The organism is Nostoc sp. (genome assembly GCF_036917535.1).
In the GTDB taxonomy this organism is placed as follows: domain Bacteria; phylum Cyanobacteriota; class Cyanobacteriia; order Cyanobacteriales; family Nostocaceae; genus Nostoc.
The window spans coordinates 55,470-113,140 of the sequence record NZ_JBALDA010000034.1 but is presented as its reverse complement, the minus strand read 5'-3'; the positions used below and the strand labels follow the sequence as shown (position 1 = coordinate 113,140).

The following is a 57,671-nucleotide window of genomic DNA, read 5'->3' as shown; positions in this document are numbered from 1 at the left end:
GGCACTACCTCGTTGACTAGGATCGGGATTCTGCAAATACTCAATTAGCAATGGGATTGCTTCTTGACACTTTACGGCTCCTAGCGCAGCCAAAAGCATACGACGCACACCAATATTGGGATCAGGCAATTCCAAGCGTTTCAGTAAGGCTGTACCTGCACTCGGATCGCCGATCTTAGCTAATGCATCTGCCGCTGCCGATCGCACTTTGGAGGATTCATGTTCTAACAAGGTAATGAGATGTGAAACTGCTATACGCTCGTGTCGCCAACCAAGTACATCACATAATACGATGCAAATATGGTCTGTTGGTGCTAAGATAAGAGCTTTTAAAAGCAGTTCAGCATCAACTTCATGACGTAACCAGTCAATGCCAGCAATTCCCTGAGAAATTCTGGAGAAAATTTCTTCTGGTGAGTTTGTGTACATAATCTTTATTTTGTGCTAAAAATTATCACTTCCCTGATGAACTATTCCATCAGGATACACATTTGTATGTGAACCATCAGGATGTTGTACATCCCAGTGGGGACCAGCATGTTGATCGCGCGCCCACTCCCATTTGTTGCCATGAATATCCTCAAATCCACCTCCCTCAGCCCATCTAACAATTTCTGGATTACCAGCTTGGCGAGGTGGTATGTATGGATGATCTCCTTCCGTAGGCAAATGATTTTGAGGATAAGGAAGGTGTGGGCGCGGAACAGTTGCTTCTGATGGCGTTGCAGGATTAAGCTCCCTAATTCTTTCTTCAATACTTCTTAATTCTGCCTCAGTTTCAAGAATATCAGACTCAAGACTGCTTATATCATCAGGTTGCTCTTGTGCTAGTTGTTTCACAGTTTCTGCCTGTTCTTCCAATGTTCGGAGTCTATTTAATATCTCTTGTTTTTCAGGTATATTATTTGGCAACTCCTTTGCACGTTCGCTAAGTTGTCGAACCTTATGAGGAAGAGAACGGGCACGTGAAGGTAAACTAGCAGTATTAATGGTTTCTTCCAACCGAGCCAAACGCTCTTCCATTGATTCAATGGCATCACGTGAGGGCTCCAAAGCTTCTGGAGATTCCGAGTCTTCTGCAAGGCGCGACAATCTGCTTGCTTCTGGATCAATCTCTTGCGCCTGACGCAATAAATCTGCTTTGCCTGGTGCATCTTCAGGTAAGCTATTTACTCGCTCAATTAATTCGTTGACTTTTGGTCTGAGAGCAACCGCACGATCTTGTAGATTCCAGCGCATTGCTTTGTTATGCACAAGAATACCAAGAGGTGAGACGCAGTAGTTGTGTAAACCGTTGACCTCGATGTTGTAAACCGTGAATGTACCTGTGCGTATCTGAATATGTTCTATTGTGACATCACCTTTTTGCAGTGAGAACAAAGTCAATCCAACTTGCAATTCTTTTGCCTTGATCCAGCCTTGCTGAGACACCCAAAATGGATGCTCAGGACTACAGGTAATAATCGTTTCACCAATTTGAATATCTAAAACAGTAGCTACGTTACGAATATAAGCACATTCAACCGATTGAGTTCGTTCTTCTTTAGATAAGGTTTCTAAAGCCCAAACTTCATCCCCCACAACCAAAGACTCAATATTCTTTTCACCTTGGGGAGTAAGGACTTTGGTTCCTGCGACAAAGCAACCTTGAGGTTGAGGAGGTTCCTCTCCACTGCCAGGTTCTCTAGGTGGACGGGTAGGTGGTTCGGTTCCGGGTGGTTCTTCTCCAGGCGGACGCATTGGTGGTTCTTCTCCAGGCGGACGCACTGGCGGTTCTTCTCTAGGTGGACGCACTGGCGGTTCTTCTCCACCATGACCTGCAATTTTGCCGCCAATCCAGGTTAGGAGTCCAGCAAACAGCATATTGGCAACGAGGTTCTTATCCCAAGGACGGTCATGGGCGATGTTATCTACTACTGTAATAACACCAGCTACAACGGAAGCACCACCTGCAAGCAGGCCCAGAGTGGCACCTGCACTAAGACCCACGCCAGCAGCCACCCCTCCAAGAAATACCAGAGCAGCAGCACCAACAGCACCACCGAAAGCACCCCAAATCATATTATTGAGAGCACCCTCGAAAACTGCCCAGCCTCGTTTCCCTTCTGAGTAATTACCAACGATCGTACCTGCTAATGCTCCTACTGCTCCTGCGATCGCCCCAGCCGCCACCAGAACTACAGCACCTGTTCCAAATGTTGCAATAATTAGTGCGCCAACAAGCAATCCGACAACCAAACCTGCCCAGAAACCTGGACTACTGACCATCTCCACAAAGTCATTCCACTGATTTACAAACCAGTTGTTCTTTGCTCTTTCTTCGGCTCTACGTTGTGCTTCATCAATGCGACCAGGTACACTCTGTCGCGGCTCACGGGCTTGCTCTGTTACAGATGTAACCTGTTGATTCAGTCCACCGCGATATTGTTCTAAACCTTGTCCAAAACCGCGATCGACTTGATTGAGTTGTCCTTGCAGATTTGTGGTTACTTGGCTGGCCATACTGCTGCTTGCTGTATTTGCTTGGCTAACGGCACTGCCAAGCTGACCAGAGATGGTGCCGACTTGCTGAGTCACTTGCCCTTGAGCTTGTCCCAGGAAGGTTTGAATTTGTCCAGAGGCATTTGTAGAGATGGCGTTAATTGCGTTAATTACCTCTGTTCCAGCTTGAGTTAGGGCACCATCAGCCTGTTGGAAAGCTCCATCAGTGGTTGCAATCAGATTGTCATAAGCCCCATTAACTTGACCGAGGATTTCCCCAGTGACTTCAGCAGCAAGCTCAGGGTCAATATCCATTTCAGCAAGCTGCTGATTGAACTGAGCCAGATGTTGATCGCCGCTGGCGATCGCCTGTTGTCCTTGCTGTTGAAAGGTTGTAATTGCCTGCTGTCCGGCAGTAGCAATCTCCTGGTTCTTCTGTGCAATCTCAGCTTGTAACTGGTTCTGAATCGTTTGCTCCAAAGATGTCAATTGAGCAGTCAATTGACTACCAAGACTTCCGAGTGCCTGACTACCTTGGACAACAGCTTGTTGAATCCCACTAGCTGTGTTTTGATAGGATGTATGCAATTGGTTCGCGACCTCAGCCTGCCCAGCACCTACTTGCCGTGCTGCTTGTTGACCCTGGTCTCTAAAACTACGAGCAGTTTCTGGCCCCGTTGCTCGTAAATCCCTCATGCTATCAGACACACCACTGGTAATCTTGGTTGCAGTCTCTGAGGCAATCTCGTTAGCTGCTTTAGCTTTTGCCTGAGCTATCTCTGGGGTACTACCGCCCAAGAGTGCCTTCTGCTGACCAATAGCTTGCGCTTCCTGCGCCATTCCCTGAATCCGAGTTTGCACTTGTTGAGCAGACTGATCAGCAGTTTGTAACGAACGGTCAGCATAGGTATTCCCAAGATTCTGGACACGTTCTTGTCCGGAGGAAAAGGTTGTTTCTACTTGCCCCAGTGTGGTAGTATGCCCCTGTTCTAAGCTTGCCAGATGTGAGGTAGCATCGGTTTGAAGCTGAGCTTGGACACTGGTGATAGTCTCTTTGACTTGAGCGCGGGCATTGGCAAACAGAGCCTGAATTGCCCCGGTTTGCTTTTCCCCGGCTGCAATCAAGGCTGCTTGCTGCTGTTGGATACTGGCGGCGATCGCCTCAGTTCCCTGAGTAACGCGTTCGCTAAATCGCTGCCGTGCCCTATTAGCTGCTGTCGCAACTTGTTCGAGTAACACTTGGCTACTTTGCGATCGCGCTGATGGAGCTTGAATTTCATCAGGACTTTGTAGAGGTTGAGCAACAGCTGTTTCTCCGTTGGGGCCTTCTCCCTGATACCCCGCTCCTTGACCGGATTGTTGACTTGTCGATGCTCTTGCTTGTTGGCTGGATTGCTGACTAGTAGATGTAGGAGAACCAGAGGAAGTTTGAGATGCAGTTGTCGGACTTGCTCCTTTGTTGAGAGAGGCATTCTCTGGCGAAGATGCAGATTTACTGCTGGTGGTTGCAGCTTGCTCACCTGCATGGAAAGAGGCAGGAGGATTTTGTTCACTTGCACCTTGATGACCCCCATTGTCAGCAACAGATACTTGTTGAGAAGCAGCCTGTTGACTTAAAGCACTTGCCTGATTGGCACTTGAACCATTTTCACTAAATCTAGAACTAGAAGATGATGTCGACTCACTGGCAGTTGCTGAATACTGTTGAGCCTTGGCAGATGCCTCTGTTCCAGCATCTGAAGCAGTTTGAGATGAATTATTATTTGCTTGATCGGTACTGTCTTGAGCTTGAGTTTGAGAAGAATTAGCATTGACCTGGTTTCCATCTTCTGAAATACCGCTCTCATTAGATACCATCTGTTCGGGAAGTACCTGCACCTGCTCAAAATTGGATTCCAACAGAATTCTTTGCAAACTTTGCTGTTGTTCACGGGGCAAGAGTGTTTGAAGTTGAGCGAGTACTGCTTGACGGGTGGACGGATTGAGTTGAGCCAACAATCGCCTGACCTTTCCAGATTGATCGTTAGGATCGACTTGCAAAAGTGTAGCGATTCGGTTGACAATCAATTCTACATTTTGTGAAGCCTCCAAATTCAATGTTTGGGACTCGATATCATCTGGCTTAGAAACGGTTTGTGTTTCACCTTCATCAACAACCCGTTGTACTGTTCCTGTCTGCTGCGTCACAGGAGTCAACTCATGATTTCTTGGCGACTTCCCCACTCCAAAGTAAATATCGCGCTCATCACTAAACGCTCTCACTTGATTAGCTACTCTATCCGCTTCCTGCTCAGACTCGTCCCCTGGTTCTCCAACTGTCAGTTTTGTTTGGGGACGACGCAACGCTATGCGACTAATGTCGTGACTAATGGGCTTTTCTTTGATGGCAAGTGATTCTAAGGATGATTCACCAGCAAACTCCGCTTCTTGCTCTTCGGTTGATACCTTAGATGCTGTTTGCATTGAAGCATTATTTATTGGTGACTCGAAGCCTGGTACTGGGTTTGCCAGGGTAGGAGTATTTGGTGAAACGAGGGACGGATTTGAAGAAGTGGATGTACCTGCTTTCTTGCGCCCAAGCTTGATGCGATCGCTCATCTCACCCTGACTCCATTGAAGAGTAAAGCCCTAATTCCTGGTTTTAGGCGTTTTATACTAACAAATTTTATAATTTGTGGAAATGCGATCGCTATCGACTTTAGTCTAATTTTTATAATCAAGCTCAGTTGCCAATTTCCTTTGCAGCGATATTTGGCAATTACTTCGATGCCTTCACTGGTGGATTCAAATTCGAGTTTAATCGTAACTAATTATCTGGACATAAGAGTAGGGATTGGGTAGTAAGAAAGTATTCTAAATATTTATTTCCTAGTCCCAAATCCCTAATCCCCAGTCTCCAGTACCTTTTACTGCAAAATTCCAATCATGTGCAAGAAGCCGTGACCGGTAATCAGCTCTACGATTAAGGCTATAAAACCCAGCATCGCAATTCGACCATTCCAGACTTCAGCACTAGTTGTCAAACCCCATTCCCAACGCTCTTGAGGGTACATTTTTACCATTTTCTTCATTTGGGCAGCTTGCGAAAGCTTGAAACTGGGGTTTCTCAACGCATCAATCACTAATTCAGCTAGTGCATTAATAAATACTGGATGAGTATTGGGAGCAGGTACGCGTCGGAAGTTGTGAATTCCTGATTCTTCGGCTACTTCTCGATACTCAATATCAATTTCTTGTAGTGTCTCGATATGCTCTGAGACAAAACTAATTGGCACGACAACCAAATCTTTCACGCCTTGTGCGCCTAGTTCTTTGAGGGCATCTTCAGTATAGGGTTGGAGCCATTCTACTGGGCCGACACGACTTTGGTAAGCTAAAGTATGGGTATTGGGTCGATTGAGAGTCTGCATAATCAATGCAGTACACTCTTCAATTTCCAGCTGGTAAGGGTCGCCTGCTTCTTCAACGTAGCTTTTCGGAACGCCGTGAGCGCTGAAGAATATATGAACATCATCCGGGTTTGGGAATTGCTCAAGTTCTTGGACTATGAGTTGCGCCATTGCTTGGAGATAGCCTGGTTGTTTGTACCAAGAAGGGATGACGGTGTAATCAATAGGTTGAAGTTTTGGATTTTCTTGCCAAAGCTTTTCTAAAAGCCGGAAGCTGGAACCACTGGTACTGATAGAAAACTGGGGATATAGTGGTAATATTACCAAGTCTTCTACCTTATCTTGGGTGATCTGTGCGATCGCCTCTTCTGTATAGGGATGCCAATAACGCATTCCCACGTAAATATTAACTTCTTGCCCCAAAAAACCTAACTGTTCTTTTAGAGCCTCCCCTTGGGCTTCTGTAATCCGTCGCAATGGGGAACCACCACCGATTTGCTTATAGTTTTCTCGAGATGTTCTGGTTCGCCGCGTGGCAATAAACCAGGCTAGGGGCTTTTGCAACCAGCGAAATGGTAGGCGAATAATTTCCGGATCGGAAAATAGATTGTATAAAAACGGCCCAACATCTTCTAGCTTATCAGGGCCACCGAGATTGAGTAATAAGACGCCTACACGACCCATAGCAGTTACTTTCCCCCAATCTTTTCAGGTTTTTTACTAATGTTAACAATATATCTTTATTAAATATAAAGCTTAATAGCAAGGAAATATGCAATGGCAACAATTTTAAGGGATTGGAGTTACCGTTATCAGTGGTTATATGATGGGATCTCTCGTTTAGCAGCCTTAAGTGTAGGTGGTGAAGTCCGTTTTCGGCAACTTGCTTTGCAAGGCTTAACAATTCACTCAGATTCTCAGGTTTTAGATTTATGTTGTGGTAGTGGCCAAACGACGGAGTTTTTAGTAAAAACTTCACAAAACGTAACAGGATTGGATGCTTCACCCAAGTCTTTGCAACGGGCGCGGCTAAATGTACCGGAAGCTTCATACATAGAAGCATTTGCTGAGGAGATACCATTTGCAGATAATTTGTTCGATGTGGTGCATACCAGTGTTGCACTACACGAGATGCAGCCTCAGCAATTACGAAAAATTATTAATGAAGTTTATCGGGTGCTAAAGCCAGGAGGAGTGTTTACGCTGGTGGATTTTCACGCTCCAACAAATCCGATATTTTGGCCTGGGGTATCGGTGTTTTTGTTATTGTTTGAGACAGAAACAGCTTGGGAATTACTAAAAACTGATTTAGCTGAGTTGTTAGCTAAGACTGGCTTTAAAGTGAGTAAGTCTACTCTATATGCAGGTGGTAGTTTGCAGGTGATACAGGCGAATAAGTGAATAATACTACTTTATTAATAGTAGGTAAGATATCCTGCTATTAATAAAGTATATGTGATTGTTATATTGAAATTGGCATAATGAAATTTTGAGGTTAATAGAAATGACACAGGAATTAATAGACCTCAGAACTTGTATCCAAGAAGGACGTTACGCAGATGCGTTGGCAATTGTAGATGAATTAGAGGGCATGAGTAAACAAGCTATTCTACGGAATATCTAAGCTTATTTAAGGATTCTGCTAATTCATTTGATTAAGAACCAAATAGAAGAACGATTAACTGGTTTATGGGCAGCTTCTATTCGTAATTCAATCCGAGAAATTAAAAAACTGAATCTCAAATATAATAAAACATCTTACTATATTAATTTAAAGGAATGGAAATATTTGATAGAGGAGGAAATTCTTGAAGATGCGATCGCTGATGCTAGTGAAGAAGTTATTAATGGGAAATTTACTCGTTCTCAGTTGTCAGCAATGTTAGATAAAAACCAGATTTTAATTACCGCTACTAGTTTACTGGCTTTAACATATACTTATTCACCAAAGAAATTACCAGCGGTTATGGATGATTATCTTAGTCAGTTAGCGGGTGGAAAAGATTGGATAAATCGGGAAAAATAAGATGATCGCTCTTTGTCTAATTATTGATACTAAGTTTTATATCTGAGGTTTCTCCAGACCCCACTGCTACCCTTGTTTCAATCCTTAATAAGGATTTTGATAAATTGCAATATAGAGAATAAGCAACAATACAGTTTAGTTAAAGCTAAAACTCTTTATGAAAAGGAGTCAAAAGTCAGAATTCGTAAAATAAATTTTTTAACGTAGAGGACAATTAGTGCGGTGAAATGCTTGCTGGTGTTGAGATAAAAGCACTTTTTTTCAGGTGTGAAATTTGTACACCTACCCTTTTGCACATTTGACCATACAGTAACCTAAATATAAAGGAACTTAGTAATTCAACGTAGAGACTATGAAAGAACTAACGCGCCGCAAATTTATTGCAACAGCGACAGTGGCGACAGGTTTTGCCCTCGCAGTACAACCCATTTCTGCCGGAGTCATTACTACTGATGCCAAGGGGTTAGTAGCTGGTGCAGTGAAAATTCCTGTCAAAGATGGCGAAATTCCTGCCTATAGAGCAGCACCAGCTACTGGTGACAATTTCCCAATCGTTCTGGTAATCCAGGAAATCTTTGGTGTACACGAGCATATCCAGGATATCACTCGTCGCTTTGCTCGGTTAGGATATTTAGCGATCGCACCCGAATTATTTATCCGTCAAGGTGATGTCTCGAAATTAAGCAGCATAGACGAAATTCGTCCAATTGTCGCCAAAGTGCCAGATACCCAGGTGTTATCCGATCTTGATGCTACACTAGACTGGGCAAAGAAATCAGCTAAGGGTAATGGCAAGAAGTTAGGAATTACAGGCTTTTGTTGGGGCGGTCGTATTATCTGGTTATATGCAGCACATAATCCCCAAGTGAAGGCTGGTGTAGCTTGGTATGGGCGACTCGTGGGCGATGCTACAGAACTTCAGCCCAAGTATCCCGTCGATATTGCATCAAAACTGACAGTTCCCATTCTTGGACTCTATGGTGGGAAGGATACAGGTATTTCTCTTGATACAGTAGAGCAGATGCGCGAGCGCTTACAGTCCAGCAGCAGCAAATCTGAAATTATCGTCTATCCCAATGCACCCCACGCATTTTTTGCCGATTATCGCCCCTCCTACCGTGAGAAAGAAGCTCAGGATGGTTGGAAACGCCTCTTGGCATGGTTTAAGAAAAATGGTGTTTAAAAAATTAGCTACTCATGAACTATGACGCTGAAAAAAGTCCCAAATTGTTTCACTGGCGTTCAGCCCCAGCTTGGCATTGAATTTGTTTAAACTCTTGTCAGTTGAAGAACCACCAGGCCAAAAATGTCCACCGTTGACTACTGCTAGCTGCCAGACTTCAGAGTTGCCATTACAACCTGTGTAGATAGCGGTTTTCACTTTGTCTTCAGAAAAATTCAAAGATGCATTCGATAAGCTACATTGATCGTGCGATCGCCAAAACTTTACCATGTCTGAGATCGAAACCAACGCTCCTCGTTGAGTGTGGTCATTACCTTCATAAAGGACATCGCGATCATTTGTACCGTTGATCGTTAACATCGATATAGGAGTTTGAGGCTGACAACTAGGTTTGAGTCTAACTGGGAGCGAACCAGCTACTGATGCAAAACCAGCAATTTTATCAGGTAACTTACAAGCCAGTGCTTGGGTAAGTATGCCACCTCTAGAAAAACCGGTGGCATAAACTTTATGACTATCAATATTAAGTTGCTGCTGAAGATGATTAATCAAAGCACTGACAAACAAAACATCATCTACTTTTCCTTGAGTGTTACCTTTAAGGCTCCATTTTTGGTTAATTCCATCTGGATAAACAACAATAAATCCTTTTTGATCTGCTAATTCATTGAAGCGAGTCACATTACTGATAGACCGACCATTACCATCATCTCCATGAAATACCAAAACTAATGGCATCGGGCGGTCTAGATTATAATATTTTGGGGTATAAAAATAGTAGGTACGTAACTTTCCTTGATCATATAGTTCACCATAATTATCACCAATCAAGATTTTTTCTTTAGTTATACTTTTTTCGTCTGCGTGAATGGAATCACAGGCTGTTATTAAACTAATTCCTAGTATAAAACTTAAAAGTTTTTTTAAAATCTGAGAATTTTGATATATCATCATTTTGATGAACTTTACTGATATCAGCTACTTTAACATACTTTTTAAGTCTTATTCAGCAACAAATTTTTACTTAACAGAGGCTAACAACTCAAATATAGTTGTTAGTCTATATTTAGATATTAAACTCTGACATTTACATAACAAACACTAAACTGTAAAAGCGTACTTTTGCGAAGAAACAACTGTCACAATATTTAAACAAGCCTATATTTTTCTTTCAAAAATGTCTGCTAAACACAAAGATAGAATTACTATCCAATCTCATGATTGGCCAATTGAGCAATTACCTGGACTGAGCCATGAGGAACAATCTCAACTTCAAAATTGTGGAATCACTAGCACAGTAACCTTAGTCAAACAAGGGAAAACTCTAGAGTCAAGACTAGCGTTAGCAAATAAACTACAAATTCATCTTCAGTATGTAAATAAATGGATGGCTTTAGCTGACTTGGCACGTATTCCCAGTGTCGGGACACAATATTGTGGTTTATTGCTTCATGCAGGTATTGGTTCTGTAGTGCAGTTAGCTCAAACTCCCACTCACAGATTGCACCAACAAATTATGCGCTTGCAGGTAGCAACAATGCAGCGCCGAGATTTGTGTCCAGCAATTGAGCTAGTACAACAGTGGAGTCAGCAAGCGAAAATAGTGCTGAGTGCTGAGTGGGGAGCAGGGGAGACAAGGGGGACAAGGAGGAATTAAACAAATCTCTCCCCGAAGTTCTGATGCCTACGGCGGGCTACGCCAACGCCGGAAGCCGGCGCTGGTGACTTCTCTCCTTGTCTCCCCCCTCTCCCTTGTCTACCTTGTCTCTTCTTGATACCCAATGCCCAATTCCCTACTCTTTAGCTAAAACACCATTAAGAAAGATATCAGCAAGTCCTTCGGCCATTTCCTGCATTTGTTGGGGAGAGGCTTCAGGTTCGATGAGGGTGTTGTTAGAAAAACCTGCGATCGCAAACATTCCTAAGAAAACTTTCGCAACTAGCTTGGCGTCTGTTTGACGATAAATACCTTTATCCATCGCTGTTTGAAAGAATGCTTCACCCACATCAGTCATTTTAGTAATCACTTCTAATTGAATGCGATCGCGCAAATCAGGGTGAAACTGCACCTCCATAAAACAAACACGCATCAAATCGGCATTTTTTTGGAAATTCCACATCCGACGGCGCATCACCTGAGCGACGGCTCTATAGCTACCCATTTCACTTAATTCTGTGAGCAAATCTGTAAGAATCTCTACCCAGCCACTCGTGGCTACTTCCACCAAAATTGCTTTTTTATTCGGAAAATGACGAAATAGAGTACCTTCAGCTATACCTGCCGCTTGTGCTAAGTCGCGGGTGGTAGTACCGTCAAATCCCTGAGAGGCAAACAACCGTTGTGCTGCCTGTAAAATCCGGGTACGCGTCTGAGCCTCTGAAGGTGGGGAAGAATTAAAAACTCGCATAACAGTTATGGTGAAATATCCGGAACAGGACTTGTAGCATTATTGTCTAACGTCAAGTACAAAAAGCCCAAAAAGCTTAATACAAGATTAAGGCTCTTTTACTAAGTATCCTGTTATTTAGGTAATGTAACTTTATCTTAATTTTTGCTTATGAACCAGAGCAGTCGGTCAATTTTGGATTTTATACTTCGTCGTCAGCGCGGCTTGAGTGAGCGATCGCCAAACGTCTGTGTCGAACGATTGGGGATTTTGGATTGCTCAGATCGAGTATCTGTCATATTACAGCGGTTATTTGTTACTTTGTTGACTTTAATTATCTTCTCGTGGGCATTGCTGCCAGAAGTCGCTCTAGCTCAAACTCAGACAGCACCTCCTCAAGAAGCTAAAACCCAAACCCCACCAGTTCAAAGTTTAATCCAACCTTATCTTGATCGAGTTATTAAGCAATTAACGGAGTTTCGCCTTAACAATGGTTTGAAATTCATTGTCTTGGAACGACATCAAGCGCCCGTAGTTTCTTTTCTTACTTATGCGAATGTAGGTGGTGTGGATGAGCCAGATGGTAAAACTGGTGTAGCTCACTTTCTGGAACATTTGGCGTTTAAAGGCACAACGCGTATTGGTACACAAGACTACAAAAAAGAAAAACCGCTACTAGATACCTTAGAGCAGTTGAATGCTCAAATTAAAACAGCGACAGCCGCTGGCAAAAAAGCTGAGGTTGCTCGATTACAAACTGAGTTTGAGCAAGTGGAATCGCAAGCAGGCAAGCTAGTCAAGCAAAATGAATTGGGGCAAATTGTCGAACAAGCGGGAGGCGTGGGTTTAAATGCCAACACTTCAACTGAAGCCACTCGTTATTTTTACAGCTTTCCTGCCAATAAGCTAGAACTTTGGATGTCGTTGGAGTCGGAGCGATTTCTCGATCCGGTAATTCGTCGTGAATTTTATAAAGAGAAAGATGTAATTTTAGAAGAACGACGAATGCGGGTGGAGAATTCACCCATTGGACTGATGGTGGAAAAGTTCGTCGATACTGCTTACAAAACCCATCCCTACAGGCGTCCGGTGATTGGTTATGACGAAGATATCCGCAATCTGACACCAGAAGATGTCCAAAAGTTTTTTGATACTCACTACGTACCAAGTAACTTAACCATCGCCATTGTCGGAGATGTCAATCCCACTCAGGTGAAAAAACTGGCGCAAACTTATTTTGGTCGTTTTCAAGCCAAAACCAAAGCTGTTGAACAAATCCCGGTGGAACCGCCACAACAACAAACACGAGAAGTTACTTTACAGCTACCTTCACAACCCTGGTATTTAGAAGGTTATCATCGTCCGGCGATTACTCATCCAGATAATGCTGTCTATGAAATCATTGGCAGTTTATTAAGTGATGGACGCACGTCGCGGCTATATAAATCTTTGGTAGAAAAGCAACGTTTGGCGCTAAATGCTCGAGGTTACAGTGGATTTCCTGGAGATAAGTACCCAAACCTGATCTTTTTCTATGCTCTCACAGCTCCTGGTCATACAGTTGATGAGTTGGCAGTGGCTTTACGTCAAGAAATTGACAAATTAAAAACTGAGCCTGTAGCGGCGGCTGATTTGCAACGCGTGAAAACCCAAGCACGAGCGAGTTTGTTACGTACTCTCGATTCCAATATGGGTATGGCTCAACAATTGTTGGAATATGAGGTGAAAACTGGCTCTTGGCGGAATTTGTTTAAGCAGTTGGATGACATTTCAGCGGTGACGACGGCTGATATTGTGCGAGTGGCAAAGCAGACGTTTACGCCAGAAAATCGCACGATTGGTGAGTTGTTATCGAAACAATCTTAAGAGAAACGTAGACACAAAGCGGCTTGCCGCAGGCTACCACGAAGGACGCTAAGGAAAAGAGTATGCACAGGCACAAGGTAAAAGGTAAAAGGCGGATGGTGTTCAAAATCAAAAACCTCAGTTGCGCTGTCAGCGCACCTTTGGTGCGACTTAAAATCCAAAATGTAAAGGGGCTGATTTATGTTTTGGTTGCTGTTTTTGCGTGTTTACTTTTAACTTGTAATTTTTCTCTAGCGGCGACGGCTGAGGCGAAACATTACACACAATTGCAGCTACCACCGCTACCTGAGATTAAGTTACCCAAGTATGAGCGGTTTGTACTGCAAAATGGCTTGGTTGTGTATTTAATGGAAGATCACGAGTTACCGTTGGTGAATGGTACAGCGTTTGTACGGACAGGGAATCGCTTGGAACCAATGGAGAAAGTTGGGTTGGCTGGTTTTACAGGTGGGGTAATGCGAACTGGAGGAACTAAGAACCATTCGCCTGATGAACTCAACGAGATATTGGAACAACGAGCGGCATCTGTGGAAGTTGGTATTAATGAAACTTCTGGTAGTGCTAGCTTTGACGCACTCAGTGAAGATTTAGAAACAGTGTTTGGGCTGTTTGCTGAGGTGCTGCGATCGCCTGTATTTGCTCAAGAAAAGCTAGACTTGGCTAAGACACAAGCTAAAGGTGGCATTGCCCGTCGTAATGACAATCCAGATGGGATTGCTAACCGAGAATTTAAGAAATTGCTCTATGGAAAAGATAGCCCTTATGCTCGCACGATGGAGTATGCAACGGTGGATAAGGTCGAGCGTGAGGATTTGCTCAAGTTTTATCAGCAATATTTCCACCCCAATAATATAATTTTGGGGATTGTGGGGGATTTTGAGAGTAAGAAAATGCGATCGCTCATTCAAGCTAAGTTTGGCGATTGGCAACGTAACCCAGGTATTGCTAAACCCACATTACCAAAGGTTTCGCCAGCTAATACAGGTGGAGTCTTTTTTGTCAATCAGCCACAACTGACGCAAAGTAGTGTGCTTATCGGACATTTGGGCGGACGTTTCGACAATCCCGATTATGCAACGCTGGATGTATTGAATGGAGTGTTAAATGGATTTGGTGGACGCTTATTTAATGAATTGCGATCGCGTCAAGGTTTAGCTTACTCTGTCTATGGTCAGTGGAGTCCCCGCTACGATTATCCTGGCATATTTATCGCTGGTGGAGAAACGCGATCGGATGCTACTGTCCAGTTTGTCAAAGCCTTACAAGCTGAAATCAAGCGCACCCAAACTCAAAGAGTGACAGCAAAAGAACTGGCTTATGCCAAAGAGTCTACACTCAACTCCTTTGTGTTCAACTTTCAAGACCCCAGCCAAACCTTATCACGATTGATGCGATACGAATATTACGGCTATCCTGCTGATTTTCTCTTTCGCTATCAAAAAGCCGTCGCTGCCACCACAGCAGCCGATGTCCAACGAGTAGCACGAGAATACCTTAAGCCAGAAAAGATTGTGACTTTAGTAGTGGGAAATCAAACCGCCATTCAACCGCCATTGACACAGTTAGCTAAACAGGTGACACCAATAGATGTAACGATTCCTGGTTCGCAGCCACAGGCGAAGAATTAATAGCGTAGATGGGTAGACACTCAATATCTAAATAAAATCGCAAGGCTCATATCCCCGACTGTCTAAGAAATCGGGGATCTAGTTTTTAAAATAATTTTCTCCATTATCAGGAAATGACCGAGGACAAATTGGAGTAACAAGTAGAAACTAAATCAGGAACCAAAACCTCTGGAGTTCCCAGAGGTTTTTCTCTACTCTGTTCATCTTGTATAGGAGCGATCTCTCCACTATCTATATACTTCTATAAAGCAGCAAAAATTGTCGCCCCTATCAGGTTAACTAGAGTAAGCTAAATTTAGGTCTCAACTACTGGGAGTGGAGATGATGTTGTTGGAATTAAAGCGCATCCATGTTCCACCAGGACAAAGAGTGCTATTGCAAGATGTAACCTGGCAGGAATTGGAAACAATTCTAGAGGATTTAGGGGAACATCGAGCAGCACGAATTGCTTATGACAGGGGAATGCTGGAGATTATGGCACCACTGCCAGAACATGAAGATGATAAAGAAATTATTAGCGATTTAGTCAAAGCTCTTTTGGAAGAATTAGACATTGAGTTTAGATGCCTTGGTTCTACTACTTTCAAAAACCAAGCAATGGCTCAAGGTATAGAACCCGATCAGTGTTTCTATATAAAAAATGAATCTAAGATTCGCGGCAAGAAGCGACTAGATTTAGCAGTAGACCCTCCTCCAGATTTAGCTCTAGAAATTGATATTACTTCTCGTACTCATCCTAATATTTATGAAGTGCTAAATGTGCCTGAGCTTTGGCGTTTTGATCGAGGAAAGCTCCAAATTAATATTTTGCGAGATGGGCATTATGTCGAATCTCAACAAAGCCTAAATTTTCCTCTATTCTCATTAATTGAAGCGATTCCCCAATATCTGGAGCAAAGTACAACAGCAGGTAGAAATGCAACGCTCAAAGCTTTTCGGATTTGGGTACAAAAACAGATACAACAGCAATAATTTATGCTGTTACCAGAATTCACCGACATGGTTAACGAAGCCCAACACTCACCCCTGCTCTGCACTGCATCTGAAAATTTGTAGGACAGCAATTAAATATAATCGCTGTCCTACAAAATCGAAATACAAATTAGCTATTGAAACAACTGCCTATGCAGGATATGCAGGAATTAATACTGTGTCAATCACATGAATCACACCGTTATCAGCTTCCACATCTGGCGTGATAACTGTCGCATCATTGATTTTCACAGCACCATTAGATGCATCAATTTTGATGCTGCTTCCTTCAACAGTTGAAGCAGAGTCTAAATTGACCACATCTGTTGACAACACTTTCCCTGAAACAACATGATAAGTTAAGATTCTTATCAGTAGGGGAACGTCAGCAAGCAGTGAGTCTACTGTCCCTTCTTTTAGCTTAGAAAATGCTTCGTCAGTTGGTGCAAAGACCGTAAATGGACCATCGCCCTTGAGGGTATCCTCTAAACCAGCAGCTTGTACTGCCGCTACTAAGGTCTTAAAGGAACCAGCATTAACAGCAGTATCAACAATGTCAGCCATATGTTTTAGAAATTTCTGTATCTTTCGTCACTGAAAATATACTTTTATTCAAACTATTACTATCTATCCACAGATAGGTTAAATTATCTTAATGACTTGAGGCAAAATTGTCGTGATTCCGCCCAAGCGCAACCGCAGGAATCCTCATGATTACGACTTGGACTTGTACAAAGCTCGTCATTTAATTGAAAACTTCTTTGCTAAACTCAAACAGTACTGGGCGATGCCTACGGCGGGCTACGCCTACGCAACTCGCTATGATAAACGGGCAACCAACTTTCTAGGTGCTATTTATCTGGCTGCTTCTGTCATCTGGCTCAATTGATGACATGCCCTAGCATTAGCGGATAAATTGTACTTATTTGAAGTCATTACTACCGCATTTTAATCTATGTTTATTAAACCCAAAATATTTTTATCATCGCTTGCATTATTACTCAGTTTTGCAAGTCTATTTCTTAGTGCTTGGATTATTCTTCCTGCTCCAAATATGTTCTTACTCACGCTAGCAGTAGGAGCGCCAGAAGTTAGTCCTTGGTTATTATTATTTAATTTGCTTTTTTTGTTGCTGTCTTTATTCTATATCCGTCACCGTCAACTACAACGTTTAGTTTGCATTTTCAGTTTAATTGGATTGCTAATTTGTGGATGGGTGCTAGTGAATATCCCATCAACTCAAATGCAGATGGCTAAAGCGATGAAACAAGGGTTGGGAGCAATTTATCTAGAGCAAATTCCACCCAAAGTAAGGGCTAAGATGCAAACCTATCCTTTTAACTTAGTTAATTTCTTTCAGGGTATTACATTAGGTAAAACGCGTCATCAAAAAGATATTCTCTTTGCTTCTCCTGGAGGAGTGTCTTTAAAAATGGAAGTTTATCAACCCCCAGAGGTAGGGAAATATCCAGTAGTAGTAGTAATTTATGGTGGAGCTTGGCAATATGGTAATACTCATGCCAATTCTGAGTTTAACCAATATATTGCTAATCATGGATATACGGTATTTGCGATCAACTATCGACACGCACCTCAATATCAGTTTCCATCTCAGTTAGATGATGTGCGTACAGCCTTGAATTTTATTCGCAAACATGCAGCTGAATATGAAGCCGATTCAGAACGTATGGTACTTTTAGGACGTTCTGCTGGGGCACATCTAGCAATGCTAGCGGCTTATCAACCCGATGCACCACCGATTCGCGCTGTGGTGAACTATTATGGGCCTGTTAACTTAACTGAAGGATATAAAACACCACCAAATCCCGATCCTATAAATACCCGCACTGTTTTAAAAGCATTTCTTGGTGGTTCTTTAGAAGAATTGCCTAATCGGTATCAAATTGCTTCACCAATAAATTACTTAATGCACCCTTTACCGCCAACTTTATTAATTTACGGCAGTCGCGACCATTTAGTAGAAGCGCGATTTGGCAGACAGATGTATGAAAGTTTACATGAATCTGGCAATACTGCGGTTTTTCTAGAAATTCCTTGGGCAGAACATGCTTTTGATGCTGTTTTCAACGGTGTGAGCAATCAATTAGCATTGTATTACACTGAGAGGTTTTTGGCTTGGGCGTTGTTCGGGCAATGATTTTATTTCCAGACGGATTCATAATTATTAAAAACTCAGCACTCCTTATACCAATTTGAAAAAAGAATGCGACAGATACACATCTCCAAAACCTTGTCCTGTCTGAATTCTTAATTTTGAATTTTGAATTTTGAATTTTGAATTGGTATTACTCCTTTTGAGGCCAACGCCAATTGTAGCGATTCCATTCATACATTCCTTGAATTTCATATTCTGCGCCGTTAAAGAAGCGGACAACGCAATTAGTAGAGGAATCATCACGTAGGCGTAGCCCGTCGTAGACATCGCTAATTTCCTCGACCTTAATCACCATACAGGGAAACCATTCCCGCTTACAAGGCCCATTCTCCTGCACCCATTCCCATAGTGCATTGGAAACTTCAATGCGATCGCCTACTCTTAACTTCAGTGCATCCTCAAAATAAGAATACTTGTCAAAATGATATGACTCAACACGATTCAACCACTGTAAACCATAGCGTTGGCGAATAAAGTGTACCGTTCCAGAGTCTTTTTCTAGCAACCAGTCGTTGAGTAATTGCACTTTCCAAGTGCGGTTGCGTTGTTCTTCATCCTTAACAAATTGTAAAAATGCTTCTAACTCTTCTGGGGTAAGTTCATCTAAAGGATTAGCAATATTTGACATCTCAGAGGTAAAATTTCCCTGAATTTGCTCGACCACTTGCAGTAATATCTGTTTTTGCGTGTCAGTGAGAGGACAGCTTGCTGCATCACAATCATTAAAGGCTGCGAACATAGCTACTTCAATCTCATCTGGAGTCATAATTTCATAGCAATTAAGGGCTTATTCTCCTAATTATTACAAATGCTAAATTCAAGTCTCCAATCACCCTGTAGTTAAATATAGACATAATTAAATGTAAAATGCCTAATATTCGGAGAAAAACTTGATTCTGTCTCCTATCTCCTGAGTTGTTGGCATCGGCTTGGTATTTTCTAGGGTTGACCAAAATAATGGGATACAGGCCCCGCCCAATAGCTTCGCTACTTGGCTAATTGATTTTTAATATATTCTTTTAATACTTCGATTGGTGCGCCACCAACAGAACAAGCGAAGTAAGAAGGACTCCAACATGCCATGTTAAACATTACTCTTTGAGCAACGCCAAAGACCGATTGATTCAACTTGGTACTGGGTGTGGTAGCACACCAGTACTGACTATGCGTGAGAGATTAAGATAAATCTTGAGAATTTATTAAGTTTTTTAACTAATTTGTTCAACAGTTTCGCACTCCTTACTAGTCTAAACTCCAGATACAGTTGCAAAAGAATAAATATTCAGCCTTCGGGATTGAACTGTAGGCTTCGGAGGTTGTTCGTTTTAACAGAAAATCAAGACTTAGGTGTGGTTAAATCTCTCCCTTAGCCAGTCTCTAAGCTGAATTTATCCCCTTTTCTCTGCACCCTCTTGACAAAAGTGCAATTACCTTAACCTGTCAAGGATGCGCTCAGAATGACAATTCATCCCTGGATTCAGCAACCCCAAACAGGAAATTATCTAGAGCGATTAGCGATTTAGGATGGAGGCAGTTTAAAGCATTTTTATCAAGGAAGTAGAGAATAGAGAGTAGGGGTATGTTGTAAGCTGAGGTTATCAGTTAATAATTATTGAATTAAATCACGGGGTCTTTTATGCGGTTGCGTTCGCTCACGGTCGTTTTTATTTCATGTCTCATTCCCTTTCTATCGTGGGTGATTGTTCCCCCAGCTGTAGCCCTGACACAGATTAAACTATTTGATGTCTCTTATAAAGATTGTCCATCAGAACTAGCACAAGGCGCTGTTATCAGTAGTGGTAGCGCGGCAGCTAATTGTTTTATTATCATTGGCAAAGCAGAAAATGGCACTAATAAAACAGTCTACGACGCAGATATTTTTGGACGCATTTATGATGCCAATAATGACTCGGTGATGCAAAACCGCACTCGCTTAGGCTCTATTACCGAGGTACCACCAGGTATTAGCGATTTTGAATTGAGAATTTCCGTACCTGCGAATCAGCCTACTCCGTTGAAGCTAAAACAGTTTAAGGCTGCCGGGTTTAGCGGTCAAGTGCGTAAATAATTCGTAATTCGTAAAAAATTGTAGAGACGCTTGTATAATTAACGTCTCTACACAATTCTTTACCAAGGTAGTAATCAAAATCTTTTTATAAGGGCAGGTTAGCTGGAATGGCACTCAGAAGCCCACTAACTACATTGAGTGCTAAGAAAGCTAAGATCGGCGAAAAATCTATACCGCCCAATGGGGGAATAATTGAGCGAAATAGATTCAGATAAGGATCAGTTATCTGGGCTAAAGCGGCAAATGGCTGGTTATACCAGTTGATTGTTGGGAACCAGGTTAGCAAAACCCGGATAATTAGCAAATAGCTATAAAAGGTGACAAAGGTAATTAGTGTCGTAATCAGTAAACTCATAGATAGCTTTGTTTCCTACTAGTTGTCAAACGCGGTCTTATCTTTTAATTTTAATTTAGTCCAGAGTCAAAAGTGTTTGCGGATTTCACGTTTACCACACTTGACACTTTCACCACGCCTGAACAAACTTCAGGAGTCTTTAGTGAGGGAGCGGTCATTGGTTGGTTGGGGTGAACCGCCATTAACATTTCCCAGTTGCTTTCGCACTTCATCAATTGTGGCATTTAGCTGGGCAATTTTATCTTCTAGCGATCGCCTCGCCGTTTCTATACTGTTGCTTTCGCTTTCTGAGGCTTTCATCTGACGCCGCTTTGCTGCTATTTTCTTAGCTTCGCCTTGGCTATCTGTCAGTTCTGTCTCCTCTTCTACTAGCAATTCTGGCTCGCGTCGAGAAGCAATTAATGCCCCAATAACACCGCCAAAGACTCCACCAACAAACGCCCCTGCTAAAAAGCCACTGCCAAAACCATCTCGCTGACTCATATCTTTACCGCCTTCAACAAACCTTGCAACTTTTACAGTAGTTATGCTATTTTCCTGCCCTAGCTGCATACTAGCTTAAGTCCCAAAGATGCGATCGCCTGCATCTCCCAATCCCGGTACAATATATCCCTTGCTGTCCAGTTTTTCGTCAATTGTAGCGGTGTAAATTATTAAACCTGGATAAGCTTCACTCAATTTTTGCAAAGCTGGTGGAGCCGCTACTACACAAACAATCCGCGTCAAGGCTGAGTCAGCACCCCGTTGTGTCAATTCTGCCATTGCCGCCATAATTGACCCTCCGGTTGCCAACATTGGATCGGTAACTAACACTCGTGTTTGGGGGTCAAATTTTTCTGGTAACTTGTTCAGATAACAATGAGGTTGCAGTGTCTCTTCATCTCGCGCCAAGCCAAGGTGGTAAATTGATGCTAGAGGCAGTAAAGTCTGCGCTCCCTCTAGCAATCCTAGCCCAGCCCGCAGAATCGGTACTACTGCCATAGGCACTTGCGGATCGATCACCGTTGCCAGACAGGTATCTAAGGGACTCTGTACTGCTGTTTCTTGAGTCGGCAACCAGTCTCGTGCAGCTTCATAAGTCAGCCATCTTCCTAACTCAGTCATGGCACTGCGGAACAATACTGAAGGCGTGCCTGCATCACGGGCAACTGCAAGCCAGTGCTTGATCAGGGGATGGGGTGGAACATAAACGCGCAATTGTAGCGTCATAGCCAGAAATAGGCGCCTTTTTATTGTATAACAACTGAAACACCATAATACTCTTTCCTGCATCCGGCTGACAGCTTAAAATTGACAATCTCAATTTTATTGATAAAATATTTCATTAGTAGTTGACATTAATTCTCAATCAAGGCTATATTCTTATACAGTGTTCTCCTCTCTTTTAAGGATCGGCAGACGGGATTAGCCAGCAGTAGCAGGCTCGTCCCTCTTTTTTTTGATTGGGGATTGGACACTGGGCATTGGGCATGGGGGAGAATAACTAATGACAAAGCGCAAAGTCTGAGCGCCGGCTTCCGGCGCTCAGAACTTTGTAAGAGAGGACTAATGACCAAAATGCAAGATATTGATGCAATCGTGATTGGGTCTGGGATTGGCGGATTAGTAACAGCGACCCAGTTAGCGGCGAAGGGAGCGAAAGTGCTGGTACTGGAACGTTATTTGATTCCAGGTGGTAGTGCTGGTTATTTTGAACGCCAAGGCTATCAATTCGATGTTGGCGCATCAATGATTTTTGGGCTGGGACAGAACGGTACAACCAACTTACTCACCCGTGCATTATCAGCGGTAAATGTCAGCCTAGAAGCGATCGCAGATCCGGTACAGATTCACTATCATCTACCCCAAGGTTTAGACCTGAAGGTTGACCGGGTTTATGAGAAATTTTTGCAAAATCTTATTGCTCATTTTTGCCATGAAGAACAAGGGATTCGTCGCTTTTATGACGAATGCCAAAAAGTATTTAAGTGTCTCAACAGCATGGATTTGCTGTCGTTGGAAGAACCTCGGTATTTACTGCGCGTATTTTTCCAGCATCCTTTGGCGTGTCTCGGTTTAGCTAAGTATCTGCCCCAAAATGCCGGGGATGTGGCGCGGCGTTACATCAAAGACCCGCAATTATTGAAATTTATCGATATGGAATGTTATTGCTGGTCGGTGGTTCCATCAGACATGACACCAATGATTAATGCTGGAATGGTCTTTTCTGACAGACATTATGGTGGAGTTAACTATCCTAAAGGCGGGGTGGGACAAATTGCCCAAAAACTGGTGCAAGGTCTAGAGAAGGCTGGAGGTAAGATTCAATACCAAGCTAAAGTCACAAAAATTCTCACAGAACAGGGAAAAGCCGTAGGTGTGCAACTGGCAAATGGTAAAGTATATCGGGGTAAACGCATAGTTTCTAATGCTACACGGTGGGATACATTTACACAATTACTATCAGTAGAAGAAATGCCATATAATGAGAAAAAATGGCAACAAATCTATCAAAAATCTCCAAGCTTTTTGAGTTTGCACATTGGGGTAAAGGAGTCAGTTTTACCTGTGGGGACAGAGTGTCACCATATTTTGCTGGAAGATTGGGAAAAGATGACAACAGCAGAAGGCACGGTGTTTATTTCGATTCCCACATTGCTTGATCCAGATTTAGCACCAAATGGATATCATATCATTCATGCCTTCACGCCTCACTGGATTAATGATTGGCAAGAACTTTCTCCCAATGAATACGAAGCGAATAAAGAAAAGGCAGCTTGGCGAATTATTGACCGCCTAGAGAAGCTTTTTCCCGGTTTAGATGCCGGATTGGATTATTTAGAAGTGGGGACACCACGCACCCATCGCCGCTTTTTGGGTCGTGAGGATGGCACTTATGGGCCAATTCCCCGACGTAAGTTGTGGGGGTTATTGAATATGCCCTTTAATCGCACAGCTATTTCAGGACTTTATTGTGTTGGGGATAGTACCTTCCCTGGTCAAGGGTTGAATGCAGTCGCTTTTTCTGGGTTTGCTTGCGCCCACCGCATTGCCGTAGATTTAGGATTTTAATTACCGAACATGATATTACTCCTTATCTGGTATTTTCTGGTTTTGAAAATTAGCTAACTCTGATGCTAAAGTCTCTTCTAATGCATCTATAATCGCTTGTGGATCAACAGCTTCTTTCATTATTTGGGCCTGCTGATCAGAGCGATTTTTAACATTGGGAATATCTTCGCGTAATTCCTCAACTAAGGCGATAAGTTTCGCAATTTTCTGCTCAGAGAGCAGGTTAAGCTGAAGGCTAAGTTGCGCCCTTTGCTCTGCTAATTTTTCCTGACGCTCTTGTTTAATCAACACCCCTGTTGTTACTAACAGGGAACCTGCGGTCAGTGAAAATTGTAGCCAAGAAAATGGTGGGGGGTCGAATCTTGATATGCCCAAACGTCGTGGTAAAACATTGGGTGTTACCCACAGAACAATTCCTAATAGGATGCTATACAGGAATGCCGGACGACCAAAAAAGGCTGTTACTGTTTCTACAACCCGTTGATGTTGAGGTATGTCTTTTTCATAACGTCTGTGCAGTGCAATAATAGTTTCGATATTTTGACTAATCTCTTCCGGTAATGGAGCAGTGGGTAAAATGGTTTGGCAAGGTGCTGAAGATGATACTTGCGGTGAATCTTCTGGATTTGGTTTATCTTGGGAGGACATGGACAGTTTTTTATACCAGTTATTTCTCTAATTTAATAACTCAAGTTTTGATATAAATCTATACTTTTAGGTAAATAAACGGATGAAAGTACCTACAGACAGATATTGATAGATTGTGATTGTTGTCAAATTAAGCAGAGATTTTGAAACAGAATCATAGCATCAAGTTTCTTGTTATTGTATTGAGATCAAACGCCTTAATGCCCAAATCCAATTCCAGTCAACGCTGTTGGGATTAATATACAGGAAATATAGACGCTATTAGCGGCTTGTTGCAGACATCGCTAATTTGAAGGAAACACTCCAAATGATTAAAGGGATTAAGTCACCAGAGGCTGTCGATTTAGGACTTACGCACTGTAAAAATTGTCTATTATGTGCATAAGCATATTTGGTTGTCTCAGAGTATTATCGATTTTAACCGGATGATGGTGGCTTTACGAATGCTTAGGCGTAGCCTGTCGTAGACATCGCTACGGACTTGTATTCTGAACCAACGGACTTATATTTTTAACCAACGGATTTATATTCTGGACCAAAAGTCGATGCTGAAACCTTGTGGAATAGTATTCTTACTTCTTGAAATTCATCAATAATCTGTGACGTAGAAAAAGCATTTGCAAAAAAGCCAGATTTTTGATTAATACAAAAACTGAATTCTTAATTTTGGATAAATTTGAGCTTAGATAGGATTTTAATTGAGATTGCAAGCTAAACGTATACAGTTAATTTTTGGAAGTTGAGAAGTTCAACTCTTTTTGAATACTTTTAGTGTCATTATACAGATTTGTCACTCTCGAATCATTACTTGGACAGCTAATATCTTGAGATTTTTGCCCTTGATAACTGACTTGAGCTAACGTACCGAACGAAACAGATTTTACACACGGTTTATATGATAATTTTGACAATGGTTTCGCTGCTAAAATATCATTAAAAAATTTAGTTGCTATCTCCAATTTTACTTGACCTTCGCCTGTTTTGTCGCAAACGGTGTAGGTTGCTTTTCCAGATGGCAATAGGCGAATTCTATATTTGCAGGTATTTGTAGAGCCACTATTAATAATAATTGCTGGCTGTTTGGGATTTGGAGTTTGAGCAAGTATTCTTAGAGGCAAAATGTATAATGGTGTAGCTAACAATACTGAAGCTAGACTAATTTTATGTATGTTAAAAACTTTCACTTTCACCTCACATTAATTTTTGAGTTAGCTACCTAATTAGGTCATAACTGATTTGAGATATCTTATGCAACCAAAAACTCTGCAATAGTACTTGCTTGGTTAACACTAAATTAAGTAATATTAAATTTGTGAGTAGTCTTGTTACTAAACAGAAATTATGGTGACTTTTTAAAAGTATAGTTGATTGTATATTTTTTAGATATGTCATTATGATGTCAATGTTATGTCAGGATAATACTCATTTTTTATGTGGCATTCCTATCGAATATCTAATCTGGATTTCGCAATAAAAGCTTTCAGTGAGGCAATTGTGGGATTGCAACTCGCACCGGAGAAACAGTCATCAGCCGCGATACGCAAATGCATTTGTGCGTGTATGCAGTAGGTTACGCCACGCTTAAAATCGATTCGGTTGGTTCTTTACCGTGCCTTTTCACCGCAATTTACAAAATTTTTCATAATTGTGCTTTAATGGTGGGCGGTTTTTGTTTTTAAGAATCTTCCTCACACACAAAGCGATCGCTGATGTTACTCACACACAAAGAAAATATTGTAAAATTTAGCTGGTTTCTACCCAGCCTTTTAAGCTTGCTACTGTTTGGCTCCACTCTCAAAGCTAATGCTGCGATCGCAAATTGGCATTTTGATAGCAATCGTAATCATCTGGACTTCACCACAGATGAGAATGTTCAACCGCAAGTACAACTACTTACCAACCCTACTCGTCTGGTAATTGATTTGTCTGGAGTTACATTAGGATATCCACAGACTAGTCAAAGAGTGGGGTTAGTAATTAAAGACATTCGCATTGAGCAGTTTAATGCAGAGACTACCCGTATGGTAGTTACTTTAGCATCCGGTTACACCTTTGATTTAGCACAGGTACAACTGCAAGAAAAATCTCCCAATCATTGGTCTGTGCAGTTACCCAAACCAATACGATTGACTGCAACCCAGCCGCAATATTTAGAGATAACTCCGAGTATTTCTCCAAGAGTGAATGATAATAGCACTCTCTTTGCTGGCGTGGTTCCGATGCATTCACCGATGAAAGTGCTGGAACCTCAAATTAAAGCCTTGATGAGTCGCTACAGTTTTCTGAAAACAGGAATGTTTTTCTTGGATTTGGATACTGGGGATTATTTGGATATTGGAGGCGATCGCGTTTTCCCCGCTGCTAGTACAATCAAACTACCAATACTCATCGCCTTTTTTCAGGATTTAGATGCTGGTAAAGTCACGCTTCAGGAAAAACTGACCATGCGGCGTGACTTAGTGACCAATGGTTCTGGAACGATGCAATATGAGCACGTTGGGAAGAAATATACAGCTTTGGAAACCGTCACTAAGATGATTACCATTAGCGATAATACCGCCACCAACATGATTATTGATCGCTTAGGTGGGGCGGTGAAACTAAATCAGCGTTTCCGTACTTGGGGACTGAAAGACACAGTAATTCGCCATCTTTTGGCTGACTTGAGAGGAACTAACACCACAAGTTCTCAAGACATGACACGGGTGCTAGCTTTGTTAGTCAATAACAAGTTAGTTTCCTCACAGAGTCAAGAGCAGGTCTTAGATATTCTGCGTCACACCACAATTCACACACTGCTTCCCGCCGGTTTAGGAAAAGGTGCAGTCATCGCCAACAAAACCGGAGATATCGGCTTTCTCATTGGCGACGCTGGATTTATTACTATGCCTAATAGTAAGCGCTATTTGGCTGCCATCTTCGTTACCCGTCCCTATAAGGACACCAGGGGGAGAGACTTTATTCGTCAAGTTTCCCAACTAGTTTACAATTACCTGAATCAGCTCAACCCAGTTGCTTCGGTTGATTCGCCTAATAATACTACAAGATAGGAGAGGGTTATTGACAGCAAAGAACGCAATTGCCCGCCAGAAACATCTGCAATAAAATTATTACCTGTGCTGCGATTTGTGATTTACAGTTGTTGTCCAAGAGGTGTCTCTAAAATTACCTCCACACCTTTATCGGTGGAATTAGCTTTCACAGACGTGATTTGAATTGTTGGCGCTGGTGCGGTTTGCGACGTGGGCGATTGCACTAGTAAATATTGAGCGTTGGTGAGGGGGATTTCTAGCTCCCTGAGTTGTCGGATTTTTCGATTCCCATCACCCTCTTGCAAAAGGAAGGTTTTTTGAGTATTATTCTCAGATTTTACCTGTCCTCATGCAGGTTGAGTTACTAGAGTGCCGATCATCGCCACCAAAGTTGGTGCTAGCCATAAATAGATATTAAACTGCCGATTTTTCATGCCACTCCCCACACAATTTTGATTCCAAGGCTTATTGCAGATATTTATTAATGGGACTTAGGCAAAAAAAACCGATAAAATGACCTCAAACGTATATCTCAAAGGGTTTTGACATTGTTTTGCTTGGTTTGTTAATATATCTGGGTTTCAGGCGTTTTCGGACATTTGGTGTATTTCCCTTACCCCGCAAGGGTTTGAGGTTTATTTATTCCTCAAAAATGTTTAAGTCCCGCTAGCATTGATGGCTGGGCGTTCTATCTCACTTAGTCGCCTAATTCTTTTATTAGTAGTAGAGGAATCGGCAGTCGCTTTGAAACTTTCCCCACTAGAAATGGCTGTTAGCTCATTTTGGTTGATTTGTGCCCGTACAAGTTGTGTTATAAATATTGGCAGAAAACTCATCACCAACCATAGGCAAATACTGGACGGCAACCCCTGAGTTCTCATTATTCCTCACACTCCAATAATTAACTCTTGATTTAATGACAAGAGTTCTTGATAAAGCCGGAATGTATTATATGAAAACTCTCGCTTTCGTGTCTACCCAAAAACCGCCTTATCTTCGCAAAACCGACTTTTTGCCCAATAAACACTCGCTGGGTGTAATGCCAAATTTGCGTTTAAATGCAGTAGCAAAATGAGCAGGATTTGAGTAGCCAAGTGAAATTGCAACTTCTGCTACAGTGCGTTGGTATTGATTATCACAGGCATCACCCTGTCGTAACCATTGCTCTGCTAGCTCCATACGTTTATTCACCAAATAACCAAATACCGTTGTGCCAAATAATTCTCTAAAACCACGTAGGAGAGTACGATCGCTTACTCCTACCATTTGCGCCAATTCTAGTATCGATGGGGGGTTTTCCAGATGAGAGAGCAAAATTTCTCTAGCATGATAAATGCAAGCGCTCGTTGTATTTCTTAATCTTGTTGATGGTTGCACTCCAGTTTGTTCGGCTAAAAAGGGGGCAAGTTGCAACGCCATCAACTCTAGCACCTTTCCCTGTAAATACAGACGTTTCGTTATCCCCTGGTAAGGACAGTTAACTATTTGCTGTGCTACTGTCTGGATTGCGATTGTGGTTTTTGGGTAGAGCAATGTTTGCCAATCGTTACCCTTTGCCAAAAAGCACAACTGCGGAGGAATTTCTCCATCGACTGTCGGGAAAAAGGTTGCCAACAATTCAGGGGGCATAACTATGCCAACACTCACTTCTGATTGCGAATGCCAAAAAGTCATCTTTGGTTGAATGCCGCCACCAGAGATGAGTGTGTATCCTTCTCCTATTTGCCCTCCAAATCCATCTCTAGCTGTTCCCGAAAGGCAAACAGCAAATTGCAAAGGGTGATCACAGTCGCAGTCTTGGAACAGTACATCATCGTAGTATTCGTGGTTATCAATCCCCAGCCACACTTGGGGATACACCTCGATATCTCGCACATATCCTTTGCCCAGTTGCTTGGGTACTTGACAATAAAATTCAAATGGCTCTGATGGATTTTGCAGGCTGTTTTTGGCAGCTTCTACCCACCATTCATCCCATTCTGGTGTTGGAGTAATGGTCATAGTTACCGACTGGTAAATGCTCAGAAATTAATACTAATTAATTTCAAGAATTTTACTACGATTTATCCCCAACTATTGACAACAGCACAACTCAATGTATCGGTATCTACAAAAAACTCATGTAAAAATAAGTCGTTTCACATTGCACCCTACTGAGAACTCCTATAGTGCAACTAATTAGACCAATTTAATTTTACTGGCTGCTCTAGTAGCCTTTTCCCTAGCCTCTTGAATATTCACACCCTTCGCCAAAGCTACACCCATTCGCCGATATGGATGAGCATTAGGTTTACCAAATAATCTAATATCTACATCTTTTTCTGACAAAGCATCGGCTACACCATTAAAAGCAATAGAATCAGATTTTTCTGAGGCTAAAATTACGGCACTGGCTGATGCTCCTAGCTGTTCTATATGAGGAATTGGCAAGTCTAAAATAGCTCGTAGATGTAGTTCAAATTCATTGAGATTTTGTGAGATTAATGTCACCATTCCTGTATCATGCGGTCTGGGAGAAAGTTCGGAAAAAATCACTTCATCTTTGGTAATGAAAAATTCAACACCAAAAATTCCGGCTCCTCCTAAAGCATTAGTGACTTTTATGGCTATTTCTTGAGATTTTAATATCTTATCTTCAGAAATTAGTGCGGGTTGCCACGATTCTTGATAATCGCCTCTTTCTTGGCGATGACCAATAGGAGAACAGAAAATTGTCGGTGCATTCCACTGTTTAATTGTTAGTAAAGTTATCTCAATTTCAAAGTTAATAAATTCTTCGATAATGACCTTTTGACTGTCACCTCTAGAATTAGCGATCGCATAATTCCAAGCTTTCTCAACCTCAGTCTTATCCTGCACTACAGATTGACCTTTCCCTGATGATGACATCACAGGTTTAACAACATTGGGAAAGCCAATTTTATCCGAAACTGCAATCAATTCTTCTAAAGTTGTTGCATAACCATATTTAGCCGTTCTGATACCCAATTCTTGATGTGCCAGTTCCCGAATTCTGTCGCGATTCATTGTGTAGTTAGTGGCAGCCGCAGTCGGAATAACTGTAATTCCTCGCTGTTCAAATTCGCTCAGTTTTTCTGTTCTAATTGCTTCAATTTCTGGTATAATAATATCTGGCTGATGTCTTGTTACTACAGCTTCTAAATCATCAGCACTGAGCATAGAAATAACTTCATAAGCATCAGCAACCTGCATCGCCGGAGCATTGGCATAGCGGTCAACGGCAATCACATAATTACCAAGACGTTGAGCAGCGATCGCAAATTCTTTGCCCAGTTCTCCTGAACCCAGCAACATCAATCTTTGGGGCAACTTAATACTCATTAACTTATCCAGGTCAATATCAATTCAATCATCTTATAATTTTTTGTGTTTTCATTACTAACTTCTTAAGAATTAAATATCGCTTTGCGTAGTTGTAAATCTTGACATTGTAGATGATTTAAACCAATACCTACGCCAAGCTGACAATTATCTACTAAAGTCTCTAACCAAATAGTTTCGTTCAGAGTTGCACCTCGTAAATTTGCATTTCTCAAGTCGGCTTTCGTAAAATTTACAAACAAGAGGTCCGCATTTACTAAACTACTACCTTGTAGATTTGCTTCTGACAAATTTCCTCGGATGAAATTGACACTATCTAAAATTAAACCAGATAAATCTGTTCCTATAAGATTAGGAAACTTTAGCTGATTGGGATGTTTAAAAAACCTCATTATACAAATGATATTTGCTTCATTTAGTTGTATTTTGGTTAAAAAATCATAACGAGCTATGCCCAGTTGCTTGAGAATTTGCAGACGCTGTGATGGACTTTGTTCTAAAAACTGGATAGCTGTGTAGCGCAAGTCTTGAGTAGGGATATTTAACATTATTTTCAGATTGTTGTGATACTTGTGCTGATTAAAAATTTCACAGCCGATGTAGGCAAATAATAAATAATATAGCAGTCCTAAATCATTTGTGAAAAACAAGCTCCCCGACTTCTTTAAAAAGTCGTGGAGCTAAATATCGATAACTACTTATACCAATTCTCTAACAATAAGGCAACAGATGTAAGCCAAGAAAGCCTTGCTGCTGCATCTAAATTTCTCAATTGCGAATTAGTATTACCTAACGTCCTGCCAACAATGCTTTCGTAGCAGATTCGCCTGCTAATCTTACCTGCCTTATCAACTGGAAGTTCAACAATGCTAGAACACTCAAATCAGCTAAGAGTGCCATAAAAACTGTTGTTACCCCAGCGTATTCTACAGCTGTCCAAGGAAAAGTTGTAAACATCCATACGGTAGAATATTTCCATGACGAGATACCAATAAATTCTAGAATCATCGGTGGCAAAAACATTACAGTACCTAAAGTCCCAATTGCCCAGAAAAAACGCTTAGGAGTTTTCAGCAAAAGTATCAATTGGGCGATGGTAGCGTAAATCATCATTAAGCTGATAGACAAAGCTATAGTTAAAAGTACTTTAAACCTGTCAATCTCGTTAACAATCTCAGTTCGGCCATTGTTTGCATCAACAACAGATGTAAGTACAAGCCAAACTAACCAGGGAATAGCGGCAATTGTCAAATTAATAGCGATCGCCACAAGTGCAGGGCTTTTTTCAGACCAAATTAGATCCTGCCAAACACTCTTATAGTTAGAAACTCCCTGATGTCGATATCTTGCCCAATCTTGTACATCTTGACGATGAGGGGAAAGAACTGCAATTAAACTTAAAATCAACACCAAGTTGTACACTACCAGCAAAACGAAATTTCCCGCAACCTGTTCATCCCATGTGTTATTATTATTTCCATTTTGTAGAGCAAATCCCCATGTTATCAATTGGCAAAAAGCTACTAGTAAATAACTTTGCTTTTTACTAATTATTGAGGCTTGAGGATTACGGAAGCAACGTTTAAGAGCTTGCAAAATACCGTAACTGCACAATCCAAAGTTTAATAAATGGAAGCCAACAACACTAACAAAACCTCTCCCTAATGGTAAATAGAAAAACTGCAAGTTTTTCAAGTTAGAACCTTTGTTTAGATGAAATAAGTTAGCAAATAGATAATTTGTTACATCCCAAGGAGCAAACAGCCTCAACCAAGCCGTTGAATTATACGAAGTGCCTGAATGATCTGATGATGTTATCTGAAAAGTTATCAACAAGAAAAGGAAAACTGCACCACTACCTAACCAAGGTTGAAAACCACTAAACCAGCGACTAACTAAGCCAAATAGTAGTGCAGCGCTGTAGAAGAAAATACAGCTAGCAATAAGAATTGCGTAATAACTCAAAATGTAGCTAAAGGCAATTTGGGCAGAAAGTCCGGCCCATAAATGTAAAGGAACTGCTACTAGAACAGCCAGATAAATTAAACTTGGAACTCCTAGCAACTTACCAGTCAATATGCTTGTTTCTGACTGGGGACTAAGACGGATAAAATTCAGTGTACCGCGAGTTTCTTCTTTGGCTAAATCGTTGATTAGTAAATAAGTTCCTGCAACTAATAGTGTAAATCCAAAAATTACAGTAAAAGAGAGAAATATATATTCCCAATGGTCTCGCCACCACAACTGCCAATTAATTTCATTTTGTGGACAAAAATTATTTGATAGGAAATTATTGAATTCATCAATTATAGATTGATTTGATTGCTGGTAAAGTCGGTTTTGTTGCTGTTGATATACTTGACGCAGATTACAGTATGTAGCAGTTAGCGAGTATCTATCTCCAGGAAATTCGCGTAACTGATATAAAAAAACTACTAATTGCAGTAGTAGTGAAGTTGCAAATGCGATCGCAACATTAAAAAACTTCAAGCGTCCTTTGAGTTCCCGCAATAGTTGCGGATTCCAATCGCCGATTTTGTCTATTAAATTGAGCATCATAGGAAAAAAATCTCCAAAAATGGGGAGTGATATTTACTGACGTATCAAGATGCTTGTTTGTGACCTAATTTTAAGAAAATACTTTCTAAGTCTTCTTGCATACAGTGAAAATCAGTCAGAGGAATGCCTACTTTGATAAGCGATCGCAACAACTCAGCATTATCTTCCTCTTTGCCCGAAAAATTCACCCGGACGCTATTTTTTCCTGGTATTACCTCCCACTCTTCTACTAAAGGATGATGTTTTAGTTCCCTTAAAAGTACCTCTAGGTTCCCCAGAGTTGATATCACAATTTGCTGATGGGCTAGACGTTGATAAAGTTGCTGTAGGGAAGTACTTTCTACCAAGAAGCCAAGTTCCATAATTCCTACAGATGTACACAGTTCCGCTAAATCGCTGAGAACATGAGAGGAAATAATTACAGTCATCCCAGCTTCTTGCAAAGCCTTGATGATTTCGCGAAAGTGCATCCTGGCAATGGGGTCAAGTCCAGAAACAGGCTCATCTAGTAGGAGTAAAATCGGTTCGTGGATAATGGTTCGCGCTAAACTTAAGCGCTGTTTCATCCCGCGTGACAGAGTAGAAATTTGACTATTGCGTTTATTACCAAGTTGGATTAGTTCTAAAACTTCATGCAGGCGTTGAGTGCGGCGTGGTTCTCGCAAACGATACAGACGCGCAAAATAATCTAGGTAGTCCCAGACTGTCAAATCCTCATACAGCGGGTAGTCATCGGGTAAGTAGCCTAGACGACGCTTGAGTTTGGGATTACTCTTGTCACGGAGTAGGCGATCGCCATTAATATAAATCTCACCCGTAGTTGGTTCCTCAGCAGTTGCCAACATGCGGATGAGAGTTGTTTTACCTGCGCCATTCGGCCCAATCAATCCATATACTTCACCCACCTCGATTTCTAAATCCACATTATTGACAGCAACGTGCCGATCAAATTGCTTAGTTAGTCCACGGGTGCAAATTGCTAATTCTTTTACCATCGCTGCTGGGGTGCGGCTTGTGATTAACACATAACCTAACCTTTTTCTACAACTTCTGTCAGGCTGGTTTCGGAAATTGAAACTGGTTTTATGTAAAGCTGCTTTAAGTCATGGGTATTATTTACTACTATCTTCAGTAAAGTTTCAAATAATACCAATAACTATTTGGCTACTACTGGGAATACTAAAACTAGAAATCTCTAGGTCTTCTCAGTTAATTAGGTAAAAGCTGTATGGATTTTGAATCGATTATAAATATGCCTGTTATCGGGCAAACTATTGCTTATGCTATTGAAGATGGTAGGCAATGGGGACTAAGTTTTGCCAACAATTTTTATTGGGTAGGTAATAGAGATAACATTGCAAACCTGATGATATTAGAGTCAACCGTTTGGTCAGTAGGCAACGGTATTTTAAGCGGACTTGTAGGACTAGCCGGAATACCCACTGATATTGCGATTACTTTGTATTCCAATGTAAAATTAGCATCCGCTCTTTTTGCCCTTTATAGCATTGATGTAAGAAGCGAATCTTCACGACTACTAGTTTTAGCTGCTGCGGCTGGAGTGAGTGTATCTGAACTGGCTAACGAATTAGGAACTAAGGCAGCATCACAAGCTATTCAAAAAGCTTTAATGTCTATCCCTGGTAAAACTTTTGCTGAGATAAACAAAGCTTTGGGAATTAAGTTAATCTCCAAAGCAGGCGAAAAAACTTTAGTGAACGTAGCAAAAATAATACCTTTTATAGGGTCTGCGGTCGGTGGTACAGTAAATGGTGTAATGATGAATGCTTGTGGACATTCAGTAATTGCCTTCATCAAAGCTTGGAATAGGTCATAACTTAGCAAAAGTAGGTAGAACGTATGCCTTACCTACTTATGATCGAAAACCGCTATATTCCCACCCGCTTAATCTCAGCTTGATTATATGCCTACTAGTCAACGATTATAAGACTATCTATTCCTAAAGAGGTTACAGGTGTCAAGCAAAAAAATCGGTTTTTGGTCTGTGTGGGCATTGGGTGTCGGAGGCATTGTCGGTGGACTTTTTCCAGCGCTGGGAGTTGTAATTCAAATAGCTGATGCAGGCGCACCACTAGCATTTGCGATCGCTGGCACAATAGCTTTGATAACTACTTATGCTTATGCAAAACTTTCAGTAGCTCATCCATGTCGAGGCGGGACAGTAACCTTTTTAAACCAGGCTTTTGGTTCAGGGCTGTTTAGTGGGACACTGAATCTTCTACTATGGTTTAGCTATGTAGTCATGCTTTCCTTTTACTTGCAGGCTTTTGGTAGTTATGGAGTTAGCCTGTTTACAGAGTCTACTCAACCTATTTGGAAGCATTTACTGATTAGCTTGGCAATTTTAGGGACAACTGGATTAAATCTACTAACTGCCAATCATGTTGGTAAATCTCAAATCTGGATTGTCAGCTTCAAATTGGGAATTTTGATACTGTTCATTATTATGGGAAGTAGTCATATCGACATTTCCTGTCTACAACCAGTCTCATTATCGTCGCTACGGTCAATTTTCGCCGGAGCAATGGTAATCTTCTTGTCTTATGAAGGCTTTGAGCTAATCGCCAATGCAGCAGAGGATCTTGTCAATCCCAAGCATACTTTGCCACGAGTTTATTACTCTGTAATCGGGTTCGTTATTTTGCTTTACGTTTTAATAGCACTGGTTACATTGGGAGCAGAACCAATAGAACAGATTTTGGCAGCAAAAGACTATGCTTTGGTTGAAGTTGCTAAACCAATTATGGGACAATTTGGATCTGTTTTGATTACTATTGCTGCTCTTTTCTCAACTATCTCAGCTAGTAACGCAACACTCTACGGTTCAGCTCGTTTTAGCTCTGTGATTGCTAAATCTAGAGGGTTTGACTTTGGCAGCCAAATAAATAGTATAGATCAATCTTCAATTGGCTTATTTATTACTAGTGGTATTACTTTACTCATCGCTAATTTTTTTGATGTAAATCGGATCTCAACGATGGGTAGTGCTGGGTTTCTCTTGATATTTGCTGCGGTTAATTTAGCTAATGCTCGTATGCATCGTTATACGAAAAGCAAGCAGTGGATTTCACTTCTAGGTGCTGGAATATGTTTAGTGGCACTAGGAATGTTAATTTGGTTTGCTTTGCAAACAGATCCACAAACTGTCTGGGTTTTAATATTGATGATAGGAGTAGCTATAGGCATTGAAGTAATCTATTATCTGTCAAACAATCGACGGCTACACCTTTGAAGAAGCTTATCTCAACTCTAGGATGTATTTGTAATAGTCCACGTTTGCATTAATTCAATGTGAGTTCGACGGTTAGAAAAAGCCAAAAAGCCTGTTAGATATAAAGCGCGAGAAACTGGGCAGTAAAAAGCGATGCCTGCAGCGGGCTTCTCTACGAGACGCTGCGCGAACGCCTACGCCAAGGGCGAATGCGTTTCATGGTAGTGGTTATAAGACTTTCAAGGAGTTCTACACATTGCATGTGCTACAAAGCTGGCGTGGAGCTTTTCCTAACTTATACCGTTTCTGTATGAAGCTGCGCCTCATTAGCCTGGCTTCGGCACAGAGAAGTCCTGATAGCGCAGCGTGGCGCGGATGCGCTATCAGGCGGGTTTCCTAACAAGCGTGAACTTCTCACTCTCAAAGACGCCAAGGGTGATCGGAGCTTTATTCATGTAGCCCCAGGCTTCTAGCCTCTTGGCATAATGTGCAGCCTCACATAGAATTGGTATTAATCAGCGCTTCAAGAATCGCTAGCACTGGGTTGGCATAGGAAGAAAAGCGCGATCGCAATATATTCAATGCACCGCCTGCTGCTTCGTCCGTGCTACCTGCAGATGTATTTGCAAAAGCATAGAACGAAAACCGACCAGAGCTAACATCAAAATAGCCAAAGCTATCGCCCTGTCCCCAATATTCTGCCCAACTGTACCGCTTATTCAGGGGTAGATCAGCCCCCTCAAAATAGCCTCGCCAGCAGGTAGTGTGTTCTTAGGTCTCATAAGCCGATGGCCGATTCTCAGACCGCCACCGAGTTTCCGCTGGGGTATTCGGCAAGGGCGGCTTGAAGCCAGAGGGGCATGGTTTTCTCCTGATGGTTTGAGGTTTGGAGGGTGTACGGTTAGGCTGATGCGTGCTTGTAGCGTTCAGCGGGAAGGCCGCTCTGTGTCACAGCCTTGGCAAGGCCGCTGCGCGCGCCCTCGAATTGCTGCCACGCTGCGGTGTCGTGGAGTGTCGGAAAGCATGTTGATCTGACGACGCCTGTCTGCCTATTTCACCGCGGCCGAGCGACCAGGAATGGGGCAGCAGGCTTCTAAGCCGCTTTTTGCTTCATGGCCGCTTTTGCAGAGAACTCAAGCGTCCAGGGATTGCCGTAGTCAGGATATTTGGCCTTCATGATCTCCACGACCGCATCGGCTGAATCGGATGTTTTAACCGCCTCCCCGAAATCGCGGATATAGGATCGCGTGCCGCCTAGAATCGTGGCGACGTCATCGTCCGACGCTCCAGGCTTCTTATGACCGACGACGACAACGCGGGGCTTCAGCCGTTCGAGCTCATCGACACTCGCGATCCAGTTGCTCCATTCCTTCGGCCCGCCAAGCGCGAGCATCAGGTGGATCTTGTTGTAGGCGATGTCCCCGACGATCAACGCGTCGAGTTCGGGAATTTGGAGAATGGTGCTTGGAGCGATGTCGCCTTGCCCGATCTGGATCACGCGCAGATCTCTCCCCTCAAGCGGGATCGAGTCCGTCTTGAGCGCGGTCGGGAGGAGATCGGGGCTGACGACATCGTCGCCGAACCACTCTGCCCACGTCTTCATGTTCTGTTCCAGATTCTTGTTGATGTATTCGACAACGCCCGGGGCTGCGACGACCTGAAGACCGGGAAAACGCTTTGCGAGTTGCGCCGCTCCGAAGTAGTGATCAGGGTGTCCGTGCGTTATAAAGATGGTCGTCAGCTTGAGACCCGTACGTTCAATCATCTCGGACAGCGCGTCCACATCCTGCTTGATGGCCTGCGCGTCAACAAGAATCGCGTCCGTGCTTCCAGAGATGAGTATAGAGGTGGTGGGCGAGAACGTCCCGCCATTTATGGACCTGGTCGGACTAGCGTAAACACTGATCTTGAGAGCCTGACCTGCCGGTTCTGCTTCGCTAACACTCGTTATGATGGAATCACTCATTATTCGGTCCTTTTCTTGCGGACAAGCCGCGCTTTAAGTTGTTGCTTGTGCTTGAGAAACTGCTTGAACTTATAGTGTCCAAGTGTTAACATTTGCCTGACTGATTTTGACCTAATTCGCCGCTTCGCCTTATTTGACATCTGAGATGTTTCAAAGGCTGGTAGCAAAATCACGTCAAAGTTGTTCACCAATCTAGATTTTAACTTGCAATCTAAAAGTTAATTTGATTATACTTGATCTAACTGGTAAATTGCAAGTTAAATTAGAGTGGCTTAAAATTCTTATGCAAATCAGACGCTCATCTTGCCCGATTGCTTGTACTCTGGACGTGATTGGAGATCGCTGGACACTGCTTGTGCTCCGCGACATGCTGTTCTTTGGCAAACAGAAGTTTGAAGAGTTCTTACAATCCCCCGAAAAAATCTCAACCAACGTTCTATCGGAGCGATTGAACCGCTTAGAACAACTCGGTTTGATTGAGAAGCAGCCTTACAGCTCCCATCGCCGACGGATGCAATACACTCTGACCGAGCGCGGCCGCGATCTTGAACCCGTGCTGAAAGCACTTGCAAAATGGGGGTTGAAGAACATTTCTGGAACACAGACTCCGAATAGCTCAAATAACTTACCCAATCAAGTGGAAGGAAAGTCTTGCTGAACTACCGCTCATACATAGGAGGGAGCGTAATAAATTTTTATACTTTATACTACATTGCAGCACATTTTTTACAGGTGACTAGTTTATTGAGAATTACTGTTAGTGGGTCGTTAAATATAGCTGTTTGGTTTAGATTTTCATTATGAATCATCTCTTAAAGGTGATTTAGGAATGGCTCATAAGCGGTAATTTTATCTGGAATGTCGAGCCTTTACCCTCATTGCTGATCACATGAATATGACCGCCGTGAGCCTGGACAATTTGTTGAGCGATCGCTAATCCTAATCCAAATCCACCGCTTTCTCTGGCACGTTCTGTATCAACCCGGTAAAAGCGATCAAAAATGTAAGGTAAATCGGCCTCTGGAATTCCAATTCCAGTATCGATGACCTGAATTACTGCCCGATCTGCGTGAGGTTCTAAGCGTAACCAGACAGTTCCACCAGACAAAGTGTAATTGCAGGCGTTGTTAAGTAAGTTTTCAATAGCTAGGCGTAGCAAATCGGGGTCAGCCCACAACTCAATAGGTTGTTCTGGTAAATGGCTGATCAACTTGATCGATGCTTTTGCAGCAACAGTATTGTAATAAATAGCTAAGTTCTCTAGCAAGCTCTTGAGATTTACCTTTTTGAGAGATTCGGGAGTTAATTTTCCCTGATGCCGAGCCAACAGCAGTAGGTTATTGACCAAGGTACTCATCGACTTGGCGCTATCGATGATGTTCTCCATTGAGGGATGGATTTGGGGATGGTCTGCTGCCATTAGTAACCCAACTTGGGCATTGGTTAAAATTGCAGACAAGGGCGATCGCAACTCATGAGAAGCATCTGATGTGAAGCGTTGCAGTTGATTATAAGCTAGCTGAACAGGCTGCATAGCTATGCCACTGAGTATCCAACCTGTAAGTCCAATTAACCCCAGTGCTACAGGTACAGCCAGCGTCAATATTAACTGAAATTCTCTAAGCTCGTTTTGAGTTTCTGTCAGTGGGATAGCAACTTGCAGATAACCGATGACTGAATTTCCTCCTTGAACAGGTAGCGTGACTTGACGCAGCCAAAGCGTCTTACCTGTAAACTGGTCAACGGACTTAATTGTGAGAAACTCAGATGCTATTTCTAACTCTTCTGGAGGTGGAGTACCAAAAAACCGCTTAAGTTTGCCATTGGGGTTATACCAGCGAATATACACCAGTTCAATATCAGCAGGGTGAGAACCACTACCCAATAGCGGTATATTACTCAGATCGACTTGTTTTTGTCCTTGATACAGCCGATATTGCGAACTGGCTGCCATTAGCTCTGCTCTTTTATAAAGCAGTTGATCTAATGCTTTAAGCTTGTCTTTTACCTCAAGATTGTAAATGACTCCAGCAAAGAGAATGAGAATGCACCCCATTGAAAGGGTAAACCAACGAGCTAAGTTACGACGACTGCGGTTAAACACAACTCATGCTAATTCGTAATTCATAATTACAATGCTTTTCAAGTAATTAAACTACACTATATTTTTACTTTGCATAGCCATTATTAAATCTCAAGATGTTTGTGGAGGGTTGAGACGATAGCCCATACCATAAACAGTTTCAATCCAATCGGCTGCTGCTAATGTTTGCAAACGTTGACGTAGTTTACGAACTATAACAGTGATTGCATTGCTTTCTGGCTCACTACCCCACTCCCATACAGCTTGTTCAATTTGGTTGCGAGTCAGGACTTGCCGGGGATGACGCATGAAATACTCTAGCAACTGAAATTCTTGGCTGGAAAGGGATACAGTCGCTCCTTGTCGCTCCAAAATTAGTGTATCGAGATGAAGTTCGAGGTCTGCCAAGCAGAGGGTGTCTCCTTGCCAGAGGGGCGATCGCCTCCTCAATGCCCGCACCCGCGCCATGAACTCCACGATATCAATCGGTTTGACTAAGTAATCATCTGCTCCGGCATCTAAGCCGATGACTTTATCAGGTGTGGTATCTTTTGCCGTGATCATTAATACGGGAGCAGTTTTTCCCGCCGCCCGATACTGTTGACACAAACTCACTCCACTAATCCGAGGTAACATCCAATCTAAAATCAGCAGATCATATTCTTTTTCAGCTAAAAGCCATTGAGCGGTTTCACCATCCTTGACACCATCGACGCTGTGTCCAGCCTGAGAGAGAACCATTTGCAGCGGCATTAATTGCTTTGGATCATCCTCTACCAGTAAGATTTTCATCACTTTTATACACTTGTGCTTGTTTAGAATAATCCATTGAGGCAATCTCAACGTCTTTCATCAGTCAGATTTCAGAGGATTGTCTACCCCATTAGGATATAGATAAAGTGTGATCTAGCAAAATCAGAAGCAGGTGTAGTGGTGTGGCGTATTAGTAAACTTTGGCTGCAAGGGCTGGGATTAGAGTTTTGGTTGCCTCTACCACTAGTAGCGGTTGTGTTTTGGCTTGGCTGTAGTTTTCTCGCTGCTCAAGAGTTAAGCCGACCCTATTCCACAGAAAATAAACTTCAGTCAGATACCCAACTCGAAGCACGGATATCAGTCAATGTGTTACTCATTAACGCCACCGTTAATCGAACTAAGAGAATTACCCAGATTGAAGTGGAAACAGCAGATCCCATCCTGAAGCGATTGGAATTAGAACTTCAAACAATAGAATTCAACCAAATAGAAGCGACAATTGCCCAAGAACTAGGTCTACCCCGTCAGGATGTTAGAAAATTAGTGCGCTATGAATTTGCACAGTAACATTGATCCGATTTCAGGCTAGTACCGCAAGGCAAAAGTCAAAAGTCAAAATTATTATGGAATAAGCTCTTTAGGGATTTTAAATGGTTGCTCGTCTTACAAAGTTGAGGCAGTCTGTTGGCGGGGTTTCCCCGCTTAAAGGAACTGCCGTCTGATGCCTGCGGCAGGCTGCGCCAATGGCGGCAACCGCCGCTCAACGCCAGTTCGCCCAAATCGGGAAACCCTTTCCCTTGCGACTGGCTCGACTCTGCGCTATTTACGCTGTGGCGTACTAGTAAGGTGGAAATTAACTATAGTTGAAAAAGTTATAAAAGCTGATTAATCATTGCCTCCTTTCCACGCTCACTATTAATACAAAGAAAGATAAACCATGAATGGGTTTATCGGCGAGGCTGGAAAAGAATCTATCTAATCTATAAGTTTTCTTACCTGATTTACTAATACCAATTCTGTATAAAGATGCCCCAAATTATATAAGGAACGAACCGCAAAGGGCGCATAGACACGAAGTGGCTTCCCGCAGGGTAGGACACAAAGGAAGAGAGAAAATTTGGCGCAGCTTCACAAAGAAATAGTATAACTACAACTTCATCTCCTGCAAGCAAATACAGATCATTCTCTCGCCATAAATGTTTACGAAAAAACAGCCAAAACAACGTTGCCCAAGGTATTACTGTATGAAAGAATCTCAACATAGTGCCATAACTAACACCAATCCTTGTTTATCGAGTAATTCTCAACATCGTAAGGCCCCTAAAAGATAACATCGCTAAGATTATCTGGTTCAATTGACGTATCTTTGTAGCGTTTATCTGCGGTAACAGACACTGTAGTAGTGATAAAATGTCGGGCATAGGCTGATCAATAGTTTTTGAGTTATCGTTTGGGAAGACAATTACTCTACTACAGCAGCCCTCTCAACTTCATCCTCTTATTTTGGCTAAGGTATTGTAAAGAGACAAGTTAATCATGAACAGAGATGATTTGCTATTTGAGTTTCAAAACATTAGAAGGCAGATAGAGACACTGTATAAATACATTGAAGTGACACCAATGCAGCAACAGGCGATTGCAGAGTTAGGAGCTCTTGACGTTTCTATCAGCAACCTAGAGATACTCAATGAACAAATGCAGGCTAATCTAGAAACAATGGCAATTATTCAGGAACAACTGCTACAAGAAAATGAAAAGAAAATAAAAGAACGCAAGTTTTATCGTGATTTGTTTAAATTTGCACCTAATGCTTATTTGGTAATAGATGCCCAAGGAAAAATTAAAGAAATCAACTATGTTGCTGCTGCTTTATTAAATATGTTGCCCAGTTTATTAGTTGGCAAATTATTAATTAATTTCGTCTCTAGGGAAAAGCGTCCATTCTTTCGTAACAAACTGAACCAATCGTTGAATGTAAAGTCTGTGCAAGAATGGGAAGTAACTATCTGTCCGCGTAACGCTCAAGCTTTTGATGCTTTACTCTTAGTGAAGCCTGTCCGAGAAACTTTGGGGACGCAGAATTTACTACAGATATGCTTATATGATATTACCAAGTACAAGCATGTACAGCGATCGCAATTAGCAGCAAGTCAGCAACCTGTCTTCAGCGAACCTATAAAAACGCCTCATAAGCTTAATGGCTTACACGTACTGTTTATAGATGACGAAGCTGATACCCGCGAGTTGATTACAGCAGTGCTAATGCAATGTGGGGTGATGGTGACAACAGTTGCCTCTGTTACTGAGGCGCTATCTGAGTTGGAGCGATCGCGTCCCGATGTCATCATTAGTGATATCAGAATGCCCGATGAAGATGGCTATGCTTTGATTCGCAAAATTAAGGCACTAGAAATAGAGAAGGGATGGCAAATTCCCACTGCTGCCTTGAGTGCTTATCTTGCAGAAGACCGCGCAAAAGCAATAAGAGCAGGTTTCCAGTCGCACTTGCATAAACTTGCTCAACCAACGGAGTTAATAGCAATGGTTGCACAGTTGGCTGGACGAGGTTAAAGAGGCATGGGGGCAGGGAGCAGGGAGCAGGGGAGAAAAAGATTTTAGTTTTTGAAAAAGCAGAATTTTATATCAATAAGTAAAAGTATAGAATTTTCTTAACCGAAAGATTTCAGACTTAAGTAGATATCTTTTCCCCAGGAAATATGGACAGCTTAACTGAAAGTAAGAAAGCCGCTCATGCAATGGAAGTGTTTGCTGGCGATGGCGAGATGTGTGAGCTGATGCGACGCAAGGACTGGTCAAAAACTTCGCTCAGTTCAGTTGAAAACTGGCCGCAAAGCCTAAAAACATCTATTCGGATTATCTTAGGTTCCCGCTATCCAATGTTCGTTTGGTGGGGACAGGAACTACTTAACTTCTACAATGACGCTTATATTCCTGTCTTGGGTAAGCGACACCCTCAAGCTTTGGGTGAATCGGCTCGTAATATCTGGGCCGATGTTTGGCATTCGGTTGGGCCGTTTGCAGAGGACGTGTTGAATCTTGGTAAGCCGTCATGGAATGAAGAATTCCTTGAGATTATGGAGCGAAATGGCTATCCTGAAGAAACCTACTTCACCTTTTCTTACAGTCCGATTAGCAATGACGATGGTGGAGTCGGGGGTATCTTTTGCGCCTGCACTGAAGACACTAGGCGAGTATTAGATGATCGCCGCCTGCGGACATTGCGTGAATTAGGTACAGAGACGGCAAAAGCCAAGACTGTGAACGAGGCTTGCAACATTTCCACCAGCGTGTTAGCAAACAACCCTCACGACATCCCCTTTGCTCTCATTTATCTACTAGAGAATGAAAGCTTTGCCCAACTTGCGAGTACAACAAATTTAGCCGTCGGAACCCTTGCCAGCCCAACTGCAATTGAGCTTACCTCCGTGCTGAAATCGGCTGATTTTTGGTCACTCAACTCTGTTTTAGCCACTGGTGAAAGCCGAGTCATTAAGAATTTAGTGGAACAATTTGGGTCGCTTCCAGGCGGTGCTTGGACTGAATCACCAAACACTGCGATCGCACTACCACTTACCGGGGCTGGACAAGAAATCTTAGGGGCGATGATTGTTGGGATTAGCCCCTTAAGACCATTCGATGATGATTACCAAGGTTTTTGCAATCTGGTTGCAGGGCAAGTGACAACAGCGATCGCTAATGCCCGTGCTTATGAGTCAGAACGCAAACGCTCTGAAGCATTGGCACAGCTAGACCAAGCAAAGACGGCTTTTTTTAGCAACGTCAGCCACGAATTTCGCACGCCCCTGACGTTAATCCTCAATCCACTTGAGCAAGTACTCGCTCTTGAATACGGTTCACTCCTACCCAAACAACGCGAACAACTCGATATTGTCCAACGAAACGCTATTAGACTGCTGAAACTAGTAAATACCTTATTGGACTTCTCCCGGATTGAGGCAGGCAGAATACAAGCAGTCTATGAGCCAACCGACTTAGCAGTATTCACAGCCAATCTGGCATCAGTTTTTCGTTCGGCGATTGAAACAGCAGGACTGCAATTAATAGTAGATTGTCCGCCCCTGTGCAACCTCGTGTACGTAGACCGCGAAATGTGGGAGAAAATTGTTTTTAACTTAATCTCCAATGCGTTCAAGTTTACCTTTGTTGGTGAAATTGCCGTTTCATTACGCCCAATTGGTGACAAAGTAGAGTTAAAAATACGAGATACAGGCACAGGCATTTCAAGCGAAGAGTTACCCCGAATTTTTGAGCGCTTTCACCGTATACGAGGCGTACAGGCAAGGAGTCATGAAGGGTCAGGCATTGGGCTAGCTTTGGTGGCTGAACTCGTTCACTTACATGGTGGCACTGTAAATGTAGAAAGTGTCTTGAGTAAAGGAACGACATTTACAGTCACGCTACCCACAGGCTCATCGCACTTGCCAAATAATCAAATTAGTACCAAAAACCCACTGGCATCGACTTCATTAGGTGCTGCTCCCTATGTCGAGGAAGCACAGCAATGGCAAAAAGAAGAAGATTTGTGGGTTTGGGGCCGCCACAAAGTGGCGGCCCCAAACCCACCCCCGATAAAACCCTCTCAGTTCTTGACTGCGCGCATTTTGTTAGTCGATGATAATGCCGATATGCGAGACTATATGGCGCGTCTGCTATCAAAGCAATGGCAGGTAACAGCTGTTGCTAATGGAGCAACTGCACTAGCTGTCGTTTGTGAGCAACCGCCAGATTTGGTACTTACTGATGTGATGATGCCAGAATTGGACGGGTTTCAATTGCTGAATGCATTGCGCGCAGATCCAAAGACAAAAGGTATACCCATCATCCTGCTGTCAGTTCGTGCGGGAGAAGAGGCGGCAATTGAGGGTTTGCAAGCAGGGGCTGATGACTACCTGATCAAGCCTTTCTCTGCTCGTGAACTGCTTACTCGTGTAGAATCTCATTTGCAAATGGTACGTTTGCGCCAAGAATTATCTTCTAATCGCCTCAAAGATGAATTTATAGCAACAGTTACACATGAACTTCATGCTCCTTTAGTTGGAATCTTGGGCTGGACTCGCTTACTGCGTTCAAAGGAACTTGACAAGGCTACTGCTTTACATGCTTTGGATACAATTGAGCGCAATGCCAAGAACCAAGCAAAGCTAATTGAGGATTTGCTGGACATTTCAACGATTATCTCAGGTAAAGTTTGCTTGCAGAGCCAGCCAGTTAAACTCACAAAGATTATTGAAGAAGTTATTAATACAATGTCCTTAAATGCTAAGGAAAAGGGAATTAATATTGTCAAAACTTTGCAGGCAACTTCCCAACAACGTGACACCGTTTTAGGCGATCGCGATCGCTTGCAGCAAATTCTCAAAGAATTACTTGCCAATGCGATTAAATTTACATTAAAGCAAGGAGTAGTAGAAGTTCGGCTTGATACTATTGATTCTCTAGCTACGATTCAAATCAAGGATACAGGTGTGGGAATTAGTGCCGAGTTTCTGCCCGACGTATTTGATCGCTTTACTCAAGCAGAGGTTCCTAGCAGACATTCGCCAGGAGGACTAGGATTGGGGCTGGCGATCGCTCGTCAACTCGTAGAACTGCACGACGGTACAATTGAGGCAGCGAGTGAGGGAGTTGGACGAGGCGCAACGTTTACCGTCAAGCTGCCATTAGTTTGACAACTTATTCACGTAGACAAGTTTGAGAAAGTATAGTAATGTACGCTTTAAAAAGAGAGTTAAAACTAAATAACAAAGAACGCTCTCTAATGCGTGAAAGAATATGCAAGCTAAATACGACACAGAGCAAGATATTCTACGGATTCGTTGGTCAGATGCACCAATTGAAGAAAGCGACGAAGAGCAGTCGGGATTCATTCTTGACTACGATCAACAAGGCAATGTTATTGGTGTAGAAATTCTCAACGCTTCCCATAAAATTAGCCAGTGGCAACAGTTAACCTCATTGATTAGGGCTGATGGCTAATCCATAGGGTGTAGTCAAAACCCTTTGATAAATTGAGGCAGCGAGTGACAGAATTGGACGAGGTGCAACGTTTACCGTCAAGTTGCGATTAATTTGACAGGGCAATATGGCAAAAGACATTTTTCACGATACTGTGAAGCTGGCACTGCAAAAAGACGGTTGGACAATTACCCACGACCCGTATCGCCTACGCTATGGTATTGCCGATATTTACATTGACCTGGCCGCAGAAGAAGTGATCGCTGCCCAAAAAGCAGGACGTAAAATAGCAGTGGAAGTAAAAAGCTTTGTCAGCGGTTCAAATGTTTCTGAATTTCATACCGCCCTTGGACAATTTCTAAACTATCGCATTGCCTTAGAAGTTTCAGAAGAACCAGACCGCATTCTTTATCTGGCAGTTCCAAGCGATGTACATCAAACCTTTTTGCGTTTTGAGCCAGCTAAAACGGTATAGAACGTTATGAAGTTCGCTTGATTATTTACAATTCAAATCAAGAGGTAATTGAACAATGGATAGAATAAACCAATATCGCCAAATTATACGTGATTTCTTACAATATTTTGCTGCTGACGATCCAGAGGCTCAATTAATTTTTGATACTGAGCGCGATCGCTATCTCGTCATGCATAATGGTTGGCGCGGCGAGTACGGCATCTACGGTTGTGCAATGCAGCTAGACCTGATTGAAGGCAAAGTTTGGATTCAGCACAACAGTACTGAAATTTTTATTGATCGAGAACTGATTGGACGCGGCGTTGCACCCCAAGATATTGTTTTAGGATTTCGATCGCCCAGCGTGAGAGAACGGCTTGCCGCTGCTTTATACACAGATGGCAGTAAGCTTTAAAATGATAAAAATCCTAGAATTAGTTAAAGGTATATCAAGGAAAATTTGAAACGGGAATAGAAGACTATTTTGGTCGTTAGTAGCTAGCTTATTTTAAGAGAAGATACTGTAACACAAGTCTGTTTCTAATAACGTGAAAGCAAAAGCTGCTACAACCTGCGCGAAACACGGAAACGTGAAAGCGGAAGCTCTTGCAGTCAAAGCGGAAGCTGCTACAGCCTGCGCGAAACACGGAAACGTGAAAGCGGAAGCTCTTGCAATCAAAGCGGAAGCTGCTACAGCCTGCGCGAAACACGGAAACGTCAAGGCAGAAGTTGCTGCTGCGCCATTCAATAGCTAGCGAATGAAATTCTTGCAAAATTAGCCAGAGCTATAAGTGCCATGCAACGATCTCAAAGAGAAACTGTCACGCTAGAAGATATTGTCATCACCGAGGAATTGTCCCGGCGAAACCCTCGTCCAGCAAACTTACTCTCGGAAAATCAAGCATTGCATGGGTTGGCGCGGCAGTTGGTAAATCAGCCCCAAACGATGCTTCAGAGTTTAGTTGACATAGCACTAGAATTGTGCATGTCTCAAAGTGCAGGAGTCAGCTTGCTAGAAACAACCTCTACAGGGGAAGAAGTCTTTCGCTGGAATGTATTAGCAGGGTCGTTAGAACAGTACGTAGGCGGCACTACCCCTCGCAACTTTAGCCCCTGTGGAATCTGTCTTGATCGCGGTACTCCCCAGCTTTATGAGCATCCCGATCGCTATTTCACTTATCTCCAGGCAGCAAACACTCCCATTGTTGAAGGATTAGTGTTACCGCTGATTGCGGAGAATCACGCCCTCGGCACGATCTGGATTATGTCGCACGATGAGCAAAGACATTTTGACAGTGAAGATGTACGGGTGATGACGAGTTTAGCAGATTTTACGGCTGCCGCCCTCTTACTCAATCAGCGACAAACTCAAGAATTGCTGGCTGTCAACGCTACTTTAGAAGCGGAAATTGTTGAACGCAAGCAGGTACAAGAACGAACGCGTGCTTTGATTGAGAATTTGCCAGGCGGGGCGGCGTTTGTCGTTGATCGCAATCTCCGCTATCTCCTCGCTGAAGGAGAAGCTTTGGGAGTAGCCGGATTTAAAACAGAAGATTTTGTCGGGCAGACGATTTTCGACGTACTTCCGCCGGAATTAGCTGCATATTACGAAGGGTTTTATCGTCAAGCTCTTGCTGGTGAGTCGTTTGAACACGAACACAATGCACACGATCACACTTACGTCTCACGAGGAACGCCGCTTTATTCTGCAAACGGCGAAGTCTATGCAGTGCTTGCCGTTTCATACGACATATCCGAGCGTAAACAAGCAGAAGTTGCTTTGCGCCAGAGCGAAGAACGATTCCGCTTATTCGTCACCGCTAGCTCGGACATAATATACAGAATGAGCGCAGATTGGAGTCAGATACGTAACCTCAAAGGTAAGAACATCCTCGTCAGCACTGAGAAGCCCAGCGACACATGGCTTGAAACGTATATTTCCAAGGAGGAGCAGCCGCAGGTATGGGCTGTCATCCAAGAAGCCATCCGAACCAAGAGCACGTTTGAGTTGGAACATCGGGTTATTCAACAGGACGGCACAATCGGCTGGATGTTCTCGCGCGCCATCCCAATGCTGAATGAGCAAAGTGAAATCATTGAATGGTTTGGAACAGCAAGTGATGTGACCGATCGCAAACAAACCGAAGCAGCGATCACTCAAGACCTTCAAGATACACAACTGTTGCGTGACCTAAGCACGAAGCTCGTTACCGAAGGCAACATTCAGGCGCTTTATCAAGAGATTATGGCAACGGCGATCGCCCTCACAGGGGCAGATGCTGGAACGGTGCAAATTCTCGATGAAGCAACGCAAGAACTGGTGCTGCTCGCTACCCAGGACTTTGAGCAAAATATGACCGAGCATTTCTACCGCGTCAACGCCAGTTCAAACACGCCTTGTGGCATTGCACTGGTAACCGGCGATCGCACCTTCATTGATTTCGATGTACAAGAGAACGAAGACCCAGATGGCTCAATGCGATTGCACCTTGAGGCAGGTTATCTCTGTGCCCAGTCCACGCCGTTGATTACCCGTTCGGGCAAAGCGGTCGGTATGATTTCAACCCATTGGCGCAAACACCATCGACCGAGCGATCGCCAACTGCGGTTTCTTGATTTACTCACCCGCCAAGCCGCCGATTTGATCGAACGGCGAACGGTAGAAGAAACTTTGCACGAGAGCGAGGAGCGGCAGGCGTTTCTGCTGAAGTTGAGTGATGCGCTACGGCCGCTTGCCGATCCCTCCAGAATAAAGGCGATCGCTGCAACTCACTTAGCTGAGCGGCTCAATATTGCGGCGGCGGGGTACGCGGAGACAGAGCCAGGTGGACTCACCGCCGTGCTCACTGACGAGTACAATGACGGCCGTATACCCAGCCTGAAGATGCGTTACACCCTTAGTGATTTTGGGAGCATGGCCCAAAGGATGCAAAGCGGAGAGTCGGTTTTCTTCGCCAATCACGACGACGACGGTAGCATGACCCCTGAGACCTGGGCGGCGTTTGCGGCGATCAACGTGCGCGCAGGTGGGGCTATCCCACTGATCAAGGGAGGTACTCTTGCGGCCTATCTCTTCTTCGCACACCCAGAGCCGCGCGACTGGATGCCGTCCGACCTGAAAATCTTAAGCGAAACTGCGGAGCGCACTTGGGCGGCAGTCGAACGCGCCCGTGCCGAAGCCGCCTTACAGAAATCGGAAATTCAACGGATTCGAGAACAAGCCGCCCGCGAAGAAGAACGCCAACGTGCCGAATTTCTTGTAGAACTTGATCGCGCCAAAACCCTTTTCTTCAGCAATGTCAGCCATGAATTTCGCACCCCGCTAACGCTGTTACTCGCTCCTCTGCAAGATGCCTTGAGTGATTCGGCCAATCCCCTAACTTCTTCACAACGAAAACGGCTGGAACTTGCACATCGCAACAGCTTGCGTTTGCTGAAACTTGTTAATACCCTGCTTGACTTCTCCCGCATCGAAGCCGGACGCATGGAAGCAGTTTATGAACCAACCGACTTGGCACTGTACACAACTGAGTTAGCCAGTGTATTTCGTTCCGCCATTGAACGGGCTTCTTTGCGGCTAGTGGTCGATTGCCCATCATTGCCTAAGCCTGTATACGTAGACCGGGAAATGTGGGAGAAAATTGTGCTTAATTTGCTCTCCAACGCCTTTAAGTTTACCCTAGAAGGCGAAATCGCTGTCAAGCTGCATCTTGCTGATGACCATCATGTAACACTACAGGTAGAAGATACAGGCTTTGGAATTGAGCCGGAGGAACTGCCCCATTTGTTTGAGCGATTTTACCAAGTGCGAGGGACAAAAGCCAGAACTCATGAAGGTTCGGGTATTGGTCTAGCTTTGGTGCAGGATTTAATTCGACTGCATGGCGGAACTGTAGATGTAAGCAGCACTGTAGGACAAGGAAGCTGCTTTACTGTCACAATTCCATTAGACACAGCACACCTACCAAGCGTTAGCGTCGCGAGGCGTGATAGCGCACGTAGCATCACAGCAACACGCACCTTGACATCAACGGCATCAGGTGCAACACCTTATGTTCAGGAAGCAGAGGGCTGGTTGCACCAAGAGAGCGCGGGGAGAAGAGAAGCAGGGGAAGCAAGGGAGGCGAACTCAAAAATCATTTCGGCGGACGTAAAAACCATTTCAGCGAACTCAGAAACCATTTCGACGAACCCAGAAACCATTTCAGCTAACTCAGAAACCATTTCAGCGAACTCAAAAACCATTTCGACGAACCCAGAAACCATTTCGGCGAACCCAGAAACCATTTCCGCAGACGCAAAAACTATTTCGGCGAACTCAGAAATCATTTCGGCGAACTCAGAAATCATTTCCGCAGACGCAAAAACTATTTCAGCTAACTCAGAAACTAGAACTTCTTCCCCAGATTCTCCAGCCTATATCCTTATTGTCGATGACAACACCGATATGCGCGATTACCTCAAGCGGATATTAAGCGAACACGATGTTGAAGTTGAAGCTGTTGCGGATGGGGCAGCTGCACTGGCAATTGTTACTGAACGAGTGCCTTCTCTAGTTCTTTCTGATGTAATGATGCCCCAGATGGACGGCTTTGAGTTATTGAAAGCATTGCGTGCCGACGCCCGAACAAAAGAAATACCCATCATCCTGCTGTCTGCCCGTGCAGGAGAAGAGTCTGTAATTGAAGGACTCCAAGCTGGGGCTGACGATTACTTGATTAAACCCTTCTCTGCTACTGAACTTGTTACCCGTGTCTTAGCCCATCTCCAAATGGCACAGTTGCGCTCCCAAGCGCTCCACCAGGAGAGAACAATTAACCGTATGAAGGATAAGTTTTTAGCAGAAGTTTCTCACGAACTGAATACCCCCCTAGTCGCTATTCTTGGTTGGACGCGGTTACTTCGTAGCAGCCAGCCTAATCAAGCCATGCTGATGAAATCCCTGGAAACGATAGAACGCAATGCCACCCTACAAGCCAAACTCGTTCAAGATTTGCTCGATATCTCGCGAATCACTGCGGGTAAAGTTAACCTGAATCTTCAACTAGTTGAACTGCAACAAGTGATTGAAGCTGCGATCGCCACAGTGCGTCAATCTTACCAAACCAAAAATATTCGCCTAGAGTGTGCGCTTGCTCCTTTACCAGTAACAGTTCAAGCCGACCCAGACCGTTTACAACAAATTGTCTTAAATTTACTGACTAATGCTATCAAATTTACTCCTTGTGGGGGAAGAATTGAAATTAGTCTGCAAACTGATGAAAATCAAGCCCAGATTATATTAAGTGACACTGGCTGCGGAATAGATGCTAGGTTTATACCATACATTTTTGACACATTCCGTCAAGCATCAGGCTCAAAAAAAGGACTAGGGTTAGGACTGGCGATCGCACGTAACCTTGTAGAACTCCACGGTGGTACTATCTATGCCCAAAGTCCAGGAGTCGGGCAGGGTGCAACTTTTATTGTTAACTTTCCGTTGAGCGGTAATAGTATTTAAGTCTTAAGGCAGTTTTTTAGTAGTTAAAGTTTGTTCTAGGCTAAATAATTGCCCTCTAGCTTAAGAATAAATACTATTATCTATCTACAAATGTTAGTCAGATAGTTTATATTTAACATTAATAATACATTGTTTTGAGAAATTTTACTGAGTACTGTTAACGATACTTATTACATTAGCTTGGATGCTTCAGTAATTATTTAGCAGCGCAAAGAGGTAATAATATGAGTAAATCAGTTTGCCAGCAAGAGTTAGAGACTTTATTAAATTACCTTCAGCAAAATCATGCTTATAATTTTTCAGATTATAAGCAGCTGAATTTGATAGCTCGGTTACAAGACCGTATGCAGCAATTAAAAGTTGAGAAATATAGTAAATACTTGCAATACTTACAAGATAAACCTGAAGAACTTAATGTTTTAATTGACACCATTTTAAAGCATTCCACTGACTCGTTTTCTGAGCGCGATTCCTGGGATTATTTAGCTAACAAAATCATTCCCCAAATTATTAAAAGCAAGCATCCAGATGAAAGAATTCGAGTTTGGATTGCTGGCTATGCTTGTGGACAGGAAGCTTATGCAGTGAGTATGTTGCTAGCAGAAGCTCTGGGTATGGAGCAATATTTGCAACGAGTGCAAATTTTCGCCACTGGTATAGAAGAAGACGCGCTTTATTGGGGGCGACAAGGTCGTTATAGTGACTCCGAGCTAGCAGACATTCCCCGTGAATTTTTGTCTAAGTACTGCGAGCAAATTGAGCAATTTTATATTTTTCGCTCCGAATTGCGTAGGTCAATCATCTTTGGTCGCCATGACTTAGTTATGAATGCACCCATATCTAAAATTGACCTGCTTGTGTGCCGCAACGTCCTAAAGTCTTTCGACGCAAAAATTTACGCAACTATTCTGATTCGCTTTCATTTTGCCTTGAACGATAACGGTTTTCTTTTTTTAGGAAAAACAGAAAGCTTGACTAACGAGAAACAAATCTTTATCCCCGTTAGTATGAAGCATTCGATTTTTCATAAAGCAGGGAATCTTAGTTTGCAAGAATACTTGCAGATTCGACCTGAATCTGCTGAAAAGAAAGTACATAACTCTTCAGATTTTCAAATTATCCACTTTTGGCAAGCTGCTTTCCAAAACAGCCCATTTGCCTTACTTGCAGTCGATTGTCATGGTTGCCTGATTATGGCTAACGAGCAAGCTCGTACCCTGTTTGATCTCAAAGACGACGATCTAGGTGTGCGAGTGCAAGATTTAGAAATAGGACAAGTTGCAAATCTTAGAGACTTGATGAAGCGGTTAAATCGCGATCGCTGCTTGATAAGTAAAAAGAATCTAAAGTGGACAACTAGCCACAGCACCCGTTATTTCGATATCTATATCACGCCAATAATAAAACCGAATGGTAGCCTAATTGGAGCAAATCTCACTTGTATTGCAATACCTTTGCCAAATTACGAGGGTTCAATACCTGTAGAAATCGGATGAATACGTTCTCAAGATGTTAGTCGCAGGATCTCCTGTTTGATATAGCTATAGCCATGTTTGTTAGGACGTAGAGTATAAGAGTTACCATTACGTCTGGAAACTGTTCTCAAACAAGCAGCGTCCTAACATTGTTGGCTACAGCTATAACTGAATTCTACCAGAATGCCTTGTGCTTTTGCTTTCTGATAGTAGAACCGTAGTAAACCCTGTGCCTGTTCTGTTTGTATTTCTAAATTTATTAAATTCACAGTGAGTTGACTAGAAGTTGCTAGCTCAATGCTGTAACTAATCATTAGACCTCTTGCATAAGTCGAATACTCCCCTTAATCCCGCCTTTAAAAGGGCTACAGTGTACACACAAGTCTGAAATAGCTGATTAACCAAGGTTTTACCCCACCCTAACCCTCCCCTTTACAAGGGGAGGGAACCAGAAATCTTATTACCCCCCTTTCTAAGGAAGGATTAAGGGGGGTAATGCAACTTGTGTGTACAACCGTAGTTGGAAAGGGGAAGGAACTAGATTTCTTTTTTCCCCCCTTTCCAAGGGGGGATTAAGGGGGGTAATGCGACTTGTGTATACACTGGTAGCCCCTTCACAAGGGGAGCCACTGCGTTGGGCGGCTCTGCCGACTTGTACCCCTTCGGGGAAGCAAGCTACGCGCAGCGTCTCCCTTTGGGAGAAGCAAGTGGCGTGAGGGTTGGAGAGGGGTGATTCAAGGATTTTTGCAACAGGTCTAATTACTTCATTCATCCGTGTTGTCTTTTAGCTTGAGGGATAAATGTGATTCAAAAGTGAAAAGTGAGTAGGATAAATGATTTATTCACTTTTCATTCACATTTATCAGTAATCCTGAAATAGAAGCAGATAAGAAACCTAATACGGCTCGCATCAAATTTAAAAACTCTAATTTTCTACTATTTAGATATTAATAAATTTTCCTTTTTAACTTACTTCTTTTTATAGGAGATGTTGTGATGAATTTCTATTCAGTTAAAAATGCAATTGGCATCATTTCTACTCGTCAAGCTGCAACACAGGTGCTTGATGAACTTAGAGCAATTGACTTTCCTATGCAAAAAATTTCTATGTTTCCTTTAGACTCTAAACACGAAAAGTTGCATGGGGATGCTAATGCAGATAAACATACCATAACTCCGATCGAAAGTGCTAAAGCAGGCGCAATTACAGGAGGAACAGCCGGGGGCTTTCTGGCACTCACAGCCGGACTTGGCGTATTAGTTATTCCTGGTTTTGGACCGGCATTAGCGGTTGAATCTGTACTGGGTACACTGCTGGCGGGTGGAGCTAGTGCGATTTTTGGCAGTGTATATGGTGCATTTCAAGGTTGGTTTGCTCCCGAAAGGCAAGCTACATTCAGTAAGCCAACTACCTTTCAAGAAGAACTTTTGGTGAAGGTAGAGGGAACAGCAGATGAAATCTGGCAAGCAGAATTCATTCTCAGTTACTGGGGTGTGCGAGAGTGGCATGTTTATGAACCTAGCAAAAGATTCTGGTAATAACACCAATTTAAAAAATGAAAGGTACAAATTCAAACAGAGAAATCCTTACTTAAATCTGATCAGTCTTAATTACGAATTCGTTTAACGGTTACTTAATTTTGGAGACAAAGATGACAGCTACTTTTGCCCAGACATCAAAAGATTTACTCAACTATGAATGGCATACTCTAGGTGAACAAAAGGTTGTACAAACGTTAGTCAGCCATACTGAAGCAGGTTTGACCCATGAAGAAGCTACCAAACGACACCAGCAGATGGGTGCAAATCAACTGACTACTAAAAGTGGAAAAAGTCCTTGGCTACGATTTTTAGAGCAATTTAATCAACCACTACTATATATTTTATTGACGGCGGGAGTGGTGACACTGCTGCTGCGAGATTGGATAGATGCGGGAGTAATTTTTGGTGTCATCCTAATTAATGTCATCATTGGCTACATTCAAGAATTGAAAGCAGAAGGTGCGATCGCTGCTCTATCCAAAGCTGTTACCACTGAAGCAACTGTAATTCGCAATGGTCAAAAAACTCGTTTGGCTTCGATAGAACTTGTTCTGGGTGATTTGGTATTGCTGGCATCTGGGGATAAAGTACCCGCCGATCTGCGGCTATTAAGTGTGCGTGAGTTGCAAGTTGACGAGTCTGCCTTAACAGGCGAATCCGTTCCGGTTGAGAAAGTAACGGCATCGCTGGCTGTGGAAACACCGTTAGCCGAACGCAGTAATATGGTGTATGCAGGAAGTTTCGTCACCTTTGGACAGGCAGAAGGGATTGTAGTAGCGATCGCAGATGCCACCGAAACCGGTCGCATCTCGCAGCTAATTGAAAGCAGCACAAATTTGAAAACACCGCTGACGCGAAATATTGACAAATTTAGCAAAAGCTTGTTGTATGTCATTTTAGGTTTAGCTGCCCTAACATTTGCAGTCGGATTAGGACAAGGCGAATCTTGGATTGATGTTTTCAAAGCGAGTGTAGCTTTGGTAGTCAGCGCGATTCCAGAAGGATTGCCTGCGATTGTCACCGTCACTTTAGCGATCGGAGTTTCCCGGATGGCACGACGTCAGGCGATTGTTCGCAAGCTACCAGCTGTGGAAACCTTGGGAAGTACCACCGTTATTTGCTCTGATAAAACTGGGACGTTAACTGAGAATCAGATGACGGTTCAAAAGATTTATGCAGGTGGGCAACATTACACGGTTAGCGGTATTGGTTATGCCCCAGACGGTGAAATCCTCATGAATGCACAGCCTGTTGATTTCAATGCAGATGGACATATTGCTCTTTGGGAATCCCTAGAAGCAGGATTGCTTTGCAATGATTCTCACATCGAATGGGGAGATGGACAGTGGGATTTAGTAGGAACCCCAACCGAGGGAGCATTGATTACAGCTGCCAATAAAGCGGGATTGACGCAAGCAAATCTAGAGCAAGAATTACCTAGAATAGACACTATTCCCTTTGAATCCCAATTCCAGTACATGGCGACTTTGCATAAATTAGATGCAA

47 protein-coding genes and 5 pseudogenes (2 of these 52 cut by a window edge) are annotated in these 57,671 nt (G+C 42.9%); 27 read left to right on the top strand and 25 right to left on the bottom strand.

What is annotated here, in order from left to right; genetic code table 11:
* From V7K56_RS11115 to hemH, 3 genes are all read right to left on the bottom strand, one after another.
* On the bottom strand, positions 1-429 hold the 5' portion of the coding sequence (locus tag V7K56_RS11115) for a HEAT repeat domain-containing protein (RefSeq protein ID WP_334910335.1). 141 nt of this gene lie to the left of the window's left edge; the window shows 429 of its 570 coding nt (coding positions 1-429); the start codon lies at positions 427-429; its stop codon lies off the left edge, out of view.
* 15 nt (positions 430-444) lie between these two features.
* Positions 445-5,079, bottom strand: coding sequence for a polymorphic toxin-type HINT domain-containing protein (locus V7K56_RS11110; RefSeq protein ID WP_334910333.1), 4,635 nt, complete (start codon positions 5,077-5,079; stop codon positions 445-447).
* A gap of 308 nt (positions 5,080-5,387) precedes the next feature.
* On the bottom strand, positions 5,388-6,554 hold the full coding sequence (gene hemH / locus V7K56_RS11105; protein WP_334910331.1) for a ferrochelatase: 1,167 nt from the start codon (positions 6,552-6,554) through the stop codon (positions 5,388-5,390).
* Positions 6,555-6,647: 93 nt separating this feature from the next.
* Between hemH and V7K56_RS11100 the strand changes: the two genes are divergently transcribed.
* The 3 genes and pseudogenes from V7K56_RS11100 (at position 6,648) to V7K56_RS11090 (ending at position 9,079) form a co-directional block, all read left to right on the top strand.
* Positions 6,648-7,271, top strand: coding sequence for a class I SAM-dependent methyltransferase (locus V7K56_RS11100; RefSeq protein ID WP_334910329.1), 624 nt, complete (start codon positions 6,648-6,650; stop codon positions 7,269-7,271).
* A gap of 103 nt (positions 7,272-7,374) precedes the next feature.
* Positions 7,375-7,896 (top strand): annotated as a pseudogene (locus V7K56_RS11095) (Holliday junction resolvase-like protein).
* A gap of 352 nt (positions 7,897-8,248) precedes the next feature.
* The gene (locus V7K56_RS11090) at positions 8,249-9,079 is read left to right on the top strand and encodes a dienelactone hydrolase family protein (protein WP_334910326.1); all 831 of its coding nucleotides are present in this window, start codon (positions 8,249-8,251) and stop codon (positions 9,077-9,079) included.
* A 12-nt stretch (positions 9,080-9,091) separates the two neighbouring features.
* On the opposite strand, the gene V7K56_RS11085 is transcribed toward V7K56_RS11090, so the two are convergent.
* On the bottom strand, positions 9,092-10,033 hold the full coding sequence (locus V7K56_RS11085; protein WP_334910324.1) for an extracellular catalytic domain type 1 short-chain-length polyhydroxyalkanoate depolymerase: 942 nt from the start codon (positions 10,031-10,033) through the stop codon (positions 9,092-9,094).
* 223 nt (positions 10,034-10,256) lie between these two features.
* Here V7K56_RS11085 and V7K56_RS11080 point away from each other — a divergent pair, with 223 nt between their 5' ends.
* On the top strand, positions 10,257-10,736 hold the full coding sequence (locus V7K56_RS11080) for a DUF4332 domain-containing protein (protein WP_334910322.1): 480 nt from the start codon (positions 10,257-10,259) through the stop codon (positions 10,734-10,736).
* A 136-nt stretch (positions 10,737-10,872) separates the two neighbouring features.
* Here V7K56_RS11080 and V7K56_RS11075 read toward each other — a convergent pair whose 3' ends face one another.
* The gene (locus V7K56_RS11075) at positions 10,873-11,487 is read right to left on the bottom strand and encodes a TetR/AcrR family transcriptional regulator (RefSeq protein ID WP_334910320.1); all 615 of its coding nucleotides are present in this window, start codon (positions 11,485-11,487) and stop codon (positions 10,873-10,875) included.
* Between the two features lie 276 nt (positions 11,488-11,763).
* Between V7K56_RS11075 and V7K56_RS11070 the strand changes: the two genes are divergently transcribed.
* The 3 genes from V7K56_RS11070 (at position 11,764) to V7K56_RS11060 (ending at position 15,932) form a co-directional block, all read left to right on the top strand.
* On the top strand, positions 11,764-13,332 hold the full coding sequence (locus tag V7K56_RS11070) for a M16 family metallopeptidase (RefSeq protein ID WP_442940002.1): 1,569 nt from the start codon (positions 11,764-11,766) through the stop codon (positions 13,330-13,332).
* A 62-nt stretch (positions 13,333-13,394) separates the two neighbouring features.
* On the top strand, positions 13,395-14,960 hold the full coding sequence (locus V7K56_RS11065) for a M16 family metallopeptidase (protein ID WP_334910315.1): 1,566 nt from the start codon (positions 13,395-13,397) through the stop codon (positions 14,958-14,960).
* 324 nt (positions 14,961-15,284) lie between these two features.
* On the top strand, positions 15,285-15,932 hold the full coding sequence (locus V7K56_RS11060) for a Uma2 family endonuclease (RefSeq protein ID WP_334910395.1): 648 nt from the start codon (positions 15,285-15,287) through the stop codon (positions 15,930-15,932).
* A 150-nt stretch (positions 15,933-16,082) separates the two neighbouring features.
* On the opposite strand, the gene V7K56_RS11055 is transcribed toward V7K56_RS11060, so the two are convergent.
* On the bottom strand, positions 16,083-16,496 hold the full coding sequence (locus V7K56_RS11055) for a fasciclin domain-containing protein (protein WP_334910313.1): 414 nt from the start codon (positions 16,494-16,496) through the stop codon (positions 16,083-16,085).
* A gap of 112 nt (positions 16,497-16,608) precedes the next feature.
* On the opposite strand from V7K56_RS11055, the gene V7K56_RS11050 reads away from it, so the two are divergent.
* Together V7K56_RS11050 and V7K56_RS11045 are read left to right on the top strand one after the other, a co-directional pair.
* Positions 16,609-16,821 (top strand): hypothetical protein, encoded by a 213-nt coding sequence (locus tag V7K56_RS11050; protein ID WP_442939997.1) that lies wholly within the window; start codon positions 16,609-16,611, stop codon positions 16,819-16,821.
* Between the two features lie 66 nt (positions 16,822-16,887).
* Positions 16,888-18,090, top strand: coding sequence for an alpha/beta hydrolase (locus V7K56_RS11045; protein ID WP_334910311.1), 1,203 nt, complete (start codon positions 16,888-16,890; stop codon positions 18,088-18,090).
* 148 nt (positions 18,091-18,238) lie between these two features.
* On the opposite strand, the gene V7K56_RS11040 is transcribed toward V7K56_RS11045, so the two are convergent.
* Together V7K56_RS11040 and V7K56_RS11035 are read right to left on the bottom strand one after the other, a co-directional pair.
* Positions 18,239-18,874, bottom strand: a complete 636-nt coding sequence (locus tag V7K56_RS11040; protein WP_334910309.1) for a hypothetical protein — start codon at positions 18,872-18,874, stop codon at positions 18,239-18,241.
* A gap of 221 nt (positions 18,875-19,095) precedes the next feature.
* A pseudogene (locus V7K56_RS11035) lies at positions 19,096-19,239 on the bottom strand (transposase); the annotation flags it as partial.
* Positions 19,240-19,744: 505 nt separating this feature from the next.
* Between V7K56_RS11035 and V7K56_RS11030 the strand changes: the two are divergent.
* Complete coding sequence (locus tag V7K56_RS11030) at positions 19,745-20,176, top strand: biotin carboxylase (protein WP_334910307.1); 432 nt, start codon at positions 19,745-19,747, stop codon at positions 20,174-20,176.
* Between the two features lie 85 nt (positions 20,177-20,261).
* Here V7K56_RS11030 and V7K56_RS11025 read toward each other — a convergent pair whose 3' ends face one another.
* The 3 genes from V7K56_RS11025 to upp all read right to left on the bottom strand — a co-directional run bounded on the left by V7K56_RS11025 (position 20,262) and on the right by upp (position 21,740).
* Positions 20,262-20,531, bottom strand: coding sequence for a YggT family protein (locus V7K56_RS11025; RefSeq protein WP_334910304.1), 270 nt, complete (start codon positions 20,529-20,531; stop codon positions 20,262-20,264).
* 129 nt (positions 20,532-20,660) lie between these two features.
* Positions 20,661-21,014 carry a hypothetical protein gene (locus V7K56_RS11020; protein WP_334910393.1) on the bottom strand — a complete coding sequence of 118 codons (354 nt, stop codon included), beginning with the start codon at positions 21,012-21,014 and terminating at the stop codon, positions 20,661-20,663.
* A gap of 75 nt (positions 21,015-21,089) precedes the next feature.
* On the bottom strand, positions 21,090-21,740 hold the full coding sequence (gene upp / locus V7K56_RS11015; RefSeq protein WP_334910302.1) for a uracil phosphoribosyltransferase: 651 nt from the start codon (positions 21,738-21,740) through the stop codon (positions 21,090-21,092).
* 339 nt (positions 21,741-22,079) lie between these two features.
* Here upp and crtH point away from each other — a divergent pair, with 339 nt between their 5' ends.
* Positions 22,080-23,582 carry a carotenoid isomerase gene (crtH, locus tag V7K56_RS11010; protein ID WP_334910300.1) on the top strand — a complete coding sequence of 501 codons (1,503 nt, stop codon included), beginning with the start codon at positions 22,080-22,082 and terminating at the stop codon, positions 23,580-23,582.
* Between the two features lie 15 nt (positions 23,583-23,597).
* Here crtH and V7K56_RS11005 read toward each other — a convergent pair whose 3' ends face one another.
* The gene (locus V7K56_RS11005; protein WP_334910298.1) at positions 23,598-24,230 is read right to left on the bottom strand and encodes a DUF1003 domain-containing protein; all 633 of its coding nucleotides are present in this window, start codon (positions 24,228-24,230) and stop codon (positions 23,598-23,600) included.
* 725 nt (positions 24,231-24,955) lie between these two features.
* On the bottom strand, positions 24,956-25,414 hold the full coding sequence (locus V7K56_RS11000; protein ID WP_334910296.1) for a hypothetical protein: 459 nt from the start codon (positions 25,412-25,414) through the stop codon (positions 24,956-24,958).
* 525 nt (positions 25,415-25,939) lie between these two features.
* Between V7K56_RS11000 and V7K56_RS10995 the strand changes: the two genes are divergently transcribed.
* Positions 25,940-27,280, top strand: coding sequence for a serine hydrolase (locus V7K56_RS10995; RefSeq protein WP_334910294.1), 1,341 nt, complete (start codon positions 25,940-25,942; stop codon positions 27,278-27,280).
* 23 nt (positions 27,281-27,303) lie between these two features.
* Here V7K56_RS10995 and V7K56_RS10990 read toward each other — a convergent pair.
* The 7 genes and pseudogenes from V7K56_RS10990 to V7K56_RS10960 form a co-directional block, all read right to left on the bottom strand.
* Positions 27,304-27,567: pseudogene (locus tag V7K56_RS10990) on the bottom strand (hypothetical protein); the annotation flags it as partial.
* A 351-nt stretch (positions 27,568-27,918) separates the two neighbouring features.
* Positions 27,919-28,143, bottom strand: a complete 225-nt coding sequence (locus tag V7K56_RS10985) for a hypothetical protein (protein WP_334910293.1) — start codon at positions 28,141-28,143, stop codon at positions 27,919-27,921.
* 109 nt (positions 28,144-28,252) lie between these two features.
* Positions 28,253-29,263 (bottom strand): helix-turn-helix domain-containing protein, encoded by a 1,011-nt coding sequence (locus V7K56_RS10980; RefSeq protein WP_334910291.1) that lies wholly within the window; start codon positions 29,261-29,263, stop codon positions 28,253-28,255.
* Between the two features lie 177 nt (positions 29,264-29,440).
* The gene (purT, locus tag V7K56_RS10975; RefSeq protein WP_334910289.1) at positions 29,441-30,604 is read right to left on the bottom strand and encodes a formate-dependent phosphoribosylglycinamide formyltransferase; all 1,164 of its coding nucleotides are present in this window, start codon (positions 30,602-30,604) and stop codon (positions 29,441-29,443) included.
* A 65-nt stretch (positions 30,605-30,669) separates the two neighbouring features.
* A complete protein-coding gene (locus tag V7K56_RS10970) occupies positions 30,670-31,152 on the bottom strand; it encodes a pentapeptide repeat-containing protein (RefSeq protein ID WP_334910391.1) in 483 nt (160 codons plus the stop codon).
* Positions 31,153-31,393: 241 nt separating this feature from the next.
* Positions 31,394-33,163, bottom strand: a complete 1,770-nt coding sequence (locus V7K56_RS10965) for an ABC transporter permease subunit (RefSeq protein WP_334910287.1) — start codon at positions 33,161-33,163, stop codon at positions 31,394-31,396.
* Between the two features lie 44 nt (positions 33,164-33,207).
* Positions 33,208-34,158, bottom strand: coding sequence for an ABC transporter ATP-binding protein (locus V7K56_RS10960; protein WP_334910389.1), 951 nt, complete (start codon positions 34,156-34,158; stop codon positions 33,208-33,210).
* Between the two features lie 233 nt (positions 34,159-34,391).
* Here V7K56_RS10960 and V7K56_RS10955 point away from each other — a divergent pair, with 233 nt between their 5' ends.
* The 3 genes and pseudogenes from V7K56_RS10955 to V7K56_RS37045 form a co-directional block, all read left to right on the top strand.
* Positions 34,392-35,000 carry an EcsC family protein gene (locus V7K56_RS10955; RefSeq protein ID WP_334910285.1) on the top strand — a complete coding sequence of 203 codons (609 nt, stop codon included), beginning with the start codon at positions 34,392-34,394 and terminating at the stop codon, positions 34,998-35,000.
* A gap of 138 nt (positions 35,001-35,138) precedes the next feature.
* Positions 35,139-36,416, top strand: a complete 1,278-nt coding sequence (locus V7K56_RS10950) for an APC family permease (RefSeq protein ID WP_334910283.1) — start codon at positions 35,139-35,141, stop codon at positions 36,414-36,416.
* A gap of 190 nt (positions 36,417-36,606) precedes the next feature.
* Positions 36,607-36,723 (top strand): annotated as a pseudogene (locus tag V7K56_RS37045) (IS982 family transposase); the annotation flags it as partial.
* Positions 36,724-37,488: 765 nt separating this feature from the next.
* On the opposite strand, the gene V7K56_RS10945 reads toward V7K56_RS37045, so the two are convergent.
* Positions 37,489-38,361 (bottom strand): MBL fold metallo-hydrolase, encoded by an 873-nt coding sequence (locus tag V7K56_RS10945; RefSeq protein WP_334910281.1) that lies wholly within the window; start codon positions 38,359-38,361, stop codon positions 37,489-37,491.
* 223 nt (positions 38,362-38,584) lie between these two features.
* On the opposite strand from V7K56_RS10945, the gene V7K56_RS10940 reads away from it, so the two are divergent.
* Positions 38,585-39,019, top strand: a complete 435-nt coding sequence (locus V7K56_RS10940) for a winged helix-turn-helix transcriptional regulator (protein WP_334910279.1) — start codon at positions 38,585-38,587, stop codon at positions 39,017-39,019.
* 165 nt (positions 39,020-39,184) lie between these two features.
* Here V7K56_RS10940 and V7K56_RS10935 read toward each other — a convergent pair whose 3' ends face one another.
* A complete protein-coding gene (locus V7K56_RS10935) occupies positions 39,185-40,465 on the bottom strand; it encodes a sensor histidine kinase (protein WP_334910277.1) in 1,281 nt (426 codons plus the stop codon).
* A gap of 90 nt (positions 40,466-40,555) precedes the next feature.
* Positions 40,556-41,236, bottom strand: coding sequence for a two-component system response regulator RppA (gene rppA, locus V7K56_RS10930; protein WP_334910387.1), 681 nt, complete (start codon positions 41,234-41,236; stop codon positions 40,556-40,558).
* A gap of 141 nt (positions 41,237-41,377) precedes the next feature.
* On the opposite strand from rppA, the gene V7K56_RS10925 reads away from it, so the two are divergent.
* Both V7K56_RS10925 and V7K56_RS10920 read left to right on the top strand, forming a co-directional pair.
* The gene (locus V7K56_RS10925; RefSeq protein ID WP_334910275.1) at positions 41,378-41,764 is read left to right on the top strand and encodes a hypothetical protein; all 387 of its coding nucleotides are present in this window, start codon (positions 41,378-41,380) and stop codon (positions 41,762-41,764) included.
* A gap of 154 nt (positions 41,765-41,918) precedes the next feature.
* Complete coding sequence (locus tag V7K56_RS10920; protein ID WP_334910273.1) at positions 41,919-42,086, top strand: hypothetical protein; 168 nt, start codon at positions 41,919-41,921, stop codon at positions 42,084-42,086.
* A 259-nt stretch (positions 42,087-42,345) separates the two neighbouring features.
* On the opposite strand, the pseudogene V7K56_RS10915 reads toward V7K56_RS10920, so the two are convergent.
* Positions 42,346-42,618: pseudogene (locus V7K56_RS10915) on the bottom strand (transposase); the annotation flags it as partial.
* 115 nt (positions 42,619-42,733) lie between these two features.
* On the opposite strand from V7K56_RS10915, the gene V7K56_RS10910 reads away from it, so the two are divergent.
* The 7 genes from V7K56_RS10910 (at position 42,734) to V7K56_RS10880 (ending at position 54,644) form a co-directional block, all read left to right on the top strand.
* On the top strand, positions 42,734-43,768 hold the full coding sequence (locus V7K56_RS10910; protein WP_334910271.1) for a response regulator: 1,035 nt from the start codon (positions 42,734-42,736) through the stop codon (positions 43,766-43,768).
* A 146-nt stretch (positions 43,769-43,914) separates the two neighbouring features.
* Complete coding sequence (locus V7K56_RS10905; protein ID WP_334910269.1) at positions 43,915-46,908, top strand: hybrid sensor histidine kinase/response regulator; 2,994 nt, start codon at positions 43,915-43,917, stop codon at positions 46,906-46,908.
* Positions 46,909-47,011: 103 nt separating this feature from the next.
* The gene (locus V7K56_RS10900; protein WP_334910267.1) at positions 47,012-47,215 is read left to right on the top strand and encodes a DUF2283 domain-containing protein; all 204 of its coding nucleotides are present in this window, start codon (positions 47,012-47,014) and stop codon (positions 47,213-47,215) included.
* A gap of 106 nt (positions 47,216-47,321) precedes the next feature.
* A complete protein-coding gene (locus tag V7K56_RS10895; RefSeq protein ID WP_334910265.1) occupies positions 47,322-47,669 on the top strand; it encodes a XisH family protein in 348 nt (115 codons plus the stop codon).
* A 55-nt stretch (positions 47,670-47,724) separates the two neighbouring features.
* The gene (locus tag V7K56_RS10890; RefSeq protein ID WP_334910263.1) at positions 47,725-48,063 is read left to right on the top strand and encodes a XisI protein; all 339 of its coding nucleotides are present in this window, start codon (positions 47,725-47,727) and stop codon (positions 48,061-48,063) included.
* Between the two features lie 381 nt (positions 48,064-48,444).
* On the top strand, positions 48,445-53,148 hold the full coding sequence (locus V7K56_RS10885) for an ATP-binding protein (RefSeq protein ID WP_334910261.1): 4,704 nt from the start codon (positions 48,445-48,447) through the stop codon (positions 53,146-53,148).
* 224 nt (positions 53,149-53,372) lie between these two features.
* Positions 53,373-54,644 (top strand): CheR family methyltransferase, encoded by a 1,272-nt coding sequence (locus tag V7K56_RS10880; protein WP_334910259.1) that lies wholly within the window; start codon positions 53,373-53,375, stop codon positions 54,642-54,644.
* Positions 54,645-54,766: 122 nt separating this feature from the next.
* On the opposite strand, the gene V7K56_RS10875 is transcribed toward V7K56_RS10880, so the two are convergent.
* A complete protein-coding gene (locus V7K56_RS10875; protein WP_334910257.1) occupies positions 54,767-54,937 on the bottom strand; it encodes a hypothetical protein in 171 nt (56 codons plus the stop codon).
* 682 nt (positions 54,938-55,619) lie between these two features.
* On the opposite strand from V7K56_RS10875, the gene V7K56_RS10870 reads away from it, so the two are divergent.
* A complete protein-coding gene (locus V7K56_RS10870; protein ID WP_334910255.1) occupies positions 55,620-56,162 on the top strand; it encodes a hypothetical protein in 543 nt (180 codons plus the stop codon).
* A gap of 113 nt (positions 56,163-56,275) precedes the next feature.
* A protein-coding gene (locus V7K56_RS10865) for a cation-translocating P-type ATPase (protein WP_334910253.1) crosses the window boundary here: on the top strand, positions 56,276-57,671 show its 5' portion. The gene runs 1,337 nt beyond the window's last position; the window shows 1,396 of its 2,733 coding nt (coding positions 1-1,396); it begins with the start codon at positions 56,276-56,278; the stop codon falls past the right edge of the window.

What these genes read in the sequence shown, in the direction of transcription:
- V7K56_RS10900 (WP_334910267.1), top strand. Translation starts at nt 47,012, where the DNA reads ATGCAAGCTAAATACGACACAGAGCAAGATATTCTACGGATTCGTTGG.
- V7K56_RS10910 (WP_334910271.1), top strand. Translation starts at nt 42,734, where the DNA reads ATGAACAGAGATGATTTGCTATTTGAGTTTCAAAACATTAGAAGGCAG.
- V7K56_RS10890 (WP_334910263.1), top strand. Translation starts at nt 47,725, where the DNA reads ATGGATAGAATAAACCAATATCGCCAAATTATACGTGATTTCTTACAA.
- hemH (WP_334910331.1), bottom strand. Translation starts at nt 6,554, where the DNA reads ATGGGTCGTGTAGGCGTCTTATTACTCAATCTCGGTGGCCCTGATAAG.
- V7K56_RS10985 (WP_334910293.1), bottom strand. Translation starts at nt 28,143, where the DNA reads ATGAGAACTCAGGGGTTGCCGTCCAGTATTTGCCTATGGTTGGTGATG.
- V7K56_RS10895 (WP_334910265.1), top strand. Translation starts at nt 47,322, where the DNA reads ATGGCAAAAGACATTTTTCACGATACTGTGAAGCTGGCACTGCAAAAA.
- V7K56_RS10905 (WP_334910269.1), top strand. Translation starts at nt 43,915, where the DNA reads ATGGACAGCTTAACTGAAAGTAAGAAAGCCGCTCATGCAATGGAAGTG.
- V7K56_RS11005 (WP_334910298.1), bottom strand. Translation starts at nt 24,230, where the DNA reads ATGTCCTCCCAAGATAAACCAAATCCAGAAGATTCACCGCAAGTATCA.
- V7K56_RS11025 (WP_334910304.1), bottom strand. Translation starts at nt 20,531, where the DNA reads ATGAGTTTACTGATTACGACACTAATTACCTTTGTCACCTTTTATAGC.
- V7K56_RS10965 (WP_334910287.1), bottom strand. Translation starts at nt 33,163, where the DNA reads ATGATGCTCAATTTAATAGACAAAATCGGCGATTGGAATCCGCAACTA.
- V7K56_RS11040 (WP_334910309.1), bottom strand. Translation starts at nt 18,874, where the DNA reads ATGACTCCAGATGAGATTGAAGTAGCTATGTTCGCAGCCTTTAATGAT.
- V7K56_RS10955 (WP_334910285.1), top strand. Translation starts at nt 34,392, where the DNA reads ATGGATTTTGAATCGATTATAAATATGCCTGTTATCGGGCAAACTATT.
- V7K56_RS11090 (WP_334910326.1), top strand. Translation starts at nt 8,249, where the DNA reads ATGAAAGAACTAACGCGCCGCAAATTTATTGCAACAGCGACAGTGGCG.
- V7K56_RS10980 (WP_334910291.1), bottom strand. Translation starts at nt 29,263, where the DNA reads ATGACCATTACTCCAACACCAGAATGGGATGAATGGTGGGTAGAAGCT.
- purT (WP_334910289.1), bottom strand. Translation starts at nt 30,604, where the DNA reads ATGAGTATTAAGTTGCCCCAAAGATTGATGTTGCTGGGTTCAGGAGAA.
- V7K56_RS10970 (WP_334910391.1), bottom strand. Translation starts at nt 31,152, where the DNA reads ATGTTAAATATCCCTACTCAAGACTTGCGCTACACAGCTATCCAGTTT.
- crtH (WP_334910300.1), top strand. Translation starts at nt 22,080, where the DNA reads ATGACCAAAATGCAAGATATTGATGCAATCGTGATTGGGTCTGGGATT.
- upp (WP_334910302.1), bottom strand. Translation starts at nt 21,740, where the DNA reads ATGACGCTACAATTGCGCGTTTATGTTCCACCCCATCCCCTGATCAAG.
- V7K56_RS11075 (WP_334910320.1), bottom strand. Translation starts at nt 11,487, where the DNA reads ATGCGAGTTTTTAATTCTTCCCCACCTTCAGAGGCTCAGACGCGTACC.
- V7K56_RS10945 (WP_334910281.1), bottom strand. Translation starts at nt 38,361, where the DNA reads ATGAGTGATTCCATCATAACGAGTGTTAGCGAAGCAGAACCGGCAGGT.
- V7K56_RS11045 (WP_334910311.1), top strand. Translation starts at nt 16,888, where the DNA reads ATGTTTATTAAACCCAAAATATTTTTATCATCGCTTGCATTATTACTC.
- V7K56_RS11060 (WP_334910395.1), top strand. Translation starts at nt 15,285, where the DNA reads ATGTTGTTGGAATTAAAGCGCATCCATGTTCCACCAGGACAAAGAGTG.
- V7K56_RS11065 (WP_334910315.1), top strand. Translation starts at nt 13,395, where the DNA reads ATGCACAGGCACAAGGTAAAAGGTAAAAGGCGGATGGTGTTCAAAATC.
- V7K56_RS10920 (WP_334910273.1), top strand. Translation starts at nt 41,919, where the DNA reads ATGCCTGCGGCAGGCTGCGCCAATGGCGGCAACCGCCGCTCAACGCCA.
- V7K56_RS11055 (WP_334910313.1), bottom strand. Translation starts at nt 16,496, where the DNA reads ATGGCTGACATTGTTGATACTGCTGTTAATGCTGGTTCCTTTAAGACC.
- V7K56_RS11030 (WP_334910307.1), top strand. Translation starts at nt 19,745, where the DNA reads ATGCGGTTGCGTTCGCTCACGGTCGTTTTTATTTCATGTCTCATTCCC.
- V7K56_RS11080 (WP_334910322.1), top strand. Translation starts at nt 10,257, where the DNA reads ATGTCTGCTAAACACAAAGATAGAATTACTATCCAATCTCATGATTGG.
- V7K56_RS11100 (WP_334910329.1), top strand. Translation starts at nt 6,648, where the DNA reads ATGGCAACAATTTTAAGGGATTGGAGTTACCGTTATCAGTGGTTATAT.
- V7K56_RS11020 (WP_334910393.1), bottom strand. Translation starts at nt 21,014, where the DNA reads ATGAGTCAGCGAGATGGTTTTGGCAGTGGCTTTTTAGCAGGGGCGTTT.
- V7K56_RS10885 (WP_334910261.1), top strand. Translation starts at nt 48,445, where the DNA reads ATGCAACGATCTCAAAGAGAAACTGTCACGCTAGAAGATATTGTCATC.
- V7K56_RS10995 (WP_334910294.1), top strand. Translation starts at nt 25,940, where the DNA reads ATGTTACTCACACACAAAGAAAATATTGTAAAATTTAGCTGGTTTCTA.
- V7K56_RS11110 (WP_334910333.1), bottom strand. Translation starts at nt 5,079, where the DNA reads ATGAGCGATCGCATCAAGCTTGGGCGCAAGAAAGCAGGTACATCCACT.
- V7K56_RS10875 (WP_334910257.1), bottom strand. Translation starts at nt 54,937, where the DNA reads ATGATTAGTTACAGCATTGAGCTAGCAACTTCTAGTCAACTCACTGTG.
- V7K56_RS10870 (WP_334910255.1), top strand. Translation starts at nt 55,620, where the DNA reads ATGAATTTCTATTCAGTTAAAAATGCAATTGGCATCATTTCTACTCGT.
- rppA (WP_334910387.1), bottom strand. Translation starts at nt 41,236, where the DNA reads ATGAAAATCTTACTGGTAGAGGATGATCCAAAGCAATTAATGCCGCTG.
- V7K56_RS11085 (WP_334910324.1), bottom strand. Translation starts at nt 10,033, where the DNA reads ATGATGATATATCAAAATTCTCAGATTTTAAAAAAACTTTTAAGTTTT.
- V7K56_RS10880 (WP_334910259.1), top strand. Translation starts at nt 53,373, where the DNA reads ATGAGTAAATCAGTTTGCCAGCAAGAGTTAGAGACTTTATTAAATTAC.
- V7K56_RS10960 (WP_334910389.1), bottom strand. Translation starts at nt 34,158, where the DNA reads ATGGTAAAAGAATTAGCAATTTGCACCCGTGGACTAACTAAGCAATTT.